Below are 43,090 nucleotides of genomic sequence, written 5' to 3'. Positions count from 1 at the left end.
ATAAATTGCCCCAGTGTTCCCCATAAATCAGGGTTGAGCTGCCGGGAGCAGCGAAAGAGAGCGATCGTCTGGAACGAGTCGCGAACGACCCTGATGTTGGGGATAAGCTGGGGTTTACCGCGTAGCGGCAATTTAATCACCGGGCGACGGGGTCGCCAGGGGGATGTCGTTATCCCACTGGCACGTTCACCGTTTTCGGGAATTAAAGAGATAACTGAACGCACGGGTGAACGGAAAATCAGCAAGGCTTGCAAATCTCACCCTGACAAAATTGCCAGGGTGACTTGTGACTAAGAGACAGCCTTCAAGGAGAGGAAAATCAATGCTTACGGTAACTTGCTTTCGAGCGGGTTTTTCTGCAAATAATCCGCGCATTCTTGCGTCGGACGATCAACACGTTTCAGCGTCATACCTGCGTATTCTAAAATATTGCCTTCACGTTCCACGCTATAAACTTCGCGTTTATTCGTCACGTTATACCAGTCATCTGAACGCACGGTCAGCTTGCCAGGCAGCGCAATCACACGTTGCCACTGGCGGCAATCCAGCGTGTCACCTTCTTGCGTCACCACCAAAGTAGCAATCGCTTCAGGACTCACCATCTCACTCTGCGGCCCTTCAGACTGCCAGTAACCCGCAAGCCCGGCAGGCGCTGGGGTTTTCACCACTTCGCGGTAATCATCAACTTGCACACAGCCGCTTAACGCCAGCAACACTGTCAATAATGCAATCTTCTTCATCATCTATCCCGACTGCGGAGAAAAAATAATTTTCGCATTAAAGCACTTAGCCCGCCAGTGTTTCAGTGGTTTAGCCGAAAGCTAAACCTGCATGTTCATGACTTCCTGATAAGCAGAAACCAGCTTATTACGCACCTGAATCCCCATTTGTAATGAAACCGAGGATTTTTGCAGGTCAACCATCACATCGTTAAGCGCAACGCCGGGTTTGCCGATGGCAAAGTTTTCGGCCTGAGTGCGGGCAGCGGTTTGTGTTTCGCTGATGCGGCCAAGTGCGGCCTGTAATTCACCGGCAAAGCTGACTTTTGGTTCACTATTTTGAACCGGATTCCCCGCCGACAGCGCCGTTGCCTGCAACTGCTGAAGTACGCCTTCGATACCCTGAATTGCCATTTCCCCTGCCCCAGTAATTTTTAACGCGGCAAGATTAACACCTTGTCAATAGGATAAAGGCGGTAAATAGCGTCAATAAATAGAGCTAATTCAGCCATCGAAATTTTTGAGAAAGAAAATAATAACGCTGCCATCTATGTGGAACTTTTGTTGTGGTTGTCGACCCGGGAGCTCGTTTTGTTCACTCTTTATATTAAAAATGATGTCTATGCCCTGCTGCGAGGTGCTCAATGACCGCAGCGGCCCAGGCACAAACGCCACAAAACAAAACCCAGGAGTGGCTGACCCGCATTCGCGCGAATCCTAAAATCCCGCTGATGGTCGCGGGTGCCGCCGCCATCGCCGTTATTGTTGCCCTCGTACTCTGGGCGAAAACGCCAGATTACAAAGTGCTGTACAGCAATCTGGCGGATCAGGACGGTGGTGCCATCGTCACGCAATTGACCCAAATGAATGTGCCTTATCGCTTCTCCGATAACGGCAGCGCGATTGAAGTTCCCGCCGATAAAGTCTACGACCTGCGTTTACGCCTCGCCCAGCAAGGGTTGCCGAAAGGCGGCGCGGTCGGTTTTGAATTGCTGGACCAGGAAAAGTTCGGCATCAGTCAGTTTAGCGAGCAAGTGAACTACCAGCGTGCGCTGGAAGGTGAACTGGCGCGCACCATCGAAACCCTCGGCCCGGTTAAAACCGCGCGTGTGCATCTGGCGATGCCGAAACCTTCTTTATTTGTCCGCGAACAAAAATCCCCTTCTGCTTCCGTCACGCTGAGCCTCGAGCCAGGCCGCGCATTGGATGAAGGGCAAATCAGCGCGGTGGTGCATATGGTTTCCAGCGCGGTTGCCGGTTTACCGCCGGGCAACGTGACGCTGGTTGATCAGGGCGGGCATCTGCTTACGCAGTCCAATACCGCCGGGCGCGACCTGAACGACGCACAGCTTAAATATGCGATGGATGTCGAAAACCGCTTCCAGCGCCGCATCGAAACGATTCTTGCGCCGATCGTTGGCAGCGGAAATGTTCACGCTCAAGTTACCGCGCAAATCGATTTCTCTAATAAAGAACAAACCGAAGAGCAGTATCGCCCGAACAGCGACCCTTCTCAGTCGGCGGTGCGTTCACGCCAGTTAAACCTGAGTGAGCAAGTCAATGGCCGCAATCCAGGCGGCGTGCCGGGTGCGCTGTCTAACCAGCCTGCGCCACCGAATAACGCACCGATTTCTACGCCACCACAAAATAACCAGGCGAATGCACAGCCGCAAAACCAATCAACATCGACGTCAAGTCAAAGTGGCTCGAGTAACACTCATCGCGACGAAACCACCAACTACGAAGTTGACCGGACTATTCGCCACACCAAGTTGAACGTCGGCGATGTGCAGCGCTTGTCCGTGGCGGTGGTGGTGAATTATCGCCAGTTGTCCGATGGCAAACCGTTGCCGTTGACCGCCGATCAGATGAAGCAAATCGAGAACCTGACGCGTGAAGCGATGGGCTACTCGGATAAGCGCGGCGATACGCTCAACGTGGTGAATTCGCCGTTTAGCGCCACCGATGAAACCAGCCTTGAATTGCCGTTCTGGAAGCAACAAGCCTTCTTCGAAATGTTGATGTCGGCGGGTCGTTGGTTGGTGGTGTTGATTGTCGCCTGGCTGCTGTGGCGCAAAGTGGTTCGCCCACTGATTCAGCGCAAAGAAGCGGTGCAGCTGGCGCAGGTCGAAGCCCAACGCCAGCGTGTTGAAGAAGAAGACGCGGTGTCAGTACGCCTGACCAAAGACGAACAGCAACAACAACGCAAAGTGAATCAAAAACTGAGCGCTGAAGTGATGAGCCAACGCATTCGCGAGATGTCTGATAACGATCCGCGCGTGGTTGCGCTGGTGATACGCCAATGGATGAGTAACGAACTATGAGTATTAGCGGAACAGAGAAGAGCGCAATTCTGTTGATGACCATTGGCGAAGACCGTGCGGCAGAGGTGTTTAAGCACCTCAGCCCGCGTGAAGTCCAGCATCTCAGTGCCGCGATGGCCAGCATTCGCCAGATTTCCAATAAACAGTTAACCGAAGTGTTGGCCGAGTTCGAGCAAGAAGCCGAGCAATACGCCGCGCTGTCGATTAACGCCAACGACTACCTGCGTTCGGTGCTGATCAAAGCGCTGGGCGAGGAACGTGCGTCCAGCCTGCTGGAAGATATTCTGGAAACCCGCGAAACCACTTCGGGCATGGAAACGCTCAACTTTATGGAGCCGCAAAGTGCCGCCGACCTTATCCGCGACGAGCACCCGCAGATTATCGCCACCATTCTTGTGCATCTCAAACGCGGCCAGGCTGCCGATATTCTGGCGCTGTTCGACGAGCGTTTGCGCCACGATGTGATGCTGCGTATCGCCACCTTCGGCGGCGTGCAACCGGCAGCGCTGGCTGAATTGACCGAAGTGCTCAACAACCTGCTCGACGGCCAGAACCTCAAGCGCAGCAAAATGGGCGGCGTAAGAACCGCAGCCGAAATTATCAACCTGATGAAAACGCAGCAGGAAGAAGCGGTTATCTCCGCGGTGCGCGATTTCGACGGCGAGCTGGCACAGAAAATTATCGACGAGATGTTCCTGTTCGAAAACCTCGTGGAAGTGGACGACCGCAGCATCCAGCGCCTGTTGCAGGAAGTGGAGTCCGAATCGCTACTTATCGCCCTCAAAGGTGCGGAACAGCCGCTGCGCGAGAAGTTCCTGCGCAACATGTCGCAACGTGCGGCAGACATTCTGCGCGACGACCTGTCCAACCGTGGCCCGGTGCGCCTGTCGCAGGTGGAAAACGAACAGAAAGCGATTCTGCTTATCGTTCGTCGTCTGGCAGAAACCGGCGAGATGGTGATTGGCACCAGCGAGGATACCTATGTCTAACGGGCTTCCATGGAAAATCTGGACGCCAGACGACCTGGCGCCGCCCTCGCAAAGTTTCGAGCCGCTGTTTGGTTCTGATTCTGATGTTGAGGAAGCTGAACACGAGCAGGAAAGCGCGCCAGATTTACAGCAACAACTTGCACAAATGCAGATGCAGGCCCACGAACAAGGCTATCAGGCCGGTTACGCCGAAGGCCAAAAAGCCGGTATCGAAGAAGGCCGCAAAGTGGGTTTACAGCAAGGCCTGGAACAAGGTCTGGCTGAAGCTAAACAGCAGCAAGCCCCGGTTCATGCCCGAATGCAGCAACTGGTTAGCGAATTCCAGTACACCCTCGACGCCCTCGATAGCGTGATCGCGTCGCGTTTAATGCAAATGGCGCTGGAAGCCGCGCGCCAGGTGATTGGCGAAGTAAAAGGCATTGATAACAACGCATTGATTAAACAGATTCAGGCGCTGTTGCAGCAGGAACCGTTGTTTAGCGGGAAACCGCAACTGCGCGTCCACCCGGACGATTTGCAACGCGTGGAAGAAATGTTAGGCGCAACGCTGAGTCTGCATGGCTGGCGGCTGCGCGGTGATCCGAGTCTGCATCAGGGCGGCTGTAAAGTCTCCGCCGACGAAGGCGATCTCGACGCCAGCGTGGCTACGCGCTGGCAAGAACTCTGCCGCCTCGCCGCCCCAGGAGTGTTGTGATGACCGCCCGATTAACGCGTTGGCTTAATTCGCTCGACAGCTTCGAAGAGCGGATGTCGCAGTTGCCGACTGTGCGCCGTTATGGTCGCCTGACCCGCGCCACCGGGCTGGTGTTGGAAGCCACCGGCCTGCAATTGCCACTGGGCGCGACCTGCATTATCGAGCAGCATTCTCGCGATATCGAATGTGAAGTGGTCGGCTTTAACGGGCAACGCCTGTTTCTGATGCCGCTTGAAGAAGTGGAAGGCATTTTGCCAGGTGCGCGTGTTTATGCCCGCGCCACCAGCGAAGGGGGTTTACATAGCGGGAAGCAATTACCTCTCGGCCCGGCGTTGCTCGGGCGCGTGCTCGACGGCAGCGGTCGCCCGCTCGACAGCCTTCCGGCACCGGAAACGACTGTGTTTGGCGCTTTAGGTGCCGCGCCTTTTAACCCGCTGCAACGAACCCCTATCGAACATGTTCTTGATGTCGGCGTGCGCCCAATCAACGCATTGCTGACGGTGGGCCGTGGGCAGCGTATGGGCCTGTTCGCCGGTTCCGGCGTCGGGAAAAGCGTGCTGTTAGGCATGATGGCGCGATATACCCAGGCCGATGTGATTGTGGTCGGGTTAATCGGCGAGCGTGGTCGTGAAGTTAAAGATTTTATCGAGAACATTCTCGGCCCCGAAGGCCGCGCACGTTCGGTTGTGATTGCCGCACCAGCGGATGTTTCGCCGTTGCTGCGTATGCAAGGTGCGGCTTACGCCACGCGTATTGCGGAAGACTTCCGCGACCGTGGTCAGCACGTACTTTTGATTATGGACTCCCTCACCCGCTACGCGATGGCGCAACGTGAAATCGCCCTCGCCATTGGCGAACCGCCTGCCACCAAAGGTTATCCACCGTCAGTTTTCGCCAAACTTCCGGCGCTGGTGGAACGTGCGGGTAACGGCATTTCTGGCGGCGGGTCGATCACCGCGTTTTATACCGTTCTGACGGAAGGCGACGATCAGCAAGATCCGATTGCCGACTCGGCGCGTGCGATTCTTGACGGCCACATTGTGCTTTCACGCCGCCTTGCAGAAGCGGGGCATTACCCGGCTATCGACATTGAAGCGTCCATCAGTCGCGCCATGACGTCATTGATAACCGATCAGCATTACGCGCGGGTGCGCCATTTCAAACAATTGTTATCCAGCTTCCAGCGCAACCGCGATTTGGTCAGCGTCGGCGCGTATGCCAAAGGCAGCGATCCGCAGCTCGATAAAGCGATTGTGCTGTGGCCGCATCTGGAAGCGTTTTTGCAGCAAGGAATTTTTGAGCGCAGCGGCTGGGAAGAAGCGTGTCAGTCATTAGAGATTATTTTCCCGGGCGTTTGATCAGTTTCGTAGGTCGGATGGATAAGCGTCTGATTTCGTAGGTCGGATAAGCGTCAGCGTCATCCGACAAAAGCTCGACAGGAGTCACAATGAACCAAAGCACAGCACTGGAAACCCTGCACGATCTGGCTGAAAAAGAGGTCGAGGATGCGGCAGTACGCTTAGGGGAAATGCGCCGTGGCTGCCAGCAGGCGGAAGAACAGCTCAACATGCTGATTAACTACCAGTTTGAATACAGCACCAGCCTCAACGACAGCATGAGCCAGGGAATTGCCAGCAACCGTTGGCAGAATTATCAGCAGTTTATTCAGACGCTGGAAAAGGCCATCGACCAGCACCGCCAGCAGTTGATGCAGTGGAATAACAAGGTCAACCAGGCGCTGAATATGTGGCAAGAAAAACAGAAGAGATTGCAGGCCTGGCGCACGTTGCAGGAGCGTAAAGCCGCTCAGGTGTTATTGGCTGAAAACAAACTCGACCAAAAACTGATGGATGAATATGCCCAGCGGGCAACACTGAGGAAACCAGAATAATGATGCAGCCCCTGATGATCACTTCTCCAGATGTCGCAACGTCTACCACGGCTTCCGGCAGCGCCATTTCAGCCGATAAAGGTTTCAGTGAAGATTTCCTGAGCCTGCTCGGTAAAGCCCTGCCCGGCCAGATTTCGCTGGCTGACGGTAAAACTGTCTCCCTCGAAGCTGCGCTCAACAAAACCGCAGGGAAAGGCGTTGCCGCCGCCGCTGATGAAAAAGCCACGCTGGCCTCGCTGTTAGAAAACCTCGATACGTCGGAAGCGTTATCCGCCCTGCTCGCCAATGTGAAGAAAACTGGCGTGGAAGATAAAACAGCACAGGTCGATGCGCAGAACGAGCAAACGCAGACTTTGAGTAACGCCGATATGCAGGCATTAAGCGCGCTGTTCGCCATGCTGCCGCAGCAAACACCGGTTACGAATACGCTGAATGTTCAGCCTGATGCGGAAAGTGATGCCGCCGTGAGCCTGAATACTTTGCTTGCGGGCAGCGGCATCAAAAATACCTTAACCAGTGATGCCCGCACGCCAGCCACAATTGCCGATAAATCCACCGCGCGGGATAACGCGCCCGTGGCGAAAAACGCACCGGCCACCAGCGAACCACTGGTTGATAGCAAAACCTTCGCTTTAAATAATGCCGAAAATGGCAGCCGCGATACTGCGGCAAATAGCGCCGCTAATAACACCAGCCAGGCTTCCACGCTCGCAGCGCCAGCGTTCAGCACCGCCACCGTCGCCACACCTGCCAGCTCACAAATTGCCGTGCCTGTCGCACCACAAATCAGCGCACAACTGGGAAGCCAGGAGTGGCAGCAGGCGGTGAGCCAACACATCACGTTATCTGTTCGTCAGGGCCAGCAAAGTGCCGAACTGCGTTTGCATCCGGAAGATTTAGGCCAGATTCAAATCAGCATGAAGCTCGACGATAACCAGGCGCAATTGCAGATGGTTTCAGCGCACAGTCACGTGCGTGCCGCGCTGGAAGCCACATTACCGAACTTGCGTATTGCGCTGGCAGAAAGCGGAATTGAGCTTGGGCAGAGCAGTATCAGCAGCGAAAGTTTTGCCGGGCAGCAACAGCAATCTGACCAGCAACAACAGCAAACTCAACGCTCTGGCGGCAGTTTCCCTTCAATGGGCGGTGACGCCGAATCCCTCGCCGTTCCGGCCAGCGTGCAGCGTTTAGCCTCGGGAAATAATGCGGTGGATATTTTCGCCTGAGAAACGCTCCCTAAGCTAAACGAGAAAGATAGCGACAAATATCACGTGTTTTCGGGGCTTTGAACGCCCGGCGACACGGGATAATCAATCCATATGCAGTACCGAATACAGGAAAGATGCGTTTTATGACTGACAACGCTTTGCCAAAAGGCCGCAAGCGCTCCATCTGGATGCCGTTACTGGTCCTGATTACCCTTGCCGCGTGTGCAACCGCCGGTTATAGCTACTGGCGTATGCAGCAACAGCCTGCATCTGCACAAGTAAAAGCGCCTGAGCCACCGCCTGCGCCGGTATTTTTCGCGCTCGACACCTTCACCGTTAACCTCGGTGATGCCGATCGCGTGTTGTACATTGGCGTCACGTTGCGTCTGAAAGATGAAGCGACGCGCCAGCGTTTGAGCGAATTCCTGCCTGAAGTGCGCAGCCGTTTATTGCTGCTGTTTTCCCGCCAGGATGGTGCCGCGCTGGCAACCGACGAGGGCAAACAGAAGCTGGTGGAAGCCATCAAAAATACGCTGGCTCCGCCGCTGGTCGCCGGGCAACCCCAACAGGTAGTCAGCGACGTGCTGTATACCGCTTTCATTTTGCGGTAATCCCATGGGCGATAGCATTCTCTCACAGGCCGAAATTGACGCACTGTTAAATGGCGACAGTGACACTTCCGACGAACCTAAAAGCAGCGTCGTCAACGAAACCGATATTCGTCCTTACGACCCGAATACCCAGCGTCGCGTGGTGCGCGAGCGCTTGCAGGCGCTGGAGATCATTAATGAGCGCTTTGCTCGTCAGTTCCGTATGGGGTTGTTTAACCTGTTGCGCCGTAGCCCGGACATTACCGTCGGGGCGATTCGCATTCAGCCATACCACGAGTTTGCTCGTAACCTGCCGGTGCCTACCAACCTCAACTTGATGCACCTGAAACCGTTGCGCGGCACCGGTTTGTTTGTGTTCTCGCCAAGTCTGGTGTTTATCGCCGTCGATAACCTGTTTGGTGGCGACGGGCGTTTCCCGACCAAAGTGGAAGGCCGGGAATTTACCCACACCGAGCAGCGCGTGATTAACCGCATGTTGAAACTGGCGCTGGAATCTTACAGCGACGCATGGAAAGCCATTTATCCGCTGGAAGTGGAATATGTGCGTTCCGAAATGCAGGTCAAATTTACCAACATTACGACGTCGCCAAACGACATCGTGGTGAATACGCCATTCCATGTGGAAATCGGCAACCTGACCGGCGAATTTAATATCTGCCTGCCGTTCAGCATGATTGAGCCGTTGCGCGAACTGCTGGTGAACCCGCCGCTGGAAAACTCCCGCCAGGAAGACCAGAGCTGGCGCGATACGCTGGTGCGTCAGGTTCAGCATTCTGAACTTGAGCTGATTGCCAACTTTGCCGACATTCCGCTGCGTCTGTCGCAAATTTTAAAATTGAAACCGGGTGACGTGTTGCCGATTGATAAACCGGACCGGATTCTGGCGCACGTTGACGGTGTTCCGGTGCTGACCAGTCAGTACGGCACGCTTAACGGCCAGTACGCTTTACGCGTCGAACATTTGATCAACCCAATACTGAATTCGCTGAACGAGGAACAGCCCAAATGAGTGATATTAATCAACCGTCCGACGACAATGCCGGCTCCGTGGACGATCTGTGGGCTGATGCGTTAAACGAACAAAAAGTCTCCACCAACAAAAGCACCGCCGACAGCGTATTCCGTGCGCTGGAAGGCAATGACATTGCAGGCGCGATGCAGGATATCGACCTGATTATGGATATTCCGGTCAAGCTGACGGTTGAACTGGGTCGCACGCGCATGACCATCAAAGAGCTGCTGCGTTTGTCGCAAGGTTCGGTGGTAGCCCTCGATGGTTTGGCGGGCGAACCGCTGGATATCCTGATCAACGGCTACCTGATTGCGCAGGGCGAAGTGGTGGTCGTGGCGGATAAATACGGTGTGCGTATTACCGACATTATTACGCCGTCCGAACGTATGCGTCGTCTGAGCCGTTAATTCAATGAAAACCCAGGCATCCGTTCAGCAACAATCCGCCACCAGCACCGGTTCCCCACTGGTGCAAGTGAGCGGTGCATTAACCGCCATTATCGTGTTTATTTTGCTGGCCGCCTGGGTGGCAAAACGCTTTGGCTTTGCGCCGAAAACCGGCTCCAGCAAAGAGATGAAAGTCAGTGCCAGTTGCAGCGTGGGCGCGCGTGAACGCGTGGTGATTGTCGATGTGCAGGACGCCCGCCTGGTGCTGGGCGTGACGGCCGGGAAAATCACCCATTTGCATACGCTGCCCGCCGCAGCCGTAAGCGAAACCGTTGCACCTGCCCAACAGGCTGATTTCCAGACTCTAATGAAAAATAGTTTGATGAAAAACCTGCTTAAACGTAACGGGAAAGATTGATGAAACGTTGGCTCCCCTTCTCGTTGCTCGGCTTGCTGTTTTTGATGCCAGCCGCATTGGCTCAATTGCCGGGGCTTATCAGCCAGCCGATGTCTAACGGCGGGCAGAGCTGGACGCTGCCGGTGCAGACGCTGGTGTTTATTACCTCGCTGACGTTCTTACCCGCCATTTTGCTGATGATGACCAGCTTTACGCGCATCATTATTGTTTTCGGCCTGCTGCGCAGTGCGCTCGGCACGCCTTCCGCACCGCCAAACCAGGTGTTGCTCGGCCTGGCGCTGTTTTTAACGTTTTTCATTATGGCTCCGGTGTTCGATAAAATTTATACCGATGCTTATCAGCCGTTTAGTGAAAACAAAATCCAGATGGATGAAGCGCTGGAACGCGGTTCAAAGCCGTTGCGTGAGTTTATGCTGCGACAAACCCGTGAAGCGGATCTGGCACTGTTTGCCCGTCTGGCGAACACGCCGCCGCTCGAAGGGCCAGAAGTGGTGCCGATGCGTATTTTGCTTCCGGCGTACGTCACCAGCGAGCTGAAAACCGCTTTCCAGATTGGCTTTACGGTATTCATTCCATTTTTGATTATCGACCTGGTGATTGCCAGCGTGCTGATGGCGCTGGGGATGATGATGGTGCCACCAGCCACCATTGCCCTGCCCTTTAAATTAATGCTGTTTGTGTTAGTGGATGGCTGGCAATTGCTGGTCGGTTCGCTGGCGCAAAGTTTCTACAGTTAGAGGGGAAAACGATGACTCCTGAGTCGGTCATGATGATGGGCACCGAAGCCATGAAAGTGGCTTTGGCGCTCGCCGCCCCGCTGTTGATGGTGGCGTTGGTTACCGGGCTTGTGATCAGTATGTTGCAGGCCGCGACGCAGATAAACGAAATGACGCTGTCGTTTATTCCCAAAATTCTGGCGGTGTTTGTCACTATTATCGTTGCAGGGCCGTGGATGCTGAATCTGCTGCTGGATTATATGCGCACACTGCTGACGAATATTCCGATGAACATTGGATGATTCATATTGATAGTAGCCAGTGGCTCACTTTATTGAGTATGGGTTTCTGGCCCTTTATTCGTATTCTGGCTTTAATTTCCACCGCCCCGATTCTGAGCGAACGGGCGATTTCCAAAAAGGTGAAAGTTGGCCTCGCGCTGATGATTACCTGGCTTGTGGCCCCCACGCTCCCCGCAACCGATGTGACGATTTTCTCCGCTGCGGGCTTCTGGCTTGCCGCGCAGCAAATCCTGATTGGTATCGCGCTAGGCTTCACCATGCAGTTTGCTTTTGCCGCCGTGCGTACCGCAGGCGAAATTATCGGCCTGCAAATGGGGCTGTCTTTCGCCACCTTCTTCGACCCCGGCAGCCGCCTGAACATGCCCGTCCTCGCCCGCTTTATGGATATGCTGGCGATGCTGTTGTTTCTGGTGTTTAACGGTCATTTATGGCTGATTTCGATGCTGGTCGATACTTTTCACACGCTGCCCATCGGCGGTGATCCGATCAACAGCAATGCGTTTATGGCGCTGACGCGTGCGGGCGGGTTGATCTTCCTCAATGGATTAATGCTGGCGTTACCGCTGATTACTTTGTTGCTGACGCTCAACATTGCGCTGGGTTTGCTCAACCGTATGTCTCCGCAGCTTTCGGTATTCGTGATTGGTTTCCCGCTGACGCTCGCCGTCGGAATGTTGGTGATGACGGCGTTAATTCCTTTAATGGCTCCTTTCACCGAACACTTATTTAGTGAGGTATTTAATTTACTCGCCGATATTGTGAGTGAAATTCCCGCGAATTAATCCCATACAGTTTGTGCCGCTTATTGAGGATATTCCTAAAAGCTTTGTTGTGCGACATCCACCAGGATATATCCGGCGCGGCTTATATGCATTTACTTATCTCACATAATCTAACATTCACTTTACTTTGAGAAGTTTCTTAGCAAATTATACATAACTTTACTGGATAGTTGTTATGCCTAAAAATACTTCGCGGGTAAAAAGGGGGGGATGTTATGTCAACGATCATTATGGATTTATGCAGTTATACCCGGCTGGGATTAACGGGATATTTAACCAGCCGTGGCATCCGAAAACGACAGATGACCAACGTCGAAACGATAGACGAGCTGGCGCTTGCGTGCGAGTCCCAGACGCCTAATGTGGTGTTTATTAATGAAGACTGTTTTATTCATGATGCTCAGAGCAGCGAGAGAATTAAGCAGATCATTAATCAGCATCCCAGCACTTTATTTCTGGTCTTCATGGCCATCGCCAATATTCATTTCGATGAATATCTTTTAGTACGCAGCAATTTACTGATCAGTTCTAAATCTATAAAACCAGAATCATTAGACGAAATACTCTCAGAATATTTAGCAAAAAATGCGCACTGCATCGGCCATATTAATTTACCCACGTTATCATTAAGCCGTACTGAGTCGAGTATGTTGAAAATGTGGATGTCCGGTCAGGGCACGATTCAAATATCTGACCAGATGAATATCAAGGCCAAAACGGTATCATCGCATAAAGGAAATATAAAGCGAAAGATAAAGACGCATAATAAACAGGTGATTTATCACGTGGTGCGTCTGACGGATAATGTCACTAATGGGATTTTTGTGAACTTACGCTAAGCATTCGATTTGAATCTCCCCCTCACCCGCGCCAACTCAGGCGCAGAGTGAGGGAGTGCAATCAGGCCGTCTTTTCTACAAAAATACCGTCCGGGTGTCCTGATTCATTAAAGAACCAGATCCCCAACGGATATTCCTCAAGCGACACCAGGTACATCGTCCCTTCGCTAAATTGCTCGACGGCTAACACCACGCCTGGCCGACGCGGACCACCATCGGTTTTTACTGTGACGCGATCGTTGATATTCATAACAAAAGTCCTCCGGTTGCTTTGTGCCAGTGTAGATCAAAAACGACTCATTCGCATCGCATGATGCATCGCCTTGAGCATTTTGTTAAACGACTATACTTGATAGCGGGACTGGCAATCGGTACTCCCCGGAGGACTACGGCATGAAGACCGCGAAAGATCTCAATGAAAGCACGCGTATTGACGTTGATGCGCTTCTTGCGGCCATCAATGAGATAAGTGAAAGCGAAGTGACACGTTCAGGCGACGACCCGCAGCGGGCCAGCATAGATGGACGCACATGGCACACCTACTCCGAACTGGCGGAAGCCTTCGAGTTGGATATCCATGATTTTAGTGTCAATGAAGTGAATCGCTAGAGTACCCGAAATAATTCGAGTTGCAGGAAGGCGGCAAGTGAAGGAATCCCGATGAGCTTACTTAAGTAAGTGATTCGGGTGACTGAGTGCAGCTAACGCACCTGCAGCTCGAAGTATGAAGGGTAAAAGAATCCCGGCAGTATTAATGCCGGGATCAAACTTGCGTTCGCAAGAAGCACTTGAAAAATTCGTTACACCAGGAAATCTGATGTGCGTTCACCATACATCAGATTTATTTCAAAACCATTAAATATTCAGCATATGAATTTTAATATTTTGAATATGCTTTGTGTAAAAATCGCCGCTATGCCTTAGCGTACGCGGCTTTTCAGGGAATGTTCCCATACCCATAAATGATTAAGTTGCTATTTAATTGAGAGTATTCCTGGTCACGGAGATCTTAATTTTTGAACTTTAGGAGAAGCGCCATGCCGCATTTGCACGATCCGTTATTAATCGTTTCTGATCTTGATGGAACATTGCTGGAGCATCACTCCTATCGTTGGGAAGCGGCAAGCGAATGGATCCGTGTTTTGCGCCAACACGACATCCCGTTAATTTTATGCAGCACCAAAAGTGCCGCTGAGATTATGGCCTGGCAGGACGAACTTTCTTTAACCGGTCAGGCGTTTATTGCTGAGAACGGGGCAGTTATCCAACTCGACGCCAGTTGGAGCGACAGCGATGACTACCCTCGCCTGCTCACCGGCATTAGCCACGAAGAACTGCTTTCTGTGCTGGATAAACTGCGCCAGAAATATGGCTTCAAATTTACCTGCTTTGCCGATGTCGACGAAAACACGCTTAGCGAACTAACCGGGCTGACGCGCAAACAGGCGAGCCTGGCGAAACTCAGTGAAGCCTCCGAAACGTTAATCTGGCGCGATAGCGAAGAAATGATGGCCGCATTTAGCGACCAACTTGCGGCGCTGGGTTTAATGCTGCTACAGGGCGGGCGTTTTTGGCATGTGCTGGATATGCAGGCGGGCAAAGATAAGGCGGTGCATTGGCTGCAACAACAATTCCGACAACGCGAAGGAAAGCCGCGCATCACTATCGGCCTTGGCGACAGCCCAAGCGATGCCTTGCTGCTCGATAGCGTCGATTACGCGGTGATTGTGAAAGGCTACAGTCGCCAGGCAGTGACGCTGCAAAAAGACAATCCGCAGCGTGTTTACCGTAGCCAGAATTATGGCCCTGAAGGCTGGAAAGAGGGCCTCGACCATTTTATTACTACGAAATAAAACCGGGGCTTAATCGGTATGACAGACCCGATTACGCCCTTCTTGCTTGGCTTTATACAAGCGATGGTCAGCGTGCGATTGCAGGCGCTCAAAATCGTAATCATCAAATTCAAATGCGCTGCTGACACCAAATGACGCGCTGATCCTCACGGTCGTCCCTTGTTTTAACAGTAACTCTTTGCTGTTAATCCGCACTCTGATGCGCTCGGCGACTTTTGTCGCCTCTTCAAGTGAGGTATCAGGCAACACGATGCAGAACTCTTCACCGCCCACCCGCCCGGCTACATCCCCTTGACGGAACGCATCGCTCAGCATGGCTGCTGCATGCGCCAGAACTTTATCGCCGCTGCTGTGTCCGTATTTGTCATTGATGCTTTTGAACAGATCGAGATCCATCTGAATAACCGAGAACGGCTGCGCCTGTTGTTTACATTCTTGCGACAGTTTGCGAGCCAGCTCGAAGAATGCCCCACGGTTATATAAGCGCGTTAAGGTGTCGTAATTTGCCCGCCAGGTAAGGGTTTGTTGCAGGCTAAACATGTTGTTGACCAGGCGGCGGATCACGACCCATGATGCGAACAACATGAGAGTCGACAGCATCCACAGAACACTCAGCACGATACTGATGCGGCCAAACTCGCCCTGAACGCCCTCTTCCAGGGTGTGAACTTTGATTAGCAAACCATCGTAATTGTTAAGCTTCGCCCAGGTGATAAAACGGCTGTCCATGCGCAACTCCCCTTCGTCACCCGCTTTTGCCGCCGTCACCGCGCTGGCGATTTGTGCCAATTGTGGCGCGGTAAACATGGGGTGTAGTGGCAAGCTTTGTGCGGAAGTAGCGATTGGATTTAGCTCGTTGTCATACAACAGAACAGTGCCTTCATGATCTTCATTGTGGGCCTGTTGTAGAAAGGTATGGAGCGAATCAATCGGGTAATCGAGGGCCAGAACGCCATACCAACGGCCATTGTAATCGAGCGGAATCGCCGCCGTGATAATCTGCCCGGTGGTCGATTCAGGGTTAAATGTGTGTGTCCATTTCAACGCGCGATCTGGGTTGTTTGCCGGGGATTGCGAGGAAAAATACGGCTGCGCGACCAGGCGATAATACAACGCGACGATTTGCGGATCGTTCGGCGGCGGCGTGCTGGTGAGGAAAAATCCACTGCGCGAAGCATAGAACATGCGCCGTGGCAGTGTTTGCGTCTGGTGAGACAAACGCATGATGTAGCTCAGTTCAAGAGCCGAGCTTAATTCCGTGTGAATCGTCTGCTCGTCACGATCAAGCAATGGACTGTTATTCACAAATTCATCGGAGACACCGTTCATCGGCAGGCTGCGGTTTAAATCGAGACGCAATTGCCAGTACGGTTGTGTGCGTAACGCATCAAAATCGGCGAGTGTTTTGCGTGTTTTATCCGTAGAAATGGGCGATTGCAGCGCGTAAAGCATGCTGTTGCGATAAAAAAGCAGATTGTCGATATTGTGCTGAAGTTGCCGGTCTAACAACGTGGCAACATTATCCAGGCTGTTACGCTGACTGGAGACATAGGCCCCTTCAAGCACCACGGCTTCGCGCCAGGTGAGTACCGTGGAAAACAGAAATACCACAATAAAACAAAGGTTAACGACCTTTTGCGGATTTTTAAAGCGGCTTATCACGCGTTGAATTGCATTGCCAAACACTGACACACTCCCTGAAACCGCTATCGCCCAAAATCCATTTACCCAGCCCAATCCATGCTTTAGCCGACATGGACGGTTATGCTATCCAAAATGATACATTAACACTCAGGATTATCGCTAAGGGTAAATATATTCATGGCAATTATATTACTCTCAAAATGCACCCGCTTCTGAAAATAAAACGCCCGGTCACTGACCGGGCATTGAGATCGGTGATAACCCCCACCGTAGGTCGGATAAGCGCCAGCGTCATCTGACAAAACCCGTTTATCGACACTATGCTGGTTAGCCTTGGCTGGTTAGCCTTGCGCGCCTCCCGCTGTTGCCAGTGGGGCAAGGTCATCCTCTCGGAAGGCCTCGCGCTTGACACCAAATCCATCATACCAACGACACTCCACCATACCGCTGGAAAACCCGGTAACAATCATCCTTGGGCCACCATTCTTAGGTTGGACTTCATCGCTGACCACAAAGACCATAACCGCCTCCTGTATCAGGGTGAAAACTTCTACAGTTATAGACAATGACCTGGGGTTTTGCCTGGCTAAACGGGCAAATTTACGCAAATTGTTAGTGAACTGTGCTGCCGCGCAGACGACCAATACCATTTACCACTGCCAGCACAATCGCGCCGATGATAAAACCAATCACCAGGTTAGCAACGGTTGGCCCCAGTAAATGCACCACACCGCCCATTTTCTGGGTCCAGTTTTCAATGGCGTGATGCAGTAGCGGAACACCGTGAACCAGAATGCCGCCGCCCACTAAGAACATCGCCAGCGTGCCCACCACGGACAGGAACTTCATCAGCCACGGCGCGAGCACTAATAACCCTTTGCCAATCCCACGAGCGATTACAGAGGTTTTCTCCACCAGCCAGAAACCCAGGTCGTCGAGTTTGACGATAATCCCCACGATGCCATACACGCCGACGGTGACCACAATCGCAATGCCGGACAACACCAGCACCTGGTTAAGCAGCGGCGCGTCGGCCACGATACCCAAGGTGATGGCAATGATTTCCGCTGAAAGAATAAAGTCGGTACGAATCGCCCCTTTGACTTTGTCCTTTTCATAAACCTTCGGATCCTGAGCCGCGATGTCATCCAGCCGCTGTTGGCGTTCTTCCGGGGTTTCTTTGTGTTTACGCGCATGCAGGCTATGCATGACTTTTTCAACGCCTTCATAGCAAAGGAACGCACCACCAATCATCAATAAAGGCGTGATAGCCCACGGTGCGAACGCGCTGATAATCAGGGCCAGCGGCACGAGGATCAGTTTATTAAGGAACGATCCTTTGGCGACTTGCCAGACCACGGGAAGCTCCCGGTTGGCCCTCACACCTGAAACTTGTTGCGCGTTTAGCGATAAATCATCCCCCAACACCCCGGCGGTTTTCTTGGCCGCCAGTTTCCCCATCATCGAAATATCGTCAAGTAAAGTCGCGATATCATCCAGCAACGTTAATAAGCTACTTCCAGCCATTTAATGAACATCCTTTTTTGTTTGTCTGCCTAACAGTATGGAACAAAAGTCAGTTGTGGAAAAACGAAGTCGCGTGTCAACAAAAATTAACATTTTTTAAACAAGTAAAAACCTCGCAAGAAAGATACTTTTGACGTTAACTATTAGTCTTATCGCTAATTTGTCGTGAGGAAGTATGCGCGTTCGTTCGGGTCAATTGTTGCCGCTGGTTGCTGCACTTTTTGCGTTATATATCATCTGGGGTTCTACTTATTTTGCCATCGCCATCGGCGTGAAAAGCTGGCCGCCATTTATGATGGCTGGTGTGCGATTTATGGTCGCCGGTGTGTTGTTGATGAGCGTTTTGTTATTACGCGGACATAAATTACCCGCGATGCGCCCGATGCTGAATGCCGCATTGATCGGCGTGTTGTTGCTGGCAGTCGGCAACGGTTTTGTGACTGTCGCAGAACACCAACATGTGCCGTCCGGCATTGCAGCGGTGATGGTCGCCACCGTTCCCCTTTTCACATTGTGCTTCAGCCGTTTGTTCGGCATTCAAACCCGTAAACTGGAATGGTTAGGTATCGCCATTGGCCTCGGCGGCATCGTGCTGCTCAACAGTGGCGGGAACCTGAGCGGCAATCCATGGGGCGCGCTGTTAATTCTGATTGGTTCGCTAAGCTGGGCGTTTGGTTCGGTTTACGGTTCGCGCATTGAATTGCCGACCGGTTTGATGGCGGGTGCCGTAGAAATGCTGGCGGCGGGTATTGTGCTGCTGGCCGCGTCTGCGCTAACCGGCGAGCGTTTAACCGCCATGCCAACTCCTGCGGGCTTTATGGCGGTGGCGTATCTTTCATTATTCGGCTCGATTATTGCCATTAGCGCGTATATGTACCTGATTCGCAACGTCGCGCCAGCGGTAGCCACCAGCTACGCCTACGTTAACCCGGTGGTGGCGGTTTTACTGGGAACCGGATTTGCCGGAGAGAGTTTATCGCCAGTGGAATGGCTGGCGCTCGGCGTGATTATCTTTGCCGTGGTGCTGGTGACGCTGGGGAAATATCTGCTTCCCCCAAAGCCGGTAGTGACCGTGTGTGAGGTTGAGAAATAATCAACTTTCGGGTGGCGTTTGCCACCCGTTTTCGTTTATCGCATGTATCCCTTGAGTATCAATCTGAGCATAGTTTCCGCCGCTGAAAACCCATTCTTCTAACCGCTCGCTCAAGGCGTTATCACTGAGTTTTTCACGCCCGCGCAATGCGCATTCCCAGACCAGCAATACTCGCCAGCCTTCGCTTAATAAACGCTGAATATCGCGCTGGTCGCGCTGCACATTTTTGCCGATTTTCTCGAGCCAGAACTCGGTTCGTGTCGCGGGAACTTTGAATAAATAGCAGTGATGGTGATGCCAGAAACAGCCGTGCGCAAAGATAACGCAGCGCTGTTCATCAATGACAAAATCGGGGCGGCCTGCAAGGGTCGCATCCTGAACGCGAAAAGCAAATCCGCACTCGGTTAATAATCCTGAGAGGCGTTTTTCAATAGCCGTGTCACGCGTCGCAATCGCCCGCATATTTTTGCTGCGAACCGCCTTACTGTGTACATCGACCATAAGTTCCATCCAAATAATATCGATCAGCCGCAGGAAAACTAATTATGTATTTTTTTGGCTATTAGTCAAAACACCAGTTTCATCTAACATGCTGTATCAACTAGCAATGCCTTATTAGCTAGCCATTGCGCATTGGCCGCTAAAATAATTTCAACTTTTCTCAGCGAATGTAAAATGGCACTCTATATTCAGAAAGTCTTATTATGCAGCAGATAAATTTCAATTGTTAACATCAATGATATTAATTTGTGAACATGTAAAAACACCTTCACCATTGATGCCTGTTTAAGAAAAAAAATGAAAAAATATCAAACGTTATTTATTCCAGCATTACTGCTGAGTGGAATATTCAATAGTTACGCCGTAAAAGCTGAAAATAATATCACCCAGGATTACGTCTCGAGCTGGAAAGCGGTTTCAAAGGGCGAATCTGTGACGGCTTTGCAGACCTCCAGTCTCGGTTCTGACGTGGTTGAGAGTTGTAGAACCCTTGCGCCGAAGCAGTTCCGGGGCGAAATCCTCCGCCATTGGTCACATATGACCGGAACGAAAGTCACCGAAACGGCCTTTCTGTCTGAAGATTTGCAGCTATTTGATCGACTGGGCACCATCTCCTGCCTGGAAGGTGCGGACTATGAGCGCAAAGGTAATAGCGACCAGTTAGTGAAAGCACTAAGTGCACAATTATTGGACATGGACGCGAAAGACGATGAAGACGCTTACGCGCAAATTAAAACGATGGAATTTCAGACCGGTATTTTGACTGCGCGTTATGGCATCAGCATTGAGAAAAAGAGTTTAAAACGCGGAAATTGAGTTTAATGGGTCGGGTAGGCATTATCGCTACCCGCCCCATTAATTACTCAGAGAATGTGTTAACGCTTTTTAGCGGCGAGTTTAATTCTCGGCTCCAGTAATTTGGCCACCGCTGCAAATGCCGGCACCACCACCGAATTACCAAACTGCCGATAAGCCTGCGTATCGGAAACTGGAATACGGAAAGAATTCCCCTGCACCGCTTCAAAACCCATTAAGCGTGCGCATTCGCGTGGCGTTAAACGGCGCGGGCGACGCATCTGGTTATCGGCATGATCAAAGTCTTCCTCACCGAGTGATTTATCCCAACCGCGATCGATGAGAATTTCAGCGCCGTCTTTGTAATAGCGTGCCGATAATGTGCGAGCGACACTGGCCGGATTTTTAGGATCAACCAGACCGTAGCCAAAACCATTCCCTTTCGCCTGGTGTTTTTTGGCGTAGTTATAAAGGTATTTCCAGAGCGTTGGCGTCAGAATGTATTTCGCATCCACCGTCGGCTCCAGCAATTCGCCAAATGTCGGGCGGCGTTGCGGATACAGTTCGCTAAGCTGAGTGAGGGTGAAATCTTTATGCAGATTCAGGTCACGGCGGAACCCCACCAGCACGATGCGTTCGCGGTGCTGCGGCAGGAAGTTTTTACCGTCGATAATTTTTGGGTCGCCCGCGCCCATAATGGCGGCATCCGCGACTTCATAACCCAGGCTGTCCAGCGTTTCCATGATGATGCGGAAGGTGTTGCCTTTGTCGTGGCTCTTTAAATTCTTCACGTTTTCCAGCACAAAAATGGCCGGGCGTTTTGCATCAATAATGCGAGCAACATCGAAAAACAGCGTGCCTTGTGTTTCGCAGGCAAAACCATGCGCGCGGCCTAAAGCATTTTTCTTTGATACACCCGCCAGGGAAAATGGCTGGCACGGGAAACCCGCCAGCAGGACATCATGATCCGGCATAACAGACTGAATATTCGCCGTCGCCTCTTCATCACTCACGTCGTCACGATGGCTGAGCGTGACATCCCGGATATCCTGGTTGAACTGATGGCTTTCCGGGTTGCAATACCAGTTGGCTTTATAGGTGCGCACCGCGTGTTTGTTCCACTCGCTGGTAAACACACATTGCCCACCAATCGCTTCAAACCCGCTACGAATGCCGCCAATTCCGGCAAATAAATCAACGAATTTGAATGCGTATTTCCCGTGGTGCGCAGGCGGTGGCGGCAGCATATTTTGCAGCATTTCATTTTCAGCTGCTGTCAGCGTGCGCGGGGATGATTTGCGGTTAACCCAACGGTTGAGTGATTCACGCGTCCAGTCACCGCTAACCTGACGCAAATGATGCGCCACGGTTTTTTGGTCATAGATTTCCAGAATGCGGGACACTAACGCAGAGTCTTCTTCTAGTTGCAGTTGTTGCTGGCGCAGAGATTGTTGTGAGAGTTGTTCGGCAATCGCGTCGAAGTCGTTCATCATGAACCATTTTCGGGAAAAGAGAGTGTCACTCTATCACTGATTTGACCCAGATAGAATGCGTTCTGCCCGCAAGCGTTGCGGGCATCCCTTTATCTTTAAGAAGAAGTTTTCTTAGACGAAAATTGTTGGATGACTTCCTGTTCCATACCGCAGTAATCACCTTTCAGTTCAGCACACAACTTCGCCATGTAGTTCACTAAAAAATCTGCGTTATAACGAGCCAACACACGCCCCGCTTCTGTTTGCATGGTATCTGGCAGTTTCAGGAGTTTTTTCTGGAAATGATCGAGTGCATAAGTGGCGTCGTCGAGTTCACGCCCATGAGCCAGCGGATCTTCGCTATCAAACAGCGGTCGCCCCAGTGCGCCAGAAGTATAGAAAACGCGCGCCAGGCCAATAGCCCCTAACGACTCAAGGCGATCTGCGTCCTGCACGATTTTCGCTTCGAGGGTTTGAGGAGCAATTCCGGCGCTGAAACTATGCGCACGCACCGCATGAGCGACGGCATCATATAATGAGTGAGGAAAATCAGGGAAATGACTATCCAGAATACGCAATGTCTCTTGCGCGGCCTGGGTAGAAGCAAGGTGCCGCTCCGGGTGGTTCTTCGGCAAATTAACGATGTCATGGAAATAGCAGGCGGTTAATACGACTAATCGATCTGCTTCTGTTGTTTCCAGGATGTGTTGAGAGGTTTTCCACACACGACGAAAATGAGCCACATCATGGGCTTTATCGTCCTGCAACCAGTTATGTTGCAAATACTCTTCAAAACGCGCTTGCCAGTGGGCTATCGGCATACGTACTCCTTACTTCGTAGCTGGACCCGGTACTTAATATGAGTACAGGATCACAAAATTAGCAAGTTCAGTCCCGATAACAACCCACGTTGGCACGATTTTAACTACCGGGCCCGCGTATACCAGGCTAGCCCGCCTAACAATGCAGCGACGGAACCCAGAACCAAAAGCCCCATTAATGCACCAAGCAGTTTTCCACCCAGCGAGCCCATATCGCCGTCGGTGACATTGCTGATCACCCAGAAATACTTCAATACTGACCAAACCGTGTACAGGCAAAATCCATAGAACAACCACAGTGCCAACTTTCCGCCCGGCGTACGGGTCGGTTTCGCATCCATAACCTCTGACATAACTCTCCCAATTGTTTAGCTTTTGTACTGTGATGGAACCCCATCTCCTGACCGTGATTTTTATCACATTTTTCACGCTTTCTGACAGCCCAACCCTCTCCTTTTTAATTAAGATTCCTCTTAAAAAATGTAACATATAATGTTGATTATCATGAAGTTAACAAAAACGATACATCTGGAATTACTCTCCTTTTTTGTTAATTGAAAATTTAATATTCAGTAAATAAACTATATAGTGTCACTTAAATATAAAACACCAAATCAAAATGACAGATAAAATAAACTGCAAATAGAAACAAAGCCCCGTCATTAAATAAATTACATATTTGTATTCTTTTAAGTTAACACATACACGCAAAGCATCAGAAACGTCTTAAAAATAATTTTTATATATAAAAATCAATCACATAATATCAGATCACACTGAAACACTTTGTCTTATTTCAAATAACACAGTTACATGTTTAATTATAAATAAATTGAACTACCTGTAATAAGATTATTGCGGTTATTGAGGGCATTAAATAACCCATCACTCATAATAATTATGATTTAAAGGAATAGATAAATGAAAAGAACAGCACTGGCATTAGTGATCCCAGCTTTATTGGTTATCGGCGCGGCAAACGCAGCAGAAATTTATAACAAAGACGGTAATAAAGTCGATTTGTACGGCAAGGTCGATGCTCGTCATACTTTCTCTGACAACGTAGGGGATGATGGTGACGCGACTTACACTCAGATTGGCTTTAAAGGCGAAACCCAGATTAATTCCGAACTGACAGGTTATGGTCAGTGGGAATACAAAATGATGGCCAACAACATCGAAGACAGCTCAAAATCATCCAGTAGCGCAAATTCAGCGTTTACGCGTCTGGCTTTCGCTGGCTTGAAATACGGCGACTACGGTTCATTTGATTATGGCCGTAACTACGGCGTGGTTTACGACATTGAAGCCTGGACAGATATGCTGCCAGTGTTCGGTGGCGACTCCTACACCTGGACCGATAACTTCATGACGGGGCGTGCGAACGGTGTTGCCACTTATCGTAACAACGACTTCTTCGGTCAGGTTGATGGCTTGAGCTTTGCTGTTCAGTATCAGGGCGCTAACGAAGGTTCTAACGCCAATGAAGATCAAGAAGGCACCAACAATGGTCGTGACGTTCGTTTCCAGAATGGCGATGGCTGGGGTCTTTCTACCGTTTATGATTTCGGCATGGGCTTCAGTGCTGGTGCTGCATACGCCTCTTCTGACCGTACAAACGAGCAAGAATCAACTACTCTCGCTGGCGGTGAAAAGGCCGATGTGTGGACTTTCGGTATGAAGTATGACACCAACGATATTTATGTGGCGGCGATGTATGCTGAAACCCGCAACATGACTCCATTCGGCGATTTTGGTATTGCTAATAAAACCCAGAACTTTGAAGTGACTGCGCAATACCAGTTCGACTTCGGCCTGCGGCCAGAAATTTCTTACCTGCAATCTAAAGGTAAGGATTTGATGGCTGATGTTTCTAACAGCAGCGACTGGGATGATAAAGACCTGGTTAAATACGTTTCTGTTGGTGCGAACTACTACTTCAACAAAAACTTCTCCACCTATGTTGATTACAAAATCAACCTGCTGGATGGTGATGATGACTTCTACACCTCAGCGGGTATCTCTACCGATGACGTTGTTGGCATTGGCATGATCTACCAGTTCTAATCTCGAAAATGGTTGCTTGTTAATTCATGGCCCGCGCAAGCGGGCTTTGTTGTTTCTGACTCACACAAAAACTCATTTTTCCCATCACTAATAACTATATTTCCCTTCAAATCATTCCCAACAGAAATAATTTACGCTTCACGCGCCCAACCTGTGACTCCCGTCGTTGAATGAAAAAGCGGTAAGTGGTTGAATAATGTCATGGAGAAGGCGTGCTAATCGCGTTCTCAGGCGGTCCTGTTCTGGTCGCTGCCTTGTGTCGCATTAATGCGGCTTTTTCACAGTCACGGTATAGTAGTTTTCCGTTCAAGAGATGACTTTGCGAGCGAGTAACATGATTAAGTGGCCCTGGAAATCTAGTGATTCATCCGCTGTCACGGCGTTGCCGTGGGAGCAGGCTTTAGCCATTCCAGTTCTGGCAACGCTCACCCCAGCCGAACAAGAAAAGCTGGTTCGTCTTGCCGATCGTTTTTTACAGCAAAAACGTCTGGTGCCCCTACAGGGCTTTGAACTTGATGAGCTGAAAAGTGCGCGTATCGCGTTGCTGTTTTGCCTGCCTGTTCTTGAATTAGGCCTCGAGTGGCTGGACGGTTTTCACGAAATCCTCCTCTACCCTGCCCCATTTGTGGTGGACGATGAATGGGAAGATGACATTGGCCTGGTGCATAACCAACGCGTTGTGCAATCCGGGCAAAGTTGGCAACAAGGCCCGATTATCCTGAACTGGCTGGATGTGCAGGACTCTTTTGACGCCTCCGGGTTTAATCTGGTGTTCCATGAAGTGGCGCATAAACTGGATATGCGTAATGGCGACCGCGCCAGCGGCATTCCGTTGATTGCGCTACGTGAAGTCGCAGGCTGGGAACACGATCTGCATGCGGCAATGAGCAACATTCAGGACGAAATTGATATGGTCGGCGAAAACGCTGCCAGCATTGATGCCTACGCTGCTTCTGAACCGGCGGAGTGTTTTGCCGTGTTATCTGAGTATTTTTTCAGTGCTCCCGAGCTATTCGCACCGCGCTTCCCTTCACTTTATCAACGGTTTTGCCAGTTTTATGAGCAAAATCCATTGTTACGCTTGCGTGAGAGTGAAAACACAGCGGCATCCAATGGAAATACGGTGCATTAATTCGACAATCTGGATTTAATTTAATCATTTGAATCAACGCGTTATTTTTGTCGTTGACTCTTTTTGAACGTGACGTTACTATTTCCCTCGTTCAAACGATTCCTCTGTAGTTCAGTCGGTAGAACGGCGGACTGTTAATCCGTATGTCACTGGTTCGAGTCCAGTCAGAGGAGCCAAATTTAAGAAGCCCGCTTAGGAAACTAAGCGGGCTTTTTGTTTTGTTATTTCCAATATTTTTTATTTCAAATAAATTTCTTTATAGCCCCACACTCCCGGATTCACTACTAATCTGCACCGGCATCCCTGAACGACGGGTCAGTGCTTCGCTGACCACGATGGCATCCACGCCAGTGCCCTGGGTCATTTCACGCAGTGTCGTGGTCATTGGCAGTGGGACTTTCTTGTCAGATTCAAACTCCGCGCGGTTGCGAGACAGCGGTTCGTGCACTTCCAGCCAACGGCGTCCGTCTGGCTCGACGGTTGTTTTCACCGGTTGGTCGATCAACTGCACACGCGTTCCCACCGGCACGTTATCGAAAAGATATTTAATGTCGTCTTTACGCAGACGGATACAACCCTGGCTGACGCGCAGGCCGATACCAAAGTTGGCGTTGGTGCCGTGAATAGCGTACAGCTTGCCGATGTAAATCGCGTACAGACCCATCGGGTTATCTTCGCCCGGCGGCACAAATGCTGGCAGCGTTTTACCCTCTTTGGCGTACTCGCGTCGGGTATTGGCTGTTGGCGTCCAGGCTGGCGCTTCCTGCTTACGCTCTACCTTTGTCACCCAATTACGCGGTGTTTCACGCCCGGCCTGGCCGATACCAATCGGTAAGATTTCCACCGTGTTGCTATCTTTCGGGTAATAGTAAAGCCGCATTTCGGCGACGTTAATCACGATGCCCTGGCGTACGGTATCCGGCAGAATCATTTGCTGCGGAATGGTCAACTGAGTCCCATCTTTTGGCAGGAACGGATCAACGCCAGGATTGGCTTCCAGCATATTGCTGAACCCCTGCCCGTACTGCGCGGCAAAATACTCCAGCGGCTGGGTATTCCCTTGCGGAACAGCAACAGTAAGAGGTTCACCGACCAGGCGACTTCCCTCCGGCGGAAGCATATAAGTCACCGCCAGTGCGCTATGAGTCACGGTCGCAAGCACCAGAGCAAGCGAGGATAAACGAATCATAATTTCCCTATTATCTGACATGATGTGGATAGGTTAAATATAACCCGCCCTTAAGCATTCGTCAGATTTGATAATCCAGCGCCGTCTCTTCTGGCTCTAACGCCAGGCGCTTAATATCAGCAACGGAAAGCTCCGGGTTACATAACTCGATAAAACGCCAGACATAATTTCGCTGCAACTGGCCGCGCTTCAGGCCGAGCCACACCGTGTTGGCATCGAATAAATGTCGAGTGTCCAGGCGAACCAATTCATCTTCTTCACCACTTGCCTGAAACGCCACCAGCCCGATGCCCAGCCCCAGCTCAACATACGTTTTCACCACGTCAGAATCCTGCGCGCTCAAGACGATATCCGGCGTTAAGCCCCGTCGGGAGAATGCTTCATCGATACGCGCACGCCCGGTAATCCCCTGGCGATAGGTAATAATCGGCCAGCGGCTGATATCGTCGAGCGTCAGGGGATTAGAGTGAATCAATGGATGGCCGCGCGGCACCAGCAGGGTGTGATACCAACGAAACCACGGATAAGCGACCATTAAAGGATCGGTACTCAGACGTTCACTGGCGATACCAATATCTGCCGTACCGTTATGCAGCAGGGTTTCTATTTCCTGCGGCGTTCCTTGAATCAGCTCAAGGCGCACTTCCGGGAATAGCGCTCTGAAAGATTTAATCACCGACGGCAGACTGTAACGAGCCTGGGTGTGGGTGGTGGCAATGGTGAGCACGCCGCTGGCGTCATTGGTAAACACATCCGCCAGACGCCGCACGTTACTCGCTTCATTGAGGATGCGTTCGGCAATGACCAGCAGTGCTTTGCCCGGTTCCGTCATGCCTAATAAGCGCTTGCCACGACGGATGAAAATCTCGATACCGAGTTCTTCTTCCAGTTCGCGGATATGGCGGCTGACGCCCGATTGCGACGTGAAAAGCATATTGGCGACTTCGGTGAGATTGTAGTCCCGCCGTGCCGCCTCGCGGATAATTTTAAGTTGCTGGAAGTTCACATTGCCCCCGGGGCATGACCGTTCTTTACACTATTGTTAAAGTGGCAACCCGGATATAACAAATAATAAAAACCAGCAACTTATTCGATTTAGCGATAAGGCCAATTAACCGACCAGTAGCAGCTCGCGACTTTCCTGAGTCGGACGAACCACCAGCGACATTAAAATGTCTTTTACCGCCTGCGCTTGCGGCGATAACGCCGTGCGTGCCGACAAATTCACCGAGAGCGGTAAATTCAGCGACGGGCTGGTGATGCGCGCCATCCAGCCATTTGCCGAACTCACCAACGATCGCGCCGCAGATTCTGGCAACACCGTTACGCCCATGCCGCTGGCAATGGCCGCCGTCAGTGTCGAAATAGAATCAATCTCACCGGTAATTTTCGCCGTCAGGCGGCGCAGTGAAAACGCTTCATCGACGCGCTTACGCACGGCGCTGTAGTCACGCGGCAGGAATAGGTTCATTTCGGCCACCGCAGCGAGATCGACTGTCTGACCTGGACAATCGCGGGTGCCGACCAGAAACAACTCCTCTTTCAGTAACGGTTGGCTGGTAATGCCCGCCGTCGGAGAACGGTCATACAAGACCGCCATGTCAAGCTGGCCGCTTAACAGCTTGTCATTCAGGACAGAACTACTGTTCTCATGCAGATAGACCAGCACGTCGGGTAATTCCGCACGTACCGCCTGTAATAGAGGCATGGTGATGGATGAAGCCGCAGTGCCAGGCGCAAGTCCAATAGAAACCTGGCCGCCTAAAGTTTGGCCCACGTTGCAAACAGCTAATTGAGCCTGCTCGCACTGGCGCAGAATAGTCCGCGCATGGGTATAGAGGATTTTCCCTGCTTCTGTTGGCGTGACGCCACGTTTGGTGCGAATTAACAGTTGCTGATCCATTTCACCTTCAAGGGTAGCCACTTGTTGGCTCAGCGCCGGCTGCGCAATATGCAGCACTTCTGCGGCCTGAGTCAGGCTACCAATATCGACGATTTTCACGAAGTACTTCAGTCGTCTTAAATTCATTTTGCCTCCTACACGGAATGCCAACGCCAGTCTCGGCAGTGATGTCTCTTTAGGAATTGCAATATGCTTGCCACTTTTGAGAAACATCCGACCAGATACGCTAACAAGCTGGATAATAAGAGAAAGTGATTTAATACGACGGAAAATGGGATTGAAACAGTGGTTCGCTTATGCCCCATTAGAGGTATGAGCGCACCATGACGGTGCGCAAAATCACAAACTAAACCCCGGCCCACCACAGGCGCAATTTCATTCCCCAATAACTCGTCCAGCCGGTAGTAGAAGGAACGACTTCTCCTTTATAAAGCACCACCAAGGTCGGCGTGACGCCAATCTGCCAGTGACGTGAAAGCTCGCCAGACGCGTCGTTCACTACGGGCAACTGGACTTTCTTCTGTGTCAGCCAGCGTGAAACCTCCTGCGGCGCACCCGAACGCAGCGCAATTGTCATCACGTTCTCCCCTTCCCCGACTAACTCGGCGACGGAAGGTGTGGTGTAGCGGCACACGCCACACCAACTGGCCCAAAAATAGAGCAGTAGCGGGCGATCTTCACTTAGCGCACTCAGCGTGACGGCGTTGCCATCCAGCGTATGAAGCGGCGTGCTGTCAAACGTTGCTGGCATCTTTGGCGCACGCCACAAATCCATCAGCACCACGATGGTGATAAAAATCACCATCATCACCAGCGCTTCTTTTCCCCAGCGCCTGAGCTTACTTTTCATTGGCCTGTTCCCGCTTTTCTTTTACCAGTTCCTCAAGTGAATCCCACGGCACCGCGCCAGCGAGTAGAGTATCGCCCACCAGCGTGGCTGGCGTTCCCTGAACCCCAACCAACCGCGCCAGTTGCAGATTCAGGTTCAGCGTTTCCATGCTGAGTCCATCCGGTTTAACCGCCGTTGCGCCGCTTTTGGACACAGCTGCATCAATAGTCGCTGCGGTATGATTCCCGGTTTTCGACATTAACGTTTGATGCAAACCCAGGAACTGCTGCGGATGCTCGCGCCAGGTCGTCAACGCCACGCGAGAGGCCAGTGATGACGTTTCTCCCCGGAACGGTAACAGCTTGAACACCACGTTAACGTCGGGATATTTCTCAACGATTTTCTCCAGCATTGGGTCAAACTTTTTGCAGTACGGGCAGTTGTAATCGGTGAATGAAATAATGGTCAGTTTCGGCGATTTAGCACCAATTTGTGGGCTGGCAGGATCTTGATACAGCGCCTGGTAAACCATCTCCTGGAACTGTTCTTCCGTTGGTTCGGTGGCGGCAGTTGCGCCAAAAGTCGTCAGCAGCAGTAAAAAAGTGATGATCATTTTCATTATTTCATTCCTTTCGCATCGTTTAGCGTATTGAGCACGGCGTCACGGGTCAGCAGGGTTGGCAGCGGTTTTCCTTCGGGGAAATTCGGGCCATAAACCTGGTTATACGGCACTCCGGCCTGCCCGCGCTTTTTGAGAAATGCCGTGATGTCTTTAGAAGGGAGCGTCCAGTCACCGCGCAGCGCAACCACATCCGGCTGTTGCAGCGCCGCTTGCACATCATCACGAGAAAGGACATTTAACTTATTAATTTTGCAGGTAATGCACCAGTCGGCGGTGACATCAATAAACACGCGTTTGTTTTGCGCCAGCGCATCGGTAATCGCCTGCTCGGTGAGCGACTGCCAGGGGATATTTTCTTTAGCGGCTGTAGTTGATGGAGCAAAATGCACGGATAACAGACTCACCAGCCATAACGCCGAGCCGAGCATCATCACCGCCAGAATCCGGCGCAGCCAGTTCATCCAGCGCCCAGGTTTTGGCAGTCGTAGCGCAAGCGATGGGCGTGCGGCAATAAGCAGCCACGGCAAACTCATGCCGATACCCAGTGCGAGGAAGATCCCCCAAAGCGTGGGCAACGAAGCGCCGAGCGCGACAGCCACGGCGGTTCCCAGGAATGGAGCGCTACACGGCGTTGCGAGAAGTGTCGCCAGTGCGCCCTGCCAGAAATGGCCGCTGATGCCCTTCCCACCGTGTGTGGCAAGTTTGGTAGTGACGTTCGAGGACAGCCGAAACTCAAATAGCCCGAACAAATTGGCGCTAAAGAGCAGCATCACCGCCGCCATAAAGCCGATAAACCAGACATTCTGAAACTGAATGCCCCAACCCACCGCTTGATTCGTCAAACGCAGCACCGTCATTAACAATGCCAGCGCCATAAACGACACCATAATCCCGGCAAATGAGGCGAGGAATTGCTGACGGATCACACGTTGATCCTGCTTATCAGCCAGCAGTACCGAGCCGAGCTTCATCCCCAAAACCGGCAGTACGCAAGGCATCAGGTTAAGAATAAAACCGCCCAACAACGCCAACAGCAAAACCTGCCACAACACAAAATCGTCAGTGACTGGCGGCGTAACAGGCGCGTCGGTTATCGCAATCTGGCTTTGCTGCGCCACACCGTTATCGGCGATAACCAGCGACAAATTACGCCCGCGCAGATCTGGCCCGGCACCATCCCAACCATCGCTAACGGGGATCGTGGCCCACAGCGTCTCGCCATCAACGCGATACTTTGGCTTACCGAAACTGGCATCTTCCTGCATATCCAGAAACAGCTCAGGTTTGTTCCAGCCCGCCGCACGCGTGGCTTGCACCACCAGTTCAGCATTGTGATATCCGGCAATCAGATTATCCGTCAGCCCATTATCGAGCGGCACCTTGCCCATCGCCTGGGCGTAATCATGTGCAAACGTTGCGTCGCCATGTGTGGGGGTGATTTCAAAAGGGTAATCCGTCAGTAAGCAAACATCTTTGCAGGTCGAAAGCGTCAGTACACCCGCGATTTTTGCCGGAGTTTCGCCTTCGAATGCCATCGGGATACTGACTTCATTGTGATAACCCTGCGTGGTGATTCCGCCCACATCAAAACGCTGCGGGACAGGCCAAAACCATTGGGCTTGTTTCACCGGTTCATGCCAGGTCATCGTCGGCGCAACCCCGCCGTCGCCCGGCGATCGCCAGTAAGTTTTCCAGCCATCTTCGAGTTTTACATCCAGCAAAACCTGAGTTTTCCCCGGCTCTGTGGAATCCGCACGCAACCTGACGCTGGCGTGATCATTCTCAGCAGATTGCTGCCAGCCCGGTTCTGCCGCCCATGAAAATGGCAGCCATAGCAATAGAAGGCAGAGCAATGCCCGCCTGAAAAGACTCAACATATTTTTCTCCGTTAGGAATTATCGAACTGCGCTAAACGTTAAAAATTAAGCAGCCGATGTTTCATTCACGGAAGACGCAGAACCGCAGATGGACTCTGAGTGTGGGCGAGGAAAATTCACGCACAGGCGTGACAGAAGATGATGCCGCCAGTAGTGGCGCGAGAAGTGTGAGGAGTAAAGAGAAAACAAACAGCGCGCCCTCGAACAACACGGGCGGTGCGGCAAGCAGTGATTTGGCGCTTAACTCGCACGGCGTCACAGGCGCGGCGTCGTCAATTTCAGACGCACTGTTTTGCGTGAGCATCACGTTTTCGGCAACCTTCATCTGCAAAGCGTGCATTCCCGCCATGCGCTGCGCGGTGCAGACAAGCACCACCAGACAGGCCAGAAATAAAAACCACTTTGCCAAATGCTGCCGTTTAACCATGAAACCCTCGCGTCAATTGAACCGCATATCTTAGCCAGTCGTTCCAGTTTGGCAACCAATGCCCTGTAAAGAACTGTCTGCACGCCCAAAATGCCGAGTTTGTCTGTTTTATCAGCAAACGAACTTGCGGTGTGTTGAGAGGCTTTGACAAGCCCTGATCACCTCGCTAATATGCGCCCCGTTAACCGATTCCTCTGTAGTTCAGTCGGTAGAACGGCGGACTGTTAATCCGTATGTCACTGGTTCGAGTCCAGTCAGAGGAGCCAAATTTAAGAAGCCTGCTTAGCTAAGCAGGCTTTTTGCTTTTATGCGCCCGCCAACCCCTTCCGTTCTCTCCCGTCGATGACATATCATCGAACTCTGCTTATTTAAAAGCAGGATTAAGGAGAGAAGATGACGCAACAGACCGCCACCAGCGCACTTACCCCGAACCAGGCCCTCGATAAACTTGAGGAACTGTACGATGCCTCGGTCAACGCCCTGCGCGATGCCATTGGTCAGTATGTTGAAAACGGCGCATTACCTGAATTACAACAACGCGCCGCAGGATTGTTTGTCTACCCGGAGTTGCGCGTCAGTTGGGACGGCACCGTCCACAACCCGAATAAAACTCGCGCCTACGCCCGCTTTACCCATTCCGGCAGTTACACCACCACCGTCACCCGCCCTGCACTTTTCCGCCATTATCTCGCCGAACAATTAACGCTACTTTATGAAGATTATGGCGCGCAGATTGAAGTGGGTTTATCGCAACACGAAATCCCTTATCCGTATGTGATTGATGGTTCCAGCCTGTCGCTTGACCGCTCGATGAGCGCTGGTTTACCGCGTTATTTCCCGACTACCGAACTGGCGCAAATTGGTGATGAAACGGCGGATGGTCTGTTCCATCCGACCGAGTTTTACCCGCTGTCGCATTTTGATGCGCGCCGTGTGGATTTTTCGCTGGCCCGCCTGCGCCATTACACCGGCACGCCAGTCGAACACTTCCAGTCCTTCGTGTTGTTCACCAACTACACCCGTTATGTGGACGAGTTTGTGCGTTGGGGCTGCCAGCAAATCCTTGATCCGGAAAGTCCGTATGTCGCACTCTCCTGCGCAGGCGGCGTGTGGCTCACCGCCGACAGCCAGGCCCCAGAAGAAGCGATTTCCGACCTCGCCTGGAAGAAACACCAAATGCCCGCCTGGCACCTTCTGGACGCCAACGGCACCGGTATCACGTTGATTAACATCGGCGTTGGCCCGTCGAATGCGAAAACCATTTGCGACCACCTGGCGGTATTGCGCCCGGCAGCCTGGCTGATGATCGGCCACTGCGGCGGCCTGCGCGAAAGCCAGTCGATTGGCGATTACGTTCTGGCCCACGCATATCTGCGTGACGACCACGTTCTTGATGCGGTATTGCCGCCAGACATCCCGATCCCGAGCATCGCCGAAGTGCAACGCGCATTGTACGACGCCACCAAACTGGTGAGCGGCATGCCGGGCGAAGAAGTCAAACAGCGCCTGCGTACCGGAACCGTGGTCACCACTGACGACCGTAACTGGGAATTGCGTTATTCCGCTTCAGCCCTGCGTTTCAACCTGAGCCGCGCCGTCGCCATTGATATGGAAAGCGCCACCATTGCCGCGCAAGGTTATCGCTTCCGCGTTCCCTACGGCACATTGTTGTGCGTTTCCGACAAGCCGCTGCATGGCGAGATTAAACTCCCCGGCCAGGCCAACCGCTTTTATGAAGGGGCGATTTCTGAGCATTTGCAAATCGGCATCTGCGCCATTGATCTGCTGCGAGCCGAAGGCGAACGCCTGCACTCGCGCAAATTACGCACCTTTAACGAACCTCCATTCCGCTAAGAGAATATAAGAATGCAACACACATCACCTTTGGCTGCCCTGCGCAGCCTGCTTAAAGAACGCGAACTGGATGGCATGCTTATCCCACGTTCCGATGCGCATCAAAGCGAATATTGCGCCCCTTTTGACGACAAACTGGAATTTAGCAGCGGCTTCGACGGATCGGCGGGACTTGCGCTGATCCTCGCCGACCGCGCGCTGTTATTCGTTGACGGGCGTTACCAGGTTCAGGCTCGCCAGCAGGTGAACCTCGATGAGTTTGAAATTCACCATTTGCACGACGAACCCATTCATCTGTGGATGCGTGACAATCTGCCGTCAGGTAAACGCATCGCTTTTGAGCCGATGCTAGCCGTCAACAGCCAGTATGAAAGCCTGCGCACCAGCGGCTGCGACCTGGTAGCGGTAAACGATGACCCGATCAATGAAATCTGGACGACGCGCCCGGCGGCACCGCGTGGCGCGATTCGCCAGATGCCGATTGAAATTAGCGGTGAATCGACGGCGTCAAAATGTGCCCGTGTCGGTGAATCCCTGGCGCGTGAAGGTGCGGATTTCCTCGCGATCACGTTGCCGGACAACATTGCCTGGCTGCTGAACGTTCGCGGTTCAGATATCCCGACCAGCCCGGTGCCACTCTCGTTTGCGCTGGTGAAAAACGACGGTGCCGTTGAATGGTTTGTTGATGAAGCTAAATTGCAAAATCTGGATAGCGCGTTGCTCGCATCCATCAATATCCAAAGCCCTGATACCTTTATCGACCGTTGCCAGCAGCTTGCAGCCGGGAAACGCTTCTTGCTCGACGCCGATAACGCGCCGGTTGCCGTGCGCTTTGCAGTAGAAAATGGCGGCGGTGAAATCACCTGGCAGGCTGACCCTGTCACGCTAATGAAAGCCAATAAAAACGATACCGAACTGCAAGGCTACCGCGCCAGCCATGTTCAGGATGGTGCGGCGTGGGTGAATTTCCTCGCCTGGTTGAGCCATGAAGTGCCGGTGCGTGAAGCCGCAGGCAACCCAATCACCGAGCTGGAAGCGCAGGAAAAACAGCTCGCCTTCCGCCAGCTTTGCGACAACTTCATCGAACAAAGTTTCGGGACGATTTCAGCCGCCGCAGCTAACGCCGCCATGTGCCATTACCACAGCGCACCAGAAACTAACTTTGCGATCGCCAGCAATGAATTTTATCTCAATGATTCTGGCGGCCAGTATTTCAACGGCACCACGGACGCCACGCGCACACTGAACTTCGGCCAGGTCGACGGCCAGCGCCGCCTGCATTACACCGCAGTGCTAAAAGGTTTCCTGGCGCTGATTTCGCTGCAATTCCCGCAGGGGACGCAAGGCCACCAGATTGATGCGTTTGCGCGTCGCCCGCTTTGGGAACTGGGGCTGGATTACGACCACGGCACCGGGCACGGCGTCGGTCACTGCCTGCTGATTCATGAAAACCCGCATCGTATGGCGAAGAAAGTGAACCCGTGGCCAATGATTCCGGGCAACGTTCTTACTATCGAACCCGGTTATTACCTCGGCGGTAGCCACGGTATCCGTATCGAAAACCAGGTTGAAGTCATCGCATCACAACCAGGTTTCTGCAAATTCGCTTCGCTGACGTTGATTCCAATCGATTTGAGCGCCGTCGAATTGCCGTTGCTGAATGAGCAAGAGATCGCCTGGCTGGATGAATATCACCAGTTGGTGCGTGAAACGCTATCGCCGCTTGTCTCAAGCGAAGCGCGTCCGTGGCTGATTGAGGCGACAGCGCCAGTCAGAACTCAACGCGCATAAACCCTTTCCAGGTCGGATAAGCGGCAACGTCATCCGACCTATAAAACCTGCTTATTTGCGGCTCTTTTCTTCATTTTGTTGATTAAACCAGCAATCAAACAATTTTCCTCGAAACAGCCTTTGACAACCCGACGGGTGCTCGATACTATGCGCCCCGTTAACCGATTCCTCTGTAGTTCAGTCGGTAGAACGGCGGACTGTTAATCCGTATGTCACTGGTTCGAGTCCAGTCAGAGGAGCCATATTTAAGAAGCCCGCTTAGGAAACTAAGCGGGCTTTTTGCTTTTTGTTTCCCGCGCTGCAAAAACAAAAAAACCGCCGCAACTTGTGCGACGGCTTTTATCCAAACGTTATAGCTATTACGGCTCTACCGCATCCAGCTTCACCAGTTGCAACGGCTCTGCCAGCAGAGCATCCATCTGCTGAATAAACGCCTGGAAATGCGGTAGCGCAATGTGCGCGTCCAGCCCTTCCTGCCCTTTCCACGACTCGCGCATGTAAAAGGTATCCGGCGAATCCTGGAGCTGGAACAAAGCGTAATCCAGGCAACCTTCTTCCTGACGAGTCGGGGCAATCAGCGCCTGCAAAGCAGATTTCAGATTGTCACGTTGCCCCGCTTTCGCTTTCAGCACCGCAATAATCGACAGCGTGTTATCACTCATTTTTAGCATTCCGTTAAAATTTCACTAAATTCAAGGCGTGACTTCGGCAGTGCCGCATTAAAGTCTTCCTCGCTACGATAGCCGATTGGCACGATCACCAGGCTGGTGAAGCCTTTTTCACGCAGGCCAAATTCTTCGTCCAGAATGCGTGCGTCGAACCCTTCGATTGGCACCGCGTCAATACCCAGCGCGGATACGCCCAGCAAGAAGTTGCCGACGTTCAGGTAAACCTGCTTTTCCATCCAGTGCTGCGCATCTTTATAATCAAATCGGTGCATATTCACGAAGTAGGAACGGCCTTTGTGCTGCCCCGCCATCGCCTGCTGGTTGGCAAAACGGCCATCGGCGTTTTCCTGCTCCAGCAGTTTGTTCAGATGCGTTTCATCAATCGCGGTTTTGGCGCAGAACACCACAACGTGCGAGGCATCAAGCACTTTGCGCTCGTTGAAAACGTAGAAGCCGGATGTCGCTTTCGCGATGCGCGCTTTCGCTTCGTCAGTGCTCGCCAGAATAAAATGCCACGGCTGCGAGTTGGTGCTCGACGGGCTAAGACGCAGCAAATTCTTCACTTGTTCAATTTGTTCATCGCCGATCTTTTTGCCTGCATCAAACGCTTTGGTTGAGTAACGTGACGCAGCTGCCTTGATAATATCCATGATATTTTCTCTATGATTTTTATGTAATTAGAAGCCTTCGAGGACGATTTTACCGACCGCGCGATTGGTTTCAATTAATTCATGGGCACGACGCAGGTTGTCGGCGTTAATGGTGCCGAAATGCTCGCCAAGCGTCGTCTGCAACACTTTCTGGTCAATCAGGTCAGACACGCGAGTTAACAGTCGATGCTGCTCAATCATATCGCGGGTTTCAAACATGGAACGGGTGAACATAAATTCCCAGTGCAGCGAGATGCTTTTCACTTTCAGCGGCCGCGCATCAAGTGTTTCCGGGTCATCAATCAGCGCCAGTTTGCCTTGTGGAGCCAGGGCTTCAATCAATTGCGCATAGTGCTTATCGGTCTGGTTCAGGCTGGCAACGTGGGTTACGTGCTTCACGCCAATGCGAGCCAGTTCTTCCGTCAGCGGTTTGCTGTGGTCGATTACATGATGCGCACCTAGATCGGAGACCCATTTCTGGCTTTGCGGGCGTGAAGCCGTGCCGATAACGGTGATGTTGGTGAGTTTACGCGCCAGTTGCGTGAGAATAGAACCCACGCCGCCCGCCGCGCCAACAATCAGCAGCACATCGTTTTCGTTACCTTTTTCAGCCACGCCCAGACGGTCAAACAACATTTCCCAGGCCGTGATTGCGGTTAACGGCATTGCCGCCGCACTGGCGTTATCAATGGATTTTGGTTTCAGTGCCGCAATGCGTTCATCCACTAATTGGTATTCGCTATTGCTACCAGGGCGCGTCAACGAACCGGCATACCAGACTTCATCGCCAGGCTTAAACAGTGAAACATTTTCACCCGTTGCCACCACCACGCCGACCGCATCCCAGCCTAAAATACGTGGCTGGTCAGCTTTAAAACCGGCGCGCACTTTGGTATCAACCGGGTTTACCGATATCGCTTTCACTTCCACCAGTAAATCGTGGCCTGTCGCGACAGGTGTCGGTAAAGTGATTTCAACCAGAGAGTCAAGATTGCTGCCATTTTGTGCAGCCTGAGTAATCGCGATCGCTTTCATGGTGTGCTCCAGGGATTAAAGGGTTCATCTAGTGAATGAACTCATGGTACAAGGTGTGCCGCTGGTGAAAAATAGCCCTTAGAAAACAACACTTATACTCGGAGAGTTAAAATGCTCAGGTTGGAAGACCTCACTTTGTTTGTCCGGGCCGCCGCCTTAAACAGTTTTAGCGACACCGCGCGTGAGGCCGGATTACAGCCTGCGCAGGTCAGCACCGCGATAAAGCGCCTCGAGCAAACGCTGAATACCCGTTTATTTGCCCGTTCAACGCGCAGCCTGCGCCTGACTCCTGAAGGGGAAACCTGGCTGCCGTATGCGATTAATGTGCTGCAAACGCTGGAAAACGGGATTGAGCAAATCCAGCCCGCAAGCGATGAAGTGCGCGGCGTGCTGCAAATTGCGGTGCCTTCAGATCTCGGGCGCAATATGCTGCTGGACGTGTTTCAGGCATTTCGCCGCGAGCATCCGGCGCTGCATCTGAAAATTCTTTTCTCCGACCAGATTGCCGATGTGTTTAAAGATCCGGTGGATATCGCGTTCCGCTATGGCAATAACGACGACGCCTCGTATGTGGCGCTGCCGCTCGCCCCGCACAATCGGCGCGTTATCGTCGCCTCACCTTCTTATATTGAGCGTTGCGGCGAACCGAAAACCATCAGTGAACTGGTGAAGCATGACGCACTGTCCTACGCGCTTCGTGGCCGGGTCTATGACAAATGGGTGTTAAGTTTAGACGGCGATATGCATCATGTGGCGGTGAAAAGCGCCATTGTGAGCGATGATGCGGAAGTGATTCGCCGTTTGGCCGTAGCGGGTGAAGGGATTGCCTATAAGTCCTGGCTGGATGTCAGCGAAGATGTGAACGAAGGGCGGTTGAAGATAATCATGCCGCAGTATCAGGGCGATAGCGTGCCGCTGAATATGATTTGCCCGCATCGCAAGCAGCTTTCCACCACGGTGCGATTGCTGCATGAAGCGGTGAAACAGCGTTGCGACTTATTACAGAGTCGGATGACGCTGCGCTTATCCGACCTACAAAGCCCAAAAGACGATTGAGTTTCGTAGGAGAGATAAGCGCCAACGTCATCCACCCGTTTTACGAAATTGGGTAGGTATACGGAGCGTTCACGCCCAGCGGCAGACCCAGCGCCCACCACACCAGCAGGAAGATGCTCCAGCTAATAAAGAAGATCACCGAGTAAGGCATCATCATCGACACCAGCGTACCGACACCGGTTGATTTCACGTAGCGCTGGCAATACACCACCACCAGCGGGAAGAACACCATCAGCGGAGTAATAATGTTGGTGGTGGAATCACCGATACGGAACGCCGCCTGCGTCAGTTCCGGCGAAATCCCTACCGCCATCAGCATTGGCACCATGATTGGCGACAACAGCGCCCACTTCGCCGACGCCGAACCAATCAGGATGTTCACCACCGCAGTGAGCAGAATCATGCCGATAATGGTCGCTTCGCCCGGCAGCGCCATGGTTTTAAGCACGTCCGCACCCGCCAGCGCAATCAGCGTACCGATGTTGGAATCGCCAAACGCTTTGATAAACATGGCGCAGAAGAAGGCCATCACCATGTACGAACCCATTTTGCTCATGGATTGGTTCATCGCATTGATGACATCTTTCCCGCTGCTAAAGGTTCCGGCGACAAAGCCGTAAACAATGCCAGGAATGATAAAGATCAGGAAAATCAACGGCACGATGGACTTCATGATTGGCGCGCCGTAGCTGGTCAGCGAGCCGTCGGTTGGGCTACGCAGCAGCGAAGTTTCCGGCCATGCCAGAGCGGCAAGCCCCGCCAGACCCAGCAACATCACCAGACCCGCCACTTTAAAACCACGACTTTCCGCAGCGCTGTAGCTGCTCATATCTTCGTTATGTTGATAATCGCCGTCGATTTCCAGTTTTGACACGCGTGGCTCAACAATGCGTTCTGTCACCCACCAGCCAACCAGCGTAATCATCACCGTCGAACCAATTCCGAAGAACAGGTTACACAGCGTGTTAACGGTATAAGTGCCATCCAGCAACTGCGCGGCAGTCTGGGTAAAACCTTGCAGCAAAGCATCGTTACCGGTTGGCACCATGTTGGCCGCAAAGCCGCCAGATACCCCGGCAAATGCCGCCGCAATACCGGCCAGCGGGTGGCGACCGGCAGACATAAAGATAATCGCGCCCAATGGAATAACCAGCACGTAGCCCGCATCAGCGGCAACGTGGCTGAACATCGCGACGAAGATAATCATTGGCGTAAGCAGTTTTTTCGGCGTGACGCGCAGCATCTTTTTCAGGCCGGTATTAATAAAGCCTGAGCTTTCTGCCACGCCAACGCCCAACATCGCCACCAGCACGATTCCCAGCGGCGCAAAACCGGTGAAAGTTGTCACCATCGAAGAGAGTGTTACCGTCAGCGCCTGCGGAGAAAGCAGGTTATTGATTCTGACGGCTTCATTAGTTACCGGGTTTACCACGTCGAAATCAACGGCGGAAAGCACCGCCGACATCGCCATCACGACCAGTAAGAAATAGAAAAAGATTAATGCGGGTTCGGGTAATTTGTTCCCTGCTTTCTCAACGGCGTTGAGAAATCCTGTCATTAGACGACCTTCCGTGTTCCTTGTCGTTGTGCTCATACCTACCTCATCATTCTGTTTACATTCATAGAAGTTATTACTTGCGGCAATTAATAACATTTTAGAATATTTCACTGCTAGTAACTTTACGTTACTAGTCAAAACGAGACAGTTGATGGTGATAGATATCATGGTTTTGAAGAATAACCAGATATTGAGTTGGTGAGAAATTATTCAGGCAGGATAAAAGTCGGATGACGCGGCGTTCATCCGACCAGGTAAAAAAGATTACGTTTTAGTCACAGGTTCTTTCTTAAGTCGTGGATATTTCTTCAGCCAGCGACCGCTGACCATGCGCCAGTAGAACAACACGCCGCGCACCGTCCAGTCGAAGAACATGCCCAGCCACACGCCAACCACTCCCATGCCCAACACGATACCGAGTGTGTAACCCGCCACTACGCGGCAGCCCCACATACTCGCCATGGAAACCCACATTGCAAAACGGGCATCACGCGCACCTTTCAGCCCGGCAGGCAATACCCAGGACGCCGCCCAAATCGGCATAAACGCGGCATTCATCCAGATCAGGATTTTGACGACGTCTTTTACATCATCTTCGTGGGTGTAGAACGAGGCCATTAATCCGGCGAACGGCGCGGTGCCCCAGGCGATAAGCGTCAGCCCGAGCGTCGAAAGCCAGAACACATGGCGCAACTGCCGTTCAGCCTGGCCAATCTGCCCTTTCCCCAGCCGCTTGCCGACGATAATCGTCGAAGCCGAACCTAAGGCGTTCCCCGGCAGGTTAATCAGCGCCGCAATCGAAAAGGCAATAAAGTTACCGGCAATCACGTTGGTGCCCATCCCGGCGACAAACATTTGCGTCAGCAATTTACCGGCGTTAAACAGCACCGATTCGATACTTGCCGGAATGCCAATCCCCAGCACTTCCCACAAGATGCCGACTTTGATAGGCCGGAAATAGCTTTTCAGCGAGATACGCAGCGACGGCGCAAAACCGACCACCAGCACGTAAACAAAGCCAAGCGCACCGATATAGCGTGAAATCGTCAGCCCTAAGCCTGCGCCAACAAAGCCCATGCCGTTCCAGCCCAGCGCACCATAAATCAGGATGCTACTAATAATTATGTTGAGGATGTTCATCCCGCCGTTGATCAGTAACGGGATTTTGGTATTTCCTGCCCCACGCAACGCGCCGCTGCTGATCAGCGCAATCGCCGCCGCCGGGTAACTCCACACCGTGGTTTGCAAATAGGAAAGTGCCAGCGCTTTCACTTCCGGCGTGGCCGCCCCGGCAATAACGTTTACGACATGCTCGCCCGCAAGATGAATACCCGCCGCGAGGCCAATGGCGATAATAGTCATTAATATCAGAGACTGACGTGCCGCATCGCGTGCGCGTTTTGGGTCGCGTTTGCCAAGACTAAAGGCAACCACCACCGTCGTGCCGAGGTCGACCGCCGCGAAGAATGCCATGATGACCATGTTGAAGCTGTCAGCCAGGCCGACGCCCGCCATCGCCTCTTTTCCCAGCCAACTGACCAGGAAGGTGCTCAACACGCCCATCAATAAAACGCAGGTATTTTCGAGGAAGATAGGCACCGCAAGGGGTGTTATTTCGCGCCAGAACAGGGTTCGATAGCTTTTCCGTTTGGCATACCAGCGTGTTTTAGCCACGCGCTGGCGAAGTGCTGCTTGTAAGTTCAAGTTTGACCTTGGGGAGGAAGTGAAACCACATTTCAAATAATGATTTACAAAAGCTTATCGTGCAAAGTATTTCTTAAAAATTTGTCCAGAGTAGCGGTGGATGACGCTTCGCTTATCCCCCCTTGTATTAT

General features: G+C 52.1%; 46 protein-coding genes and 3 tRNA genes. 27 read left to right on the top strand and 22 right to left on the bottom strand.

Annotated features, from left to right (window positions below):
• Positions 1-294 (top strand): hypothetical protein (locus D6029_RS22425; protein ID WP_208642689.1); only part of this gene is annotated, 294 nt, incomplete at its 5' end.
• 32 nt (positions 295-326) lie between these two features.
• Here D6029_RS22425 and yedD read toward each other — a convergent pair.
• Complete coding sequence (yedD, locus tag D6029_RS15950) at positions 327-740, bottom strand: lipoprotein YedD (protein ID WP_120065673.1); 414 nt, start codon at positions 738-740, stop codon at positions 327-329.
• 81 nt (positions 741-821) lie between these two features.
• Positions 822-1,133, bottom strand: coding sequence for a flagellar hook-basal body complex protein FliE (gene fliE / locus D6029_RS15945; RefSeq protein WP_120065663.1), 312 nt, complete (start codon positions 1,131-1,133; stop codon positions 822-824).
• 230 nt (positions 1,134-1,363) lie between these two features.
• On the opposite strand from fliE, the gene fliF reads away from it, so the two are divergent.
• The 14 genes from fliF (at position 1,364) to rcsA (ending at position 12,891) form a co-directional block, all read left to right on the top strand.
• Positions 1,364-3,043 carry a flagellar basal-body MS-ring/collar protein FliF gene (gene fliF / locus D6029_RS15940; RefSeq protein ID WP_120065661.1) on the top strand — a complete coding sequence of 560 codons (1,680 nt, stop codon included), beginning with the start codon at positions 1,364-1,366 and terminating at the stop codon, positions 3,041-3,043.
• A complete protein-coding gene (gene fliG / locus D6029_RS15935; protein ID WP_115628001.1) occupies positions 3,040-4,032 on the top strand; it encodes a flagellar motor switch protein FliG in 993 nt (330 codons plus the stop codon). The genes fliF and fliG overlap by 4 nt, the downstream gene beginning before the upstream one ends.
• Positions 4,025-4,726 carry a flagellar assembly protein FliH gene (gene fliH, locus D6029_RS15930; RefSeq protein WP_120065660.1) on the top strand — a complete coding sequence of 234 codons (702 nt, stop codon included), beginning with the start codon at positions 4,025-4,027 and terminating at the stop codon, positions 4,724-4,726. The genes fliG and fliH overlap by 8 nt, the downstream gene beginning before the upstream one ends.
• Positions 4,726-6,084 (top strand): flagellar protein export ATPase FliI, encoded by a 1,359-nt coding sequence (fliI, locus tag D6029_RS15925; protein WP_120065659.1) that lies wholly within the window; start codon positions 4,726-4,728, stop codon positions 6,082-6,084. The genes fliH and fliI overlap by 1 nt, the downstream gene beginning before the upstream one ends.
• Positions 6,085-6,173: 89 nt before the next feature.
• A complete protein-coding gene (fliJ, locus tag D6029_RS15920) occupies positions 6,174-6,617 on the top strand; it encodes a flagellar export protein FliJ (protein WP_120065657.1) in 444 nt (147 codons plus the stop codon).
• Positions 6,617-7,843 (top strand): flagellar hook-length control protein FliK, encoded by a 1,227-nt coding sequence (locus tag D6029_RS15915; protein ID WP_244212418.1) that lies wholly within the window; start codon positions 6,617-6,619, stop codon positions 7,841-7,843. Before fliJ ends, D6029_RS15915 begins: the two co-directional genes overlap by 1 nt.
• Positions 7,844-7,968: 125 nt before the next feature.
• On the top strand, positions 7,969-8,436 hold the full coding sequence (fliL, locus tag D6029_RS15910; protein ID WP_120065670.1) for a flagellar basal body-associated protein FliL: 468 nt from the start codon (positions 7,969-7,971) through the stop codon (positions 8,434-8,436).
• Between the two features lie 4 nt (positions 8,437-8,440).
• Entirely contained in the window at positions 8,441-9,445 is a 1,005-nt protein-coding gene (gene fliM, locus D6029_RS15905; protein ID WP_120065655.1) for a flagellar motor switch protein FliM, read from the top strand.
• A complete protein-coding gene (gene fliN, locus D6029_RS15900) occupies positions 9,442-9,855 on the top strand; it encodes a flagellar motor switch protein FliN (RefSeq protein ID WP_034496354.1) in 414 nt (137 codons plus the stop codon). Before fliM ends, fliN begins: the two co-directional genes overlap by 4 nt.
• Positions 9,856-9,859: 4 nt before the next feature.
• On the top strand, positions 9,860-10,252 hold the full coding sequence (gene fliO / locus D6029_RS15895; RefSeq protein WP_120065653.1) for a flagellar biosynthetic protein FliO: 393 nt from the start codon (positions 9,860-9,862) through the stop codon (positions 10,250-10,252).
• The gene (fliP, locus tag D6029_RS15890; RefSeq protein WP_120065652.1) at positions 10,252-10,989 is read left to right on the top strand and encodes a flagellar type III secretion system pore protein FliP; all 738 of its coding nucleotides are present in this window, start codon (positions 10,252-10,254) and stop codon (positions 10,987-10,989) included. The genes fliO and fliP overlap by 1 nt, the downstream gene beginning before the upstream one ends.
• An 11-nt stretch (positions 10,990-11,000) precedes the next feature.
• Positions 11,001-11,270 carry a flagellar biosynthesis protein FliQ gene (gene fliQ, locus D6029_RS15885; RefSeq protein WP_034458225.1) on the top strand — a complete coding sequence of 90 codons (270 nt, stop codon included), beginning with the start codon at positions 11,001-11,003 and terminating at the stop codon, positions 11,268-11,270.
• Positions 11,267-12,052 (top strand): flagellar biosynthetic protein FliR, encoded by a 786-nt coding sequence (fliR, locus tag D6029_RS15880; protein WP_120065650.1) that lies wholly within the window; start codon positions 11,267-11,269, stop codon positions 12,050-12,052. Before fliQ ends, fliR begins: the two co-directional genes overlap by 4 nt.
• Before the next feature lie 215 nt (positions 12,053-12,267).
• Positions 12,268-12,891, top strand: coding sequence for a transcriptional regulator RcsA (gene rcsA, locus D6029_RS15875; RefSeq protein ID WP_034496363.1), 624 nt, complete (start codon positions 12,268-12,270; stop codon positions 12,889-12,891).
• A gap of 61 nt (positions 12,892-12,952) precedes the next feature.
• On the opposite strand, the gene dsrB is transcribed toward rcsA, so the two are convergent.
• Positions 12,953-13,141 (bottom strand): protein DsrB, encoded by a 189-nt coding sequence (gene dsrB / locus D6029_RS15870; RefSeq protein ID WP_120065649.1) that lies wholly within the window; start codon positions 13,139-13,141, stop codon positions 12,953-12,955.
• A 143-nt stretch (positions 13,142-13,284) separates the two neighbouring features.
• On the opposite strand from dsrB, the gene yodD reads away from it, so the two are divergent.
• Both yodD and D6029_RS15860 read left to right on the top strand, forming a co-directional pair.
• Complete coding sequence (gene yodD / locus D6029_RS15865) at positions 13,285-13,500, top strand: YodD family peroxide/acid resistance protein (protein ID WP_120065648.1); 216 nt, start codon at positions 13,285-13,287, stop codon at positions 13,498-13,500.
• 428 nt (positions 13,501-13,928) lie between these two features.
• Positions 13,929-14,744 carry a mannosyl-3-phosphoglycerate phosphatase-related protein gene (locus tag D6029_RS15860; RefSeq protein WP_120065647.1) on the top strand — a complete coding sequence of 272 codons (816 nt, stop codon included), beginning with the start codon at positions 13,929-13,931 and terminating at the stop codon, positions 14,742-14,744.
• Between the two features lie 9 nt (positions 14,745-14,753).
• Here the strand turns inward: D6029_RS15860 and dgcQ are convergent, their stop codons facing one another.
• From dgcQ to D6029_RS15845, 3 genes are all read right to left on the bottom strand, one after another.
• Positions 14,754-16,430, bottom strand: a complete 1,677-nt coding sequence (gene dgcQ, locus D6029_RS15855; protein WP_167456018.1) for a cellulose biosynthesis regulator diguanylate cyclase DgcQ — start codon at positions 16,428-16,430, stop codon at positions 14,754-14,756.
• 299 nt (positions 16,431-16,729) lie between these two features.
• Positions 16,730-16,909: a YodC family protein gene (locus D6029_RS15850; protein WP_120065646.1), complete on the bottom strand. Its 180-nt coding sequence runs from the start codon at positions 16,907-16,909 to the stop codon at positions 16,730-16,732.
• Between the two features lie 91 nt (positions 16,910-17,000).
• Entirely contained in the window at positions 17,001-17,915 is a 915-nt protein-coding gene (locus tag D6029_RS15845) for a DUF808 domain-containing protein (protein WP_120065645.1), read from the bottom strand.
• 175 nt (positions 17,916-18,090) lie between these two features.
• Here D6029_RS15845 and yedA point away from each other — a divergent pair, with 175 nt between their 5' ends.
• Positions 18,091-19,008: a drug/metabolite exporter YedA gene (gene yedA, locus D6029_RS15840; RefSeq protein WP_120065644.1), complete on the top strand. Its 918-nt coding sequence runs from the start codon at positions 18,091-18,093 to the stop codon at positions 19,006-19,008.
• On the opposite strand, the gene D6029_RS15835 is transcribed toward yedA, so the two are convergent.
• Entirely contained in the window at positions 19,009-19,509 is a 501-nt protein-coding gene (locus tag D6029_RS15835) for a very short patch repair endonuclease (protein ID WP_120065643.1), read from the bottom strand.
• Between the two features lie 297 nt (positions 19,510-19,806).
• Between D6029_RS15835 and D6029_RS15830 the strand changes: the two genes are divergently transcribed.
• Positions 19,807-20,325 carry a hypothetical protein gene (locus D6029_RS15830; RefSeq protein ID WP_120065642.1) on the top strand — a complete coding sequence of 173 codons (519 nt, stop codon included), beginning with the start codon at positions 19,807-19,809 and terminating at the stop codon, positions 20,323-20,325.
• Between the two features lie 59 nt (positions 20,326-20,384).
• Here the strand turns inward: D6029_RS15830 and D6029_RS15825 are convergent, their stop codons facing one another.
• The 3 genes from D6029_RS15825 to drpB form a co-directional block, all read right to left on the bottom strand.
• Positions 20,385-21,794 carry a DNA cytosine methyltransferase gene (locus tag D6029_RS15825; RefSeq protein ID WP_120065666.1) on the bottom strand — a complete coding sequence of 470 codons (1,410 nt, stop codon included), beginning with the start codon at positions 21,792-21,794 and terminating at the stop codon, positions 20,385-20,387.
• Between the two features lie 98 nt (positions 21,795-21,892).
• Entirely contained in the window at positions 21,893-22,597 is a 705-nt protein-coding gene (locus D6029_RS15820) for a phosphohydrolase (RefSeq protein ID WP_120065641.1), read from the bottom strand.
• 104 nt (positions 22,598-22,701) lie between these two features.
• On the bottom strand, positions 22,702-22,938 hold the full coding sequence (gene drpB / locus D6029_RS15815) for a cell division protein DrpB (protein WP_120065665.1): 237 nt from the start codon (positions 22,936-22,938) through the stop codon (positions 22,702-22,704).
• A 580-nt stretch (positions 22,939-23,518) separates the two neighbouring features.
• Between drpB and ompC the strand changes: the two genes are divergently transcribed.
• The 3 genes from ompC to D6029_RS15800 all read left to right on the top strand — a co-directional run bounded on the left by ompC (position 23,519) and on the right by D6029_RS15800 (position 25,972).
• Positions 23,519-24,664 (top strand): porin OmpC, encoded by a 1,146-nt coding sequence (gene ompC, locus D6029_RS15810; protein WP_120065640.1) that lies wholly within the window; start codon positions 23,519-23,521, stop codon positions 24,662-24,664.
• Positions 24,665-24,998: 334 nt separating this feature from the next.
• Positions 24,999-25,796 carry a DgsA anti-repressor MtfA gene (gene mtfA / locus D6029_RS15805; protein WP_120065639.1) on the top strand — a complete coding sequence of 266 codons (798 nt, stop codon included), beginning with the start codon at positions 24,999-25,001 and terminating at the stop codon, positions 25,794-25,796.
• 100 nt (positions 25,797-25,896) lie between these two features.
• A tRNA-Asn gene (locus D6029_RS15800) sits at positions 25,897-25,972 on the top strand.
• Positions 25,973-26,052: 80 nt separating this feature from the next.
• On the opposite strand, the gene ldtA is transcribed toward D6029_RS15800, so the two are convergent.
• From ldtA to D6029_RS15765, 7 genes are all read right to left on the bottom strand, one after another.
• Complete coding sequence (gene ldtA, locus D6029_RS15795; RefSeq protein WP_147365241.1) at positions 26,053-26,985, bottom strand: L,D-transpeptidase; 933 nt, start codon at positions 26,983-26,985, stop codon at positions 26,053-26,055.
• Positions 26,986-27,046: 61 nt separating this feature from the next.
• Positions 27,047-27,991, bottom strand: coding sequence for an HTH-type transcriptional regulator Cbl (gene cbl, locus D6029_RS15790; protein WP_120065637.1), 945 nt, complete (start codon positions 27,989-27,991; stop codon positions 27,047-27,049).
• Positions 27,992-28,096: 105 nt separating this feature from the next.
• Positions 28,097-29,014: a nitrogen assimilation transcriptional regulator NAC gene (nac, locus tag D6029_RS15785; RefSeq protein WP_034496396.1), complete on the bottom strand. Its 918-nt coding sequence runs from the start codon at positions 29,012-29,014 to the stop codon at positions 28,097-28,099.
• 220 nt (positions 29,015-29,234) lie between these two features.
• Complete coding sequence (locus D6029_RS15780) at positions 29,235-29,738, bottom strand: protein disulfide oxidoreductase (protein ID WP_120065636.1); 504 nt, start codon at positions 29,736-29,738, stop codon at positions 29,235-29,237.
• A complete protein-coding gene (locus D6029_RS15775; RefSeq protein ID WP_120065635.1) occupies positions 29,728-30,336 on the bottom strand; it encodes a DsbA family protein in 609 nt (202 codons plus the stop codon). Before D6029_RS15775 ends, D6029_RS15780 begins: the two co-directional genes overlap by 11 nt.
• Positions 30,336-32,216, bottom strand: coding sequence for a protein-disulfide reductase DsbD family protein (locus tag D6029_RS15770; protein WP_120065634.1), 1,881 nt, complete (start codon positions 32,214-32,216; stop codon positions 30,336-30,338). The genes D6029_RS15775 and D6029_RS15770 overlap by 1 nt, the downstream gene beginning before the upstream one ends.
• A 61-nt stretch (positions 32,217-32,277) precedes the next feature.
• Positions 32,278-32,643 (bottom strand): copper resistance protein, encoded by a 366-nt coding sequence (locus tag D6029_RS15765; protein ID WP_120065633.1) that lies wholly within the window; start codon positions 32,641-32,643, stop codon positions 32,278-32,280.
• A gap of 190 nt (positions 32,644-32,833) precedes the next feature.
• Between D6029_RS15765 and D6029_RS15760 the strand changes: the two genes are divergently transcribed.
• The 4 genes from D6029_RS15760 to D6029_RS15745 all read left to right on the top strand — a co-directional run bounded on the left by D6029_RS15760 (position 32,834) and on the right by D6029_RS15745 (position 36,530).
• Positions 32,834-32,909: transfer RNA gene (locus D6029_RS15760), tRNA-Asn, on the top strand.
• A 127-nt stretch (positions 32,910-33,036) separates the two neighbouring features.
• Positions 33,037-34,497 carry an AMP nucleosidase gene (locus D6029_RS15755; protein WP_120065632.1) on the top strand — a complete coding sequence of 487 codons (1,461 nt, stop codon included), beginning with the start codon at positions 33,037-33,039 and terminating at the stop codon, positions 34,495-34,497.
• 12 nt (positions 34,498-34,509) lie between these two features.
• On the top strand, positions 34,510-36,288 hold the full coding sequence (locus D6029_RS15750; RefSeq protein WP_120065631.1) for an aminopeptidase P family protein: 1,779 nt from the start codon (positions 34,510-34,512) through the stop codon (positions 36,286-36,288).
• A 166-nt stretch (positions 36,289-36,454) separates the two neighbouring features.
• Positions 36,455-36,530 (top strand) — tRNA-Asn (locus D6029_RS15745).
• A gap of 117 nt (positions 36,531-36,647) precedes the next feature.
• Here the strand turns inward: D6029_RS15745 and D6029_RS15740 are convergent.
• Genes D6029_RS15740 through D6029_RS15730 form a run of 3 tightly spaced genes read right to left on the bottom strand, consistent with a single transcriptional unit; the run spans position 36,648 to position 38,641 of the window.
• A complete protein-coding gene (locus tag D6029_RS15740) occupies positions 36,648-36,950 on the bottom strand; it encodes a putative quinol monooxygenase (RefSeq protein WP_120065630.1) in 303 nt (100 codons plus the stop codon).
• Positions 36,951-36,952: 2 nt separating this feature from the next.
• Positions 36,953-37,606 carry an oxygen-insensitive NAD(P)H nitroreductase gene (gene nfsB, locus D6029_RS15735; RefSeq protein WP_120065629.1) on the bottom strand — a complete coding sequence of 218 codons (654 nt, stop codon included), beginning with the start codon at positions 37,604-37,606 and terminating at the stop codon, positions 36,953-36,955.
• 27 nt (positions 37,607-37,633) lie between these two features.
• Positions 37,634-38,641 carry a zinc-binding alcohol dehydrogenase family protein gene (locus D6029_RS15730; RefSeq protein WP_120065628.1) on the bottom strand — a complete coding sequence of 336 codons (1,008 nt, stop codon included), beginning with the start codon at positions 38,639-38,641 and terminating at the stop codon, positions 37,634-37,636.
• A gap of 111 nt (positions 38,642-38,752) precedes the next feature.
• Here D6029_RS15730 and D6029_RS15725 point away from each other — a divergent pair, with 111 nt between their 5' ends.
• Positions 38,753-39,697 (top strand): LysR family transcriptional regulator, encoded by a 945-nt coding sequence (locus tag D6029_RS15725; protein ID WP_120065627.1) that lies wholly within the window; start codon positions 38,753-38,755, stop codon positions 39,695-39,697.
• Between the two features lie 40 nt (positions 39,698-39,737).
• Here the strand turns inward: D6029_RS15725 and D6029_RS15720 are convergent, their stop codons facing one another.
• Both D6029_RS15720 and D6029_RS15715 read right to left on the bottom strand, forming a co-directional pair.
• Positions 39,738-41,255 carry an AbgT family transporter gene (locus tag D6029_RS15720; protein WP_120065626.1) on the bottom strand — a complete coding sequence of 506 codons (1,518 nt, stop codon included), beginning with the start codon at positions 41,253-41,255 and terminating at the stop codon, positions 39,738-39,740.
• Positions 41,256-41,519: 264 nt separating this feature from the next.
• Positions 41,520-42,959, bottom strand: a complete 1,440-nt coding sequence (locus tag D6029_RS15715) for an EmmdR/YeeO family multidrug/toxin efflux MATE transporter (protein WP_120065625.1) — start codon at positions 42,957-42,959, stop codon at positions 41,520-41,522.
• Positions 42,960-43,090: the final 131 nt, after the last annotated feature.

Origin of the sequence: Buttiauxella izardii, assembly GCF_003601925.1 — a bacterium.
Classification (GTDB): Bacteria; Pseudomonadota; Gammaproteobacteria; order Enterobacterales; family Enterobacteriaceae; genus Buttiauxella; species Buttiauxella izardii.
The sequence above is the reverse complement of the archived record's forward strand: the minus strand, read 5'-3'. Positions and strand labels throughout refer to the sequence as shown.

Coding starts and splice junctions, on each gene's coding strand:
- D6029_RS15775 (WP_120065635.1), bottom strand. CDS start 30,336: ATGAAAATGATCATCACTTTTTTACTGCTGCTGACGACTTTTGGCGCA.
- yedD (WP_120065673.1), bottom strand. CDS start 740: ATGAAGAAGATTGCATTATTGACAGTGTTGCTGGCGTTAAGCGGCTGT.
- fliQ (WP_034458225.1), top strand. CDS start 11,001: ATGACTCCTGAGTCGGTCATGATGATGGGCACCGAAGCCATGAAAGTG.
- D6029_RS15830 (WP_120065642.1), top strand. CDS start 19,807: ATGAAAAAATATCAAACGTTATTTATTCCAGCATTACTGCTGAGTGGA.
- nac (WP_034496396.1), bottom strand. CDS start 29,014: ATGAATTTAAGACGACTGAAGTACTTCGTGAAAATCGTCGATATTGGT.
- D6029_RS15835 (WP_120065643.1), bottom strand. CDS start 19,509: ATGGTCGATGTACACAGTAAGGCGGTTCGCAGCAAAAATATGCGGGCG.
- ompC (WP_120065640.1), top strand. CDS start 23,519: ATGAAAAGAACAGCACTGGCATTAGTGATCCCAGCTTTATTGGTTATC.
- drpB (WP_120065665.1), bottom strand. CDS start 22,938: ATGGATGCGAAACCGACCCGTACGCCGGGCGGAAAGTTGGCACTGTGG.
- ldtA (WP_147365241.1), bottom strand. CDS start 26,985: ATGATTCGTTTATCCTCGCTTGCTCTGGTGCTTGCGACCGTGACTCAT.
- D6029_RS15750 (WP_120065631.1), top strand. CDS start 34,510: ATGCAACACACATCACCTTTGGCTGCCCTGCGCAGCCTGCTTAAAGAA.
- fliR (WP_120065650.1), top strand. CDS start 11,267: ATGATTCATATTGATAGTAGCCAGTGGCTCACTTTATTGAGTATGGGT.
- fliG (WP_115628001.1), top strand. CDS start 3,040: ATGAGTATTAGCGGAACAGAGAAGAGCGCAATTCTGTTGATGACCATT.
- rcsA (WP_034496363.1), top strand. CDS start 12,268: ATGTCAACGATCATTATGGATTTATGCAGTTATACCCGGCTGGGATTA.
- D6029_RS15845 (WP_120065645.1), bottom strand. CDS start 17,915: ATGGCTGGAAGTAGCTTATTAACGTTGCTGGATGATATCGCGACTTTA.
- fliM (WP_120065655.1), top strand. CDS start 8,441: ATGGGCGATAGCATTCTCTCACAGGCCGAAATTGACGCACTGTTAAAT.
- fliH (WP_120065660.1), top strand. CDS start 4,025: ATGTCTAACGGGCTTCCATGGAAAATCTGGACGCCAGACGACCTGGCG.
- fliN (WP_034496354.1), top strand. CDS start 9,442: ATGAGTGATATTAATCAACCGTCCGACGACAATGCCGGCTCCGTGGAC.
- fliL (WP_120065670.1), top strand. CDS start 7,969: ATGACTGACAACGCTTTGCCAAAAGGCCGCAAGCGCTCCATCTGGATG.
- yodD (WP_120065648.1), top strand. CDS start 13,285: ATGAAGACCGCGAAAGATCTCAATGAAAGCACGCGTATTGACGTTGAT.
- D6029_RS15755 (WP_120065632.1), top strand. CDS start 33,037: ATGACGCAACAGACCGCCACCAGCGCACTTACCCCGAACCAGGCCCTC.
- D6029_RS15740 (WP_120065630.1), bottom strand. CDS start 36,950: ATGAGTGATAACACGCTGTCGATTATTGCGGTGCTGAAAGCGAAAGCG.
- D6029_RS15725 (WP_120065627.1), top strand. CDS start 38,753: ATGCTCAGGTTGGAAGACCTCACTTTGTTTGTCCGGGCCGCCGCCTTA.
- fliJ (WP_120065657.1), top strand. CDS start 6,174: ATGAACCAAAGCACAGCACTGGAAACCCTGCACGATCTGGCTGAAAAA.
- D6029_RS15770 (WP_120065634.1), bottom strand. CDS start 32,216: ATGTTGAGTCTTTTCAGGCGGGCATTGCTCTGCCTTCTATTGCTATGG.
- mtfA (WP_120065639.1), top strand. CDS start 24,999: ATGATTAAGTGGCCCTGGAAATCTAGTGATTCATCCGCTGTCACGGCG.
- D6029_RS15730 (WP_120065628.1), bottom strand. CDS start 38,641: ATGAAAGCGATCGCGATTACTCAGGCTGCACAAAATGGCAGCAATCTT.
- fliO (WP_120065653.1), top strand. CDS start 9,860: ATGAAAACCCAGGCATCCGTTCAGCAACAATCCGCCACCAGCACCGGT.
- D6029_RS15825 (WP_120065666.1), bottom strand. CDS start 21,794: ATGAACGACTTCGACGCGATTGCCGAACAACTCTCACAACAATCTCTG.
- D6029_RS15720 (WP_120065626.1), bottom strand. CDS start 41,255: ATGACAGGATTTCTCAACGCCGTTGAGAAAGCAGGGAACAAATTACCC.
- yedA (WP_120065644.1), top strand. CDS start 18,091: ATGCGCGTTCGTTCGGGTCAATTGTTGCCGCTGGTTGCTGCACTTTTT.
- fliI (WP_120065659.1), top strand. CDS start 4,726: ATGACCGCCCGATTAACGCGTTGGCTTAATTCGCTCGACAGCTTCGAA.
- D6029_RS15860 (WP_120065647.1), top strand. CDS start 13,929: ATGCCGCATTTGCACGATCCGTTATTAATCGTTTCTGATCTTGATGGA.
- fliP (WP_120065652.1), top strand. CDS start 10,252: ATGAAACGTTGGCTCCCCTTCTCGTTGCTCGGCTTGCTGTTTTTGATG.
- nfsB (WP_120065629.1), bottom strand. CDS start 37,606: ATGGATATTATCAAGGCAGCTGCGTCACGTTACTCAACCAAAGCGTTT.
- dsrB (WP_120065649.1), bottom strand. CDS start 13,141: ATGAATATCAACGATCGCGTCACAGTAAAAACCGATGGTGGTCCGCGT.
- D6029_RS15850 (WP_120065646.1), bottom strand. CDS start 16,909: ATGGTCTTTGTGGTCAGCGATGAAGTCCAACCTAAGAATGGTGGCCCA.
- fliE (WP_120065663.1), bottom strand. CDS start 1,133: ATGGCAATTCAGGGTATCGAAGGCGTACTTCAGCAGTTGCAGGCAACG.
- fliF (WP_120065661.1), top strand. CDS start 1,364: ATGACCGCAGCGGCCCAGGCACAAACGCCACAAAACAAAACCCAGGAG.
- D6029_RS15780 (WP_120065636.1), bottom strand. CDS start 29,738: ATGAAAAGTAAGCTCAGGCGCTGGGGAAAAGAAGCGCTGGTGATGATG.
- D6029_RS15820 (WP_120065641.1), bottom strand. CDS start 22,597: ATGCCGATAGCCCACTGGCAAGCGCGTTTTGAAGAGTATTTGCAACAT.
- D6029_RS15765 (WP_120065633.1), bottom strand. CDS start 32,643: ATGGTTAAACGGCAGCATTTGGCAAAGTGGTTTTTATTTCTGGCCTGT.
- D6029_RS15915 (WP_244212418.1), top strand. CDS start 6,617: ATGATGCAGCCCCTGATGATCACTTCTCCAGATGTCGCAACGTCTACC.